General features: G+C 59.7%; 32 protein-coding genes and 9 pseudogenes (1 of these 41 only partly in view). 15 read left to right on the plus strand and 26 right to left on the minus strand.

Features of this window, described 5'->3' with window-relative positions; genetic code table 11:
- Together AYJ57_RS20655 and AYJ57_RS20660 are read left to right on the plus strand one after the other, a co-directional pair.
- Positions 1 to 271, plus strand: partial view of an HlyD family type I secretion periplasmic adaptor subunit gene (locus AYJ57_RS20655; protein ID WP_066110579.1) — the final stretch only. It extends 1040 nt beyond the left edge of the window; the window shows 271 of its 1311 coding nt (coding positions 1041-1311); its start codon lies beyond the left edge, outside the window; the stop codon is at positions 269 to 271.
- A gap of 912 nt (positions 272 to 1183) precedes the next feature.
- The gene (locus AYJ57_RS20660) at positions 1184 to 16888 is read left to right on the plus strand and encodes a carbohydrate-binding protein (protein ID WP_066110581.1); all 15705 of its coding nucleotides are present in this window, start codon (positions 1184 to 1186) and stop codon (positions 16886 to 16888) included.
- A gap of 97 nt (positions 16889 to 16985) precedes the next feature.
- Here AYJ57_RS20660 and AYJ57_RS20665 read toward each other — a convergent pair whose 3' ends face one another.
- From AYJ57_RS20665 to AYJ57_RS20680, 4 genes and pseudogenes are all read right to left on the minus strand, one after another.
- Positions 16986 to 17567: a hypothetical protein gene (locus AYJ57_RS20665; RefSeq protein ID WP_066110582.1), complete on the minus strand. Its 582-nt coding sequence runs from the start codon at positions 17565 to 17567 to the stop codon at positions 16986 to 16988.
- Between the two features lie 184 nt (positions 17568 to 17751).
- Positions 17752 to 20853, minus strand: a pseudogene (locus AYJ57_RS20670) (efflux RND transporter permease subunit).
- Positions 20850 to 21977: an efflux RND transporter periplasmic adaptor subunit gene (locus AYJ57_RS20675; RefSeq protein WP_066110584.1), complete on the minus strand. Its 1128-nt coding sequence runs from the start codon at positions 21975 to 21977 to the stop codon at positions 20850 to 20852. The pseudogene AYJ57_RS20670 and the gene AYJ57_RS20675 overlap by 4 nt, the downstream one beginning before the upstream one ends.
- Positions 21974 to 22420 (minus strand): GbsR/MarR family transcriptional regulator, encoded by a 447-nt coding sequence (locus AYJ57_RS20680; protein WP_193789562.1) that lies wholly within the window; start codon positions 22418 to 22420, stop codon positions 21974 to 21976. The genes AYJ57_RS20675 and AYJ57_RS20680 overlap by 4 nt, the downstream gene beginning before the upstream one ends.
- A gap of 178 nt (positions 22421 to 22598) precedes the next feature.
- Between AYJ57_RS20680 and AYJ57_RS25625 the strand changes: the two are divergent.
- The 3 genes and pseudogenes from AYJ57_RS25625 (at position 22599) to AYJ57_RS20700 (ending at position 25969) form a co-directional block, all read left to right on the plus strand.
- Positions 22599 to 23350: pseudogene (locus tag AYJ57_RS25625) on the plus strand (IS5 family transposase).
- A 111-nt stretch (positions 23351 to 23461) separates the two neighbouring features.
- Positions 23462 to 24492 (plus strand): annotated as a pseudogene (locus tag AYJ57_RS20695) (IS110 family transposase).
- A 517-nt stretch (positions 24493 to 25009) separates the two neighbouring features.
- A complete protein-coding gene (locus tag AYJ57_RS20700) occupies positions 25010 to 25969 on the plus strand; it encodes an IS110 family transposase (protein WP_066110594.1) in 960 nt (319 codons plus the stop codon).
- Between the two features lie 22 nt (positions 25970 to 25991).
- Here the strand turns inward: AYJ57_RS20700 and AYJ57_RS20705 are convergent, their stop codons facing one another.
- On the minus strand, positions 25992 to 26612 hold the full coding sequence (locus AYJ57_RS20705) for a hypothetical protein (protein WP_066110596.1): 621 nt from the start codon (positions 26610 to 26612) through the stop codon (positions 25992 to 25994).
- A gap of 179 nt (positions 26613 to 26791) precedes the next feature.
- Positions 26792 to 27463 (minus strand): hypothetical protein, encoded by a 672-nt coding sequence (locus AYJ57_RS20710; protein ID WP_066110598.1) that lies wholly within the window; start codon positions 27461 to 27463, stop codon positions 26792 to 26794.
- 50 nt (positions 27464 to 27513) lie between these two features.
- On the opposite strand from AYJ57_RS20710, the pseudogene AYJ57_RS20715 reads away from it, so the two are divergent.
- Positions 27514 to 27804 (plus strand): annotated as a pseudogene (locus AYJ57_RS20715) (transposase); the annotation flags it as partial.
- A gap of 243 nt (positions 27805 to 28047) precedes the next feature.
- On the opposite strand, the pseudogene AYJ57_RS20720 reads toward AYJ57_RS20715, so the two are convergent.
- Positions 28048 to 28587, minus strand: a pseudogene (locus tag AYJ57_RS20720) (transposase); the annotation flags it as partial.
- A gap of 12 nt (positions 28588 to 28599) precedes the next feature.
- On the opposite strand from AYJ57_RS20720, the pseudogene AYJ57_RS20725 reads away from it, so the two are divergent.
- A pseudogene (locus AYJ57_RS20725) lies at positions 28600 to 28902 on the plus strand (transposase); the annotation flags it as partial.
- 306 nt (positions 28903 to 29208) lie between these two features.
- On the opposite strand, the gene AYJ57_RS20730 reads toward AYJ57_RS20725, so the two are convergent.
- Positions 29209 to 29598, minus strand: a complete 390-nt coding sequence (locus AYJ57_RS20730; protein ID WP_066110601.1) for a hypothetical protein — start codon at positions 29596 to 29598, stop codon at positions 29209 to 29211.
- A 579-nt stretch (positions 29599 to 30177) separates the two neighbouring features.
- Between AYJ57_RS20730 and AYJ57_RS20740 the strand changes: the two genes are divergently transcribed.
- Complete coding sequence (locus AYJ57_RS20740; RefSeq protein ID WP_066110605.1) at positions 30178 to 31236, plus strand: hypothetical protein; 1059 nt, start codon at positions 30178 to 30180, stop codon at positions 31234 to 31236.
- 98 nt (positions 31237 to 31334) lie between these two features.
- On the opposite strand, the gene AYJ57_RS25630 is transcribed toward AYJ57_RS20740, so the two are convergent.
- From AYJ57_RS25630 to AYJ57_RS20775, 6 genes are all read right to left on the minus strand, one after another.
- Positions 31335 to 31928, minus strand: coding sequence for a L,D-transpeptidase (locus tag AYJ57_RS25630; protein WP_083191420.1), 594 nt, complete (start codon positions 31926 to 31928; stop codon positions 31335 to 31337).
- Between the two features lie 268 nt (positions 31929 to 32196).
- The gene (locus AYJ57_RS20750; protein WP_157374325.1) at positions 32197 to 32832 is read right to left on the minus strand and encodes a hypothetical protein; all 636 of its coding nucleotides are present in this window, start codon (positions 32830 to 32832) and stop codon (positions 32197 to 32199) included.
- 161 nt (positions 32833 to 32993) lie between these two features.
- Positions 32994 to 33542 (minus strand): hypothetical protein, encoded by a 549-nt coding sequence (locus AYJ57_RS20755; RefSeq protein WP_066110609.1) that lies wholly within the window; start codon positions 33540 to 33542, stop codon positions 32994 to 32996.
- 793 nt (positions 33543 to 34335) lie between these two features.
- Entirely contained in the window at positions 34336 to 37758 is a 3423-nt protein-coding gene (locus AYJ57_RS20765) for an SbcC/MukB-like Walker B domain-containing protein (protein ID WP_066110611.1), read from the minus strand.
- 1 nt (position 37759) lies between these two features.
- Complete coding sequence (locus AYJ57_RS20770; protein WP_066110613.1) at positions 37760 to 38404, minus strand: DUF4194 domain-containing protein; 645 nt, start codon at positions 38402 to 38404, stop codon at positions 37760 to 37762.
- The gene (locus AYJ57_RS20775) at positions 38404 to 39795 is read right to left on the minus strand and encodes a Wadjet anti-phage system protein JetA family protein (RefSeq protein ID WP_066110615.1); all 1392 of its coding nucleotides are present in this window, start codon (positions 39793 to 39795) and stop codon (positions 38404 to 38406) included. Before AYJ57_RS20775 ends, AYJ57_RS20770 begins: the two co-directional genes overlap by 1 nt.
- 118 nt (positions 39796 to 39913) lie before the next feature.
- On the opposite strand from AYJ57_RS20775, the gene AYJ57_RS20780 reads away from it, so the two are divergent.
- On the plus strand, positions 39914 to 40183 hold the full coding sequence (locus tag AYJ57_RS20780) for a hypothetical protein (protein ID WP_066110617.1): 270 nt from the start codon (positions 39914 to 39916) through the stop codon (positions 40181 to 40183).
- 7 nt (positions 40184 to 40190) lie between these two features.
- Here AYJ57_RS20780 and AYJ57_RS20785 read toward each other — a convergent pair whose 3' ends face one another.
- The gene (locus tag AYJ57_RS20785; protein ID WP_157374326.1) at positions 40191 to 40526 is read right to left on the minus strand and encodes a peptidoglycan-binding domain-containing protein; all 336 of its coding nucleotides are present in this window, start codon (positions 40524 to 40526) and stop codon (positions 40191 to 40193) included.
- A gap of 398 nt (positions 40527 to 40924) precedes the next feature.
- The gene (locus AYJ57_RS20790; protein ID WP_066110620.1) at positions 40925 to 41230 is read right to left on the minus strand and encodes a hypothetical protein; all 306 of its coding nucleotides are present in this window, start codon (positions 41228 to 41230) and stop codon (positions 40925 to 40927) included.
- A gap of 165 nt (positions 41231 to 41395) precedes the next feature.
- Here AYJ57_RS20790 and AYJ57_RS25635 point away from each other — a divergent pair.
- The 4 genes and pseudogenes from AYJ57_RS25635 to AYJ57_RS20815 all read left to right on the plus strand — a co-directional run bounded on the left by AYJ57_RS25635 (position 41396) and on the right by AYJ57_RS20815 (position 45311).
- Positions 41396 to 42153, plus strand: a protein-coding gene (locus AYJ57_RS25635) for an IS5 family transposase (RefSeq protein WP_157374327.1) whose coding sequence is annotated in 2 segments (ribosomal slippage) — positions 41396 to 41714 and positions 41714 to 42153 — 759 coding nt in all. Because the reading frame shifts where the segments join, the coding sequence is not laid out codon by codon here.
- Between the two features lie 111 nt (positions 42154 to 42264).
- Positions 42265 to 43295, plus strand: a pseudogene (locus tag AYJ57_RS20805) (IS110 family transposase).
- A 517-nt stretch (positions 43296 to 43812) separates the two neighbouring features.
- Positions 43813 to 44772 (plus strand): IS110 family transposase, encoded by a 960-nt coding sequence (locus tag AYJ57_RS20810; protein ID WP_066110594.1) that lies wholly within the window; start codon positions 43813 to 43815, stop codon positions 44770 to 44772.
- A 140-nt stretch (positions 44773 to 44912) separates the two neighbouring features.
- Positions 44913 to 45311 carry a response regulator gene (locus AYJ57_RS20815; protein WP_066110624.1) on the plus strand — a complete coding sequence of 133 codons (399 nt, stop codon included), beginning with the start codon at positions 44913 to 44915 and terminating at the stop codon, positions 45309 to 45311.
- On the opposite strand, the gene AYJ57_RS20820 is transcribed toward AYJ57_RS20815, so the two are convergent.
- The gene (locus tag AYJ57_RS20820; protein WP_066110626.1) at positions 45308 to 45841 is read right to left on the minus strand and encodes a 3'-5' exonuclease; all 534 of its coding nucleotides are present in this window, start codon (positions 45839 to 45841) and stop codon (positions 45308 to 45310) included. The two genes, AYJ57_RS20815 and AYJ57_RS20820, sit on opposite strands and share 4 nt — an antisense overlap.
- Before the next feature lie 898 nt (positions 45842 to 46739).
- Entirely contained in the window at positions 46740 to 47459 is a 720-nt protein-coding gene (locus AYJ57_RS20825; protein ID WP_083191422.1) for a LuxR family transcriptional regulator, read from the minus strand.
- A 467-nt stretch (positions 47460 to 47926) separates the two neighbouring features.
- Between AYJ57_RS20825 and AYJ57_RS20830 the strand changes: the two genes are divergently transcribed.
- Positions 47927 to 49057, plus strand: a complete 1131-nt coding sequence (locus tag AYJ57_RS20830; protein ID WP_066110630.1) for an IS110 family transposase — start codon at positions 47927 to 47929, stop codon at positions 49055 to 49057.
- A 647-nt stretch (positions 49058 to 49704) separates the two neighbouring features.
- Here AYJ57_RS20830 and AYJ57_RS26385 read toward each other — a convergent pair.
- From AYJ57_RS26385 to AYJ57_RS20855, 5 genes and pseudogenes are all read right to left on the minus strand, one after another.
- A pseudogene (locus tag AYJ57_RS26385) lies at positions 49705 to 50152 on the minus strand (transposase); the annotation flags it as partial.
- Between the two features lie 112 nt (positions 50153 to 50264).
- Positions 50265 to 51394, minus strand: a protein-coding gene (locus tag AYJ57_RS20835; RefSeq protein WP_157374189.1) for an IS3 family transposase whose coding sequence is annotated in 2 segments (ribosomal slippage) — positions 50265 to 51130 and positions 51130 to 51394 — 1131 coding nt in all. Because the reading frame shifts where the segments join, the coding sequence is not laid out codon by codon here.
- An 81-nt stretch (positions 51395 to 51475) separates the two neighbouring features.
- Positions 51476 to 51973, minus strand: a pseudogene (locus AYJ57_RS20845) (IS110 family transposase); the annotation flags it as partial.
- A 293-nt stretch (positions 51974 to 52266) separates the two neighbouring features.
- Complete coding sequence (locus AYJ57_RS20850) at positions 52267 to 52914, minus strand: hypothetical protein (protein WP_066110633.1); 648 nt, start codon at positions 52912 to 52914, stop codon at positions 52267 to 52269.
- 274 nt (positions 52915 to 53188) lie between these two features.
- A complete protein-coding gene (locus AYJ57_RS20855; protein WP_066110635.1) occupies positions 53189 to 53395 on the minus strand; it encodes a cold-shock protein in 207 nt (68 codons plus the stop codon).
- 268 nt (positions 53396 to 53663) lie between these two features.
- On the opposite strand from AYJ57_RS20855, the gene AYJ57_RS20860 reads away from it, so the two are divergent.
- Positions 53664 to 55424, plus strand: a complete 1761-nt coding sequence (locus AYJ57_RS20860; RefSeq protein WP_066110637.1) for a UvrD-helicase domain-containing protein — start codon at positions 53664 to 53666, stop codon at positions 55422 to 55424.
- 146 nt (positions 55425 to 55570) lie between these two features.
- Here AYJ57_RS20860 and AYJ57_RS20865 read toward each other — a convergent pair whose 3' ends face one another.
- The 3 genes from AYJ57_RS20865 to AYJ57_RS20875 form a co-directional block, all read right to left on the minus strand.
- Positions 55571 to 55714 (minus strand): hypothetical protein, encoded by a 144-nt coding sequence (locus AYJ57_RS20865; RefSeq protein WP_157374328.1) that lies wholly within the window; start codon positions 55712 to 55714, stop codon positions 55571 to 55573.
- 586 nt (positions 55715 to 56300) lie between these two features.
- Positions 56301 to 56525, minus strand: a complete 225-nt coding sequence (locus tag AYJ57_RS20870) for a hypothetical protein (protein ID WP_157374329.1) — start codon at positions 56523 to 56525, stop codon at positions 56301 to 56303.
- Between the two features lie 366 nt (positions 56526 to 56891).
- Positions 56892 to 57563: a hypothetical protein gene (locus tag AYJ57_RS20875; RefSeq protein ID WP_157374330.1), complete on the minus strand. Its 672-nt coding sequence runs from the start codon at positions 57561 to 57563 to the stop codon at positions 56892 to 56894.
- Between the last annotated feature and the right edge of the window lie 108 nt (positions 57564 to 57671).

The raw sequence follows: 57671 nt of genomic DNA on the forward strand, positions 1-57671 counted from the left end.
CTCGGCACTCGATCAGCGCCGCACGCCGGAGACTTTCGGCACTGTGACGCAGATCTCGGCGGATGCCTTCAACGACGAGAACACCTCAGCCAGTTTCTACCGCGCAGAGATCATGCTCGACGAAGGCCAGATCGAACGCCTGCCCGAGGGCTCGACCCTGGTGCCTGGCATGCCCGTCGAGGCATTTCTAAGGACGGCGGACAGGACGCCGCTTGCCTACCTTGTGAAGCCTTTCACCGATTATTTTTCGAAGGCATTTCGTGAAAGCTGAAGAGCCCTGGCATTAACCTCCTTCAGAGCAGGAATTTCTGCTCTGAAGTGATCCATGCAGGCCGCGGGAGCTTGTTTTCGCTCGGCCACGTCAAAGCAACGAAAGCGCTCCATCGAGCCTCGGGAGAATGAGGCACCCGACCCTCGCGAAGGGTGTCGCGCTTGCAGGTCCGATCCTTCCCCAAGCCAGAGTCATGTCCCTCAGGTCCCCGCGCTCGGACCTGTCTTTTGGACAGCCTGGGGCTCGCGCAGCGCCTCTGCCTCGCTTCTTGCAGTGACTGTTGATCCGCGCCAGGAAGACCACGCAGCGGTCAAGTTCTTTGTCTGGACCGACTCTTCCTAGAGCATCGAAGTCCTTACCGGCTTGCCCATCCAAGAGGGCCTGCGCCTGGCCGACGAAATCTTCGCGATGAGCACCACAGCGAAAATCAATTGATCTTTGCCTACCATTGACGCGAATTACTGCCAGCTCGCAACTGCAGCCACCGCCCCCACTTCCGCAATCAACCTTACGGGGAAATGCAATGTGAACTAATTTTAATTCCTGAAAGAATCCCAAGAATTGATTATTGACAGAAAACTTATACCGCCCACATGATGATATCAATTCGATGGTGATTCACTGCACCACCCATACCTCACGATACATGATGTCAATTTATCCAGGGCCGAAACCCTGAAGTGTTAACTTTGAAAGGTTTTACATCACGACAGGTGGATCACCCCCACCAAAAATCTCCATAAATCACCGTTGTAACGTGGGCTTACTCCACAAAAATCTGATCGCTCAGGCTTCAGTCGCGAATTACGCGGCATGCTTGATTTCCATTGCTCCCAATTGGGGTGCAGTATTTTTTACTGCGCCTCGCAGTATCAAAATTTGCGTAAACTCGCAGTAAATTAGGATAATCCGATGCCGATCGAAACCATCATCATTCAAGCCGAATTTTTCACTCTGGACCTGGTCGGCGAAAGCGCGTCGAGCCCGAACGCAATGCGCACCCGTAATGACCCCGAAACGCAGCCATCCAATACGCCTGCCACCGGATACGATCAATATGGCCTGCGCGAAGGATATACCGGCGAAGGCGATGAGAATGGATGGGGATACCTCGACATCAATGGTTCGGACACCGGCGCCCAGGCATCGACTGAATTTGTGGCCGAGGAGGCGGGCACCTATGCCGTAACCCTCCGGCTGTCCAATGGAAACGGCGCTCGCCCGATTTCCATCACGATCGGCGATGTGACCGTTGAGATCGAAAACACCAACACCGGCGATTTTCACTATTGGGAAACCCGCACGGTGCTGATCGACGTGCCCGAGCCGGGAACCTATACGCTGACGATCAATCAGACGTCGACCGGTGGCGCGCCGAATGTCGATGCAGTCGCGATTCATGACCCCGCGATCACCCCGGATTTCTCGGCACCGGTCTTTCTCGGGCAGACAGATTTTCTCATGAACGAGAACTCACTCGCAGTGGGCGCAGTTTCCGCGCAGGACATTGCCAACGACACGTCCCCCGATGCGGCCTCCAGAGCGGGCATGTCCTACGCGATCGTCGGGGGCACCGACGAGGAGAAATTTGAAATCGACGCCGATACTGGCGAAATTTCTCTCATCGAGCCCTCGGATTTCGCGGGACAGTCCAGCTATGATTTGCTGGTTGCGGCGACGGATGCCGAGGGCAGCGCGACGACGCAGGCTGTGTCGGTGACGGTGATCGACAACGGCGGCTCCAGCTTCGAGACGACATATGTAGCCGCTGAAGACCTGGTGCGTATCGACGGCGCCGGATCGGCCTCTGTGCTGCGCTCCATCGACGGAGAAGTGGAATCTTCGGCAAGCGGGACCAATACCGGCGCCGCGGAAGATGGGTATCCCTTCGATGAGCACTTCCTGCGGCACAACTACTCCGGCATCGGCTACGTCGATGTCAACGGTGACCCCGGGGACAAAATCTCGACCTCTTTTTCCTCGGGCGCTGGTGTCTACGACATTGCCATCCGGCTGACCAATGGCGCGAGCGATCAGCCCCGGCCCATTTCGGTGAAGGTCGACGGAGTCGTTGTTGGGAGCCTGGAGAATACCAGGACCGCCGACTGGAGCACCTGGGAGGTGCATACCTTCACGGTCATCCTTGATGAGGGGGACCACGAGGTCATCATCACGCAAGATGATGACGGCGCGCCGAATATCGACGCTGTCATGATCGGCTTCACCGGCCAGGAGATGAGCTTCTTCGCGCCGGAGATCACAAGCTCTTCGGAGTTTTCGGTCGCTGAAGGGGAAACCTTCATCGGTCAGGTCTTCGCCGACGACCAGGACGACACCGATTTCACCTTTGCGCTGCGTGGGGCAGATGCCGAGGCCCTGGAAATCGATGAGAGCGGCAACCTGTCCCTGCTGAGCTCGGCAGATTTCGAGATGCCGACTGATGAGGACGAGGATGGCATCTACGAGGTGATCGTCGATGTGTCCGACGGATCGCAAACCAGCTCGCAGGAGATCTCGGTCACCGTGTCGGATGTGGAGCCCGATCCCGACAACACCGCGCCGACCTTCGCAGGCGAAAGCCTTGAGATCGAGATTGCAGATGGCGCCAGCGTCGTGGCAACGGGGCTTTGGGCCGTTGATGCAGAGGGCAATCCGATCACCTACGATCTCGTGGGGGCGGATGCCGAAGCGTTCGAGTATGATGCCGAAACAGGCACTCTGTCTCTCCTTTCCGCGGCCCAGCATTCGGCTCCTGGCGACATGGATAACGACGGGACCCTCGAGGTGTCCCTTGTTGCCAGCGACGGCCATCTGTCGAACGCGCTCACCGTGGCGGTTACCATCGCTGAGCCGGTCGATGTTCCGGCCTCGGCCATCTTGCTCACCGCGATCGATGTCACGGAAAATCTCGCCGGCGCGGTTGTGGCCGAAGTCCATGTCACCGATCCCGACAGCAGCTATGTCGCGGCAGACCTGAGCCTTGCGGGGGAAAATGCCGAGGTCTTCGAACTCGTCGATGGCACGACCGGGATCGAACTCAAGTTCCTGGATGGAATTGCAGGGGACTTTGAAGGCGCACCGCTGGAAGTGTCCGTCACCCTGGGGGACCTCTCTTCCGAGCCCTTCACCCCCGCGCTGATCGACGAAGTCGAGCCGATGGCCGTCGTTTTCGACGAGACCGCCATCAGCGCCTACAATGACGCCCAGGACCAGCCCGAAGACGGTGGCGCGGTGAGCGTGTCGGAAGACGGCTCGTCCGTGACGCTCGACGGCAATTTCTGGAAGCGGGTGCAGCTGCCGGAAAGCTACGAGATCAGTGCCGACACCCGGCTGACCGTTGACATCACGCTTGGTGATGCGATGCCGGAAATCGTCTCCCTTGGCTTCGATGACGACGATCAACCCTTCGAAGCGTCGGACGGCTCGAACTACCAACTCGCCGGCACCCAGAGCCAGGGCGGCTTCATCGATCTGCGCGGCCAGGGCGAAGACCTCGGCGATGGCGTGCTCCGGTTCACGATCGATCTGTCTGCCCATGCCGGAACCACCATCAGCTCGCTCACGCTGGTTTCCGATGATGACGCCTTCGGCAATGGCCGAGGCTCCGTTACCTTTTCGAACGTCCAGCTTTTTGAAAGCGATGGGGAGGCTGAAAATAGCGGCCCGATCGTTGTCGGCGGCGGTATCGCCGATTTCTCTGTCGATGAAACAGGTGTGATTGAGGTCGACCTGCCCTTCACCGATCCCGATGGCGATGAGCTGACCTACAGCCTTCAGGTTCTGGATGCGGAAGGGGCGCCTGCCCAGAACCACGGGATGACCATTGCCGGCGGCGTTCTCTCGGGGGCGGCCCCGGAAGAGCCCGGTGCCTATACCGTGCTTGTCACGGCGACCGACGTGGCTGGGAGCAACAGCACGCAAAGCACCTCCTTCGTCCTTACCGTCGACAACGTGAACGATGCGCCGATCTCGAGCGCACCGGCGCTTGAGCCCTATTTCGTCCAGGCCGGCGAGACGATCGATGGCATCGACCTGGCGCAGTTCGAGGAGTTTTTCTCAGACCCCGATGGGGATGCACTCACCTTGAGCGCCGAGAACCTGCCGTCCGGCCTGAGTGTCGATGCGGAAGGGGTGATCACCGGCATGCCGACTGTCGGAGGTGAGTTCGAAATCACCATCCTTGCGACTGATCCTGCAGGTCTTTCTGCCTCGCTTACCATTTCCATGGTGATCGAAGGCGGGCAAATCGGCGATGAGATTGTCGTCGAGGCAGAGAATTTCACCGGCCTTGAAGTGGCCGACGAGTTCTATGCGACCGGCCAAGCCGGCGCATCCGAAGACCGGATCTTGCGCGTCGGTGCCATCGGAGATGTGGCCGAAGTCACCACCGATCTGACCCAGAATGGCGTGATCGAGGGCTGGTACATGGTCTCAATGACCCGGTACGACGAGACAGATGGCAGCGCCACTTACTCGCTGACCATCGGAGAGACGGTGCTTGCCGAGAACGCCGCCTTCGATGGCACTCCGGATGCGGACAGCGAGAATGACGCTTTCGACAACGACAATGCGCGGGGCGATGCGGGGCAGTCGGGCAATCTCAAGACCATCACCTACGAAACTCCGGTCTATGTGTCGGAAGGCACGGTGCTTCGACTGAGTGGTGTGGCCGACGGTGAGCTTCTGCGCACCGACAAATTCACCTTCACCCGGATCGAGACGCCCAACAGCGCGCCTGGCGCGGTGTCCATCGACAACGCGAGTGTTGCCGAAAACAGCGCCGGCGCCGTGATCGGGCTGCTGTCGGCTACGGATCCGGAAGACGGAGCCGAAGGCCTGACCTTCAGCGTCGATCCCGCCTCGGATTTCGAAATCGCCGATGGCGCGCTCAAGCTCAAGGAGGGGGTATCGCTCGATCATGAGGCGGGCGCGAGCATCCTGGTCGACGTGATCGTTACGGATGCCCAGGGCGCAGAGACCGCAACCACCCTGACCATTGCCGTGACGGACGTCCGGGAGGCCCCGTCCTCCCCTGTCATCACCGGCACGGTGGTTGCGGAGAACGCGGAGGGCCAGGTGATTGGCACCCTGTCGTCGGTCGATCCCGAGCAGACCGCGGTGACATTCGAGGTCAGTGATGACCGTTTCGAAGTCGACGCTTCCGGACAACTGTCCCTGAAGGCCGGCATCTCTCTCGACCATGAGGCTGAATCTGCGGTTCAGCTCGTCGTGACCGCGACAGACGCGGCCGGAGAGACCGCGCAAACCATCTTCGAAATCACCGTGACCGATCTCAACGAGGCGCCGGTTCTGGGATCGCCGGATGCGCTTGGCGATATCGAGATTGAAGATGGTGCCGGCGCGCTGGTCGACCTTTCGATCCTGGCTGCATCCGACCCCGACGCCGAGGCGATGCTTGCCTTTGAGGTCGCTGAGGCCAACGGCGGGACGCTGCCCGACGGCTTCGTCATCTCGGGATCGGAACTGATCATTCCGGCCGACGCGCCAACGGGCGTCTATGAGCTCGCGATTTCGGTCAGCGACGGAGAGCTTTCGACGGGACCGGTGAGCTTTGCCGTCACCGTCGGTGACCCCGATGCGATCCAGCCCTTCACCATCCAGGCCGAGGACGACAGCCTGGTCGTCATCGAGGATGTTGGAGGGACTGAAACCGGCGAGGTCATCCGCGTCGTGAATGCGGACAACCCTGATGACTACGGCTCCTACCGCGCTGGCGCCGTGGGCGGTGAATATGTCGATTTCGGAAGCAACCCGGGCGACAAGATCACGGTTTCGGTGAGCGCCCCCGCTGCCGGGGCGTACGAGCTGGCCATCCGCTACGCCAGCGATGGCGATCGTCCGCTGTCCCTGGCCGTGAACGGAAACGACAGCACGCTTCTCGATTTTGCCAGCACAGACGATGAAAACCCCTGGGAAACCTGGATCGATCAGCTTGTGACGATCGATCTCGAGGCGGGCATCAACACGATCACCCTCGAGATCCCGGAGGGGTATGCCCGCGGGCCCAATGTCGACCAGATGACCTTGAGCTATCTGGGCACGACCTCGGATCAAGCGCCCTCGATCCCGGCCCTATCGAATGCCTCGGTGGACGAGAATGCCGACGGCGCGGTTATCGGGACCGTCTCTTCGGTCGATCCGGAAGAAACGGCGGTATCTTTCACGGTCGATGACGCCCGCTTCGAAATCGATGGTGACGATCAGCTCACCCTGAAGTCGGGAGAGTCGCTCGATCATGAGGCGGAGGAAACGGTTTCGGTGGTCGTCACGGCAACCGATGAAACCGGTCAGACCTCGGAGGCAACCTTCGAGATCGCCGTGAATGATCTCAACGAGGCGCCGGTTCTGGGCACGCCCGAGGCGCTCGCGGATGTTGACCTGGACGAAGGGGCCGGCGGGTCGATCGATCTTTCGGCTCTGGGGGCCACAGACCCCGACACCGATGACGAGATCGTCTTTGAGGTCACCGCCCTTGGCGGCGGGGCGATGCCCGAAGGCTTTGCGGTCTCCGGGAACACTCTCATCGTTGCGGCCGAAACCCCCGTGGGCATCTATCAGATCCTGGTTGCGGCAAGCGATGGGGCGCTTTCGAGCGGGCCCGTGAGCTTCACCATCACCGTCGGAGATCCCTATGCGATCGATCCGATCACGATCCAGGCCGAGGACGCGAGCCTCGTTGAGATCGATGATGTCGGAGAGAACGCACAGGGGCAGGTCACCCGGGTTGTGACGGAAGAGAACCCGGATGACTTTGGCAATTACCGGGCCGGTGCGACCGATGACGCATATGTTGATTTCGGCAGCGATGCCGGCGACAAGATGACCATCACCGTCGATGCCCCGATTGCCGGCACCTACGAGGTGGCGTTCCGCTATGCGAGCTCGGGCACGCGCCCGCTCACCATGTCGCTGAATGGCGGCGCGGGAGAACTCGTCTCCTTCACGGGAACCGTGGGAGCCGAGCCATGGGAGGCCTGGACGGATCTCTTGGTCACCGTGGAGCTGGTGGCCGGTGAAAACACCGTCTCTCTTGCGATCCCGGAAGGAAGCAGCAGCGGGCCGAATATCGACCAGGCGACCTTCTCTTTCCTGGAGCCGGCTGTCGATGCGAGCGCGGATGAAGACGGAGACCTCTCGGCCTATGTGGATGCGTCCGTAGCGCCGGCCGATCTGGCCCAGGTGCAGTTCGAACTGACCGGCGTGGACGCAGACATCGTATCCTACGCCTATTCCACGGATGACGGCGCGAGTTTCATCCCGATTGTCCCGGTGGATGGCCTGGCGACGCTCGACCTCACGGAGTTTTCCGAGGCCGACGCTGTTGAGGTGATCTTCCAGGTTACCGACGCTGCGGGGAACGTGGCCACGACATCGGCCTCGCTGCAGATCACGAGCGGCGCCGTGGACTTTGCGCAGACCATCCAGTTCGAGGCGCGTGATGGGTCCATCACCATCACCGATGATACGCCTGGCACCAATGGCACCGGGATGACCCAGGTGCGTGATGCGCTCAATCCAGAGGAGGTGACGGCGGAGCGTGGCTCCGATGGTCTCTGGGACGACTTCGAAGGGGACGGCTATCTCGATGTCGGCTCTGATGTCGGTGACATGGTGTCCTTCGAGGTGGATGTGCCGGCCGGAGGGACCTACGCCTTCACCATCCGCTACGGCAACGGCAGCTCGAGTGGCGATGATCGCCCCATGACCTTCTCCGTGGACGGCGTGGTTGTCGAAACCATCCCCTTCTCGGTCACCGAGGATTGGGACGTCTGGGAAGACGTGACCGTCGAGGTCGATCTCTCGGCCGGTTCGAATACAATCTCTCTGACCAACACGACGGCCAATGGCCCCAACCTCGACCAAGTGGTCGTCTCGAGTGTTGACGTGGGTCCGGTCGAGCCGGAGGTCCCGACCGAACCGGGCGCGCGCGAGACCATCAAGATCAACTTCCAGGACGGCACGGTGCCGGTCGTCGAGGGCTATCTCGTCGGGAACTTCACGGATTACGGGCTTCAGTCCAATGGGGTCACCTATGGTTTCGTGACGCAAGCATCGGCTCTCGATGCGGATGGAACCACAAACACACCGGTGGGGTCCGACTACCCGGCAATCGCGATCAACGAGCGCTCGGGGACGGGCACGCTCGATGACGACGGCAGCCTGCCGGCAGAAAAGTTGACCGTCGATTTCGACAGCATGGACGCGCGCCTCACCGGCTACGCCCATCTCGATCTGGGGACGACCATTCCGGCCGTTGGCTGGGAGATCGAACTGGAGAATGGTTGGTATGAAGTAACCGTCGCGGTGGGTGACACCGGCGGCGTCAACGACAGCGACAACCAACTCTACGTCGAAGGCGAGCTTGCCAGCTCCTACACGCCGAACTCGGCGTTCAAGACCGAACTGGTCACGACTGTCGTGAAGGTCGAAGATGGCCACCTGACCCTCACGGGACAAGGCGGGACGATCACCGAGCTGCAATATCTCGAGATCCGTCACCTGCCTGACCTGACGCCGGATGACGGCAACGAAGCGCCCGAAGACTATGCGGCCTTCGTCAATCCCCGAGCGGTATCAGCCGATGGTGAAATGGAACTCGGCGCCAATGGCGCGGACCTTCCGGTCGGCGTCGACCCAACGTCGGATATCGTCCTGGGCATCGAGGTCGTGGATGGGCGCGGAGGTGCCCTGCTGGAAAGCCTCGGCAGCGGGGCGATCCGTCTCTACGAGACGCTCACGGGCGAAGAGGTCGCCTACAGCGCGAACACGACCGGTGGGTTCGACTCCGTGACCATTGCGCCGTCGGCCGATCTGAAACCCTTCACCAGCTATACGGTGGTGATCGACGGGTTCCTCGACCGCGGCGAAAACGATGACCTCGATGCAGCGAGCCGGGAGTTCCAGAAGTTCAGCACGACATTCGTCACCGGGGCTGCCCCGGAGGTGGAAGATCGCGAGGTGGCCTTCATCGACACGCTCCTGCTCGAGTCCGACCCGATGCTTGGCGAGATGTACAGCTCGATCGAAGTGTCTCCGGACAAGCAACATCTCTATGTGACCTCGCTCTCGGGGACCATCACCCGCTGGGAGCTGGGCACTGACGGATCGATCATCGAGGAGACAAAGGAGGTCTTTGCGCCAGGCGGGGATTTCGAAGTCGACGGCGCCCGCCGCGGCATCATCGGCATCGTCTTCGATCCCGAGGATGAGAACACCATCTGGATCACGGACAACTACCCGGTGCCCCTCAATGGGCGCTCGAACGGTGTGCCCGAGTTCTCCGGGCGGATTTCGAAGGTGACGCTTGGCGAAGGTGGATCGCTGGAGGACGCCGAGGTCGAGACCTACGTCACTGGCCTGCCGCGGTCCAACGGCGATCATGTGACCAACAGCCTCGAGTTCCGGCTCAACCCCGACTATGTGGCAGGTGGCAGCGAGCCGCAGTACCTGCTCTACCTGACCCAGGGGTCCAACTCCGCCATGGGCGAGCCGGATTCCGCGTGGGGCATGCGCCCGGAGCGCCTGCTGAATGCGGCAATCCTGGAAATCGACCGATCTCTCGACGCGCCGGAAGGTGGTTTCGACGTCAGCACCGAACCGCTGCCGGATGATGGATTGAACCGCCGCTTCGAGGACACCGACAACGACCTCAAGAACGGTGGCATCTATATCGACAGCGGCGAATACACCGGCAACTACCTTCACTTCGATGAAGACGGTGTCGCAGAGGTCCGTGCAGGCGAGTTGGCCAGCTCGGAGTTGATCGAGCGGTTCTACGATCCCTATGCCGAGGACGCGGTGGTCTCGATCTTCGCCACCGGCAACCGAAATGCCTATGACCTGGTGTGGCACACCAATGGCTATCTCTATGTGCCCACAAATGGCTCGGCCGCCGGAGGCAACACGCCCGACGATCCCTCGACCCCCGAGGATGAATCGAACACCGGTGTGGGCATTCAGCACGATTACCTGTTCCGGATGGTCGAAGATGGCTACTACGGCCACCCCAACCCGCTTCATGATCAGTACATCCTCAACGGAGCCAATCCGACCGACGCTGTCGATCCCAATGAGGTGACTGAGTATGAGGCCGGCACGGACCCGGATCCGGACTATGATCTGGAAGGTGCCTATTCGCTCAACAACAACAAGTCGCCCAATGGCGCCATCGAATATCTGAGCGACGCCTTCGGTTCGTCCCTGCAAAATGCGGTGATCTTCACCCAGTATTCGAGCGGCGACAATCTGCGGGCCGTGCTTCTGAATGAAGACGGCACCGTCGCGGAGGACTTCATCCTCCGTGACCCGGATGGAAATATCATCAGCTACGTTGACCCGCTTGACGTCATCGAGGGCGCCGATGGGCGGCTCTACATGCTCACCCTGAGCCGCGCCACGGGCGTCAGCCAGATTGTCCGTCTCGAGACCGCACCGGGCGGGATCGTCACGGATGACACCGCGGACGAGGGCGATGATCTGGCATTGCTGGTTATCAGCGCCAGCGACAGCTCCGAGGTGCTCTTCCAGATCAATGGCCTCGACAACGACATCGAGGAAGTCGCGGTCAGCTTTGACGGCGAGACCCTCGAGATCGTGCAGCTCGATGCTCAAAATCGCTTTGTCCGCGACATGAGCGACGTCTCGGGCGAGGCCGTCGTCGCCATCCTGGTGACGGATCAGGAGGGCAACACCGCCACCGCCGACACGACGGTCACGCCGGGCGTGGCCACCGGTGGCAGCTACATCGATGCCAGCGAGTTTACCCTGATCGATCTGGACAGCGGAACGCTCATTCGCCTCGTCAATGTGCCGAGCACCCACGAGAGCAATGCGAGCACCGATGCAGACGGTGACGGGCTGCACGACGGCTATTCGGGCGAAGGCTACCTCGATGTTGGAGGCGGGTCTGAAGAGAAGGCGTCCTTCATCTACGACGCCCCCATCTCCGGCAGCTACACGCTGACATTCCGGATGGCCAATGGCTCGGGAAATGCCCGCCCGATGCTGATCAAACTAGGGGACCAGGAGGTTGAGTTCAGCGACACGCTGACCGCTGGATACAACCAGTGGGAAGATTTCCAGGCCACATTCGATCTGGAGAAAGGCATCAACACGATCGTCATTGAACAGCTCACCGATGCCGGTGGCCCGAACATTGACAGTGTGACCATCGAAAGCCTGACGCCGATTGTCCCCAATGATGGCACCGAGACCGTGGATGGGCTCGACTACATCCTCTATGAGGCCGAAAACGCGCTGCTGTCGGGGCCGGTCATCGTCTCTGATGCCACCAACCCCCGCGGACAAAGCGGCGGGGAATTCGTGGACTTCGATGGCTCCGGCACCCAGACGATCGAATGGTCGGTCCTGGCATCCGAAGCCGGCACCTATGCCATGGACATCATCTACGCCCTGGGCGCCGGGAAGGCGGCGCGTCCGGCCAGCCTGCTGGTCAATGGGGTTGATGTCGGAGTTCTCGCCTTCGAGGCCAACAGCAACTCCGGCGAGACCATCTGGGGGCCGCAGAGCGCTTTCGTCGAGCTTGCTGCCGGCGTGAACACGATCTCGATCAGCGTTCCGGATGCAAATGGCGCCAACATTGATTACCTGCGCCTTTCCGATGGTCCGGTTGACCTCTTCGATCCGGCCTATGCCGCGATCGACGGGGAAGGTCGGATCGAGCTTGAAGCGACCGACGACACCACCCGGACACTTGGCGACACGACGGTCGAGTTCTACTTCACCGTCTCCGCCGATGACACCTATGCTCTCGACCTGGCGGCGAATGCCGGCGCGGCCGATGGGGCAGGCCTTAGGGTCTATCTTACCGCCGACGGCGGCGACCAGGTCCTGATCGATGACAACGGCTTCCCGGGTGTTGGCGAGGAGGGCGAAACCTCTGCCTACGCCGAGCTTCTGGCGGGCGTGCAGTACAAGCTGACTGTGGTCTCCGATCAACCCGGTGCCAGCGACATTGACTACCTCGATGTGCGCCCGGCACCCGGCAACGACAATGCCGACATCGAACTGCAGAGTGCCGACCCGGCCTTCTATTCGGATCGTCTGCATTTTTCCTGGATCGACAACCCGGCGTCCTCGGCGTCCTCCGACCGCGATTTCAAGGAAAGCGCGACGGTGATGGTGTCGAACAGCGGCACGGAGGCGCTCGAGATCCTCGAAGTGCACCTGACAGGCCCGTTCGAGCTTGCTGACGCCGCGGCCCTCGAGGGGCTGACGCTCGAAGCGGGACAATCGATCGGTGTCGAAGTGCTCTTTGACCGGGAGGCCTATACGTCCGGCAGCAGTGCCGTGACCGGTGTTTTCGAAGGGGCGCTGGAACTGCGCACCAATGATGCCGATACACCGATCGCAACGATTGATCTCGCCGGGTTCTGGCAGCTCCGCGACGAGGGCGGACACGAGCCCAATGTCAACGAAGTCTGGGATGTGTTCGGCTTCGGCAACGAGATCGAGGATCTGACCTACGTCTCGGGCGGGGAGGATGACGAGCTCAACTTCTACGACGTCTATCTGCCCGTGGATGAAACGGAGGTGCTGTCCCCTTACTGGCGGATCGCAGAGCCGGGCGGTGAGGTGAAGATCACCCAGATTGCCGCCTTCCACAGCCCCGGCGGCGCTTCGATCGGCATTCATGCCCCGGGCGACAAGTCCAGCGACGTGGTGCTGACCACCCATGGGAACGCACAGAACCAGAGCCTGCTGCCGCTTCTCGGCAATGGAGCTTTTGCAACGCGCGCCTTCAGCGCTGCGGATATTCCCGATGGTTGGGCTGGAGACGATCTTTTCGGGATCGAGGTGGCAGGACTGTCCACGGACCCGACACTTAACGGCACCGGCAATGGTGCGCCAAGCCAGGCGGAGCTTGATGCCCGCTATCCGGGCTACACCGTCACGGATGGGCAGGTCTACGATCCGGACGGAAACCCGGTTTCAGACGGGTACACCGTTCGGATGTTCCAGGCCGTCGATGAGAATGGTGTCTCCATCGAAAACGTCTTCCTGGGCGTGATGGACTACACCGGGGTGAACTACGACTACAACGACAACATGTTCATCATCGAAGGCGTGGCGCCGGTCTACCTCGGAGGCCAGATGGAAATATCCGGGCTGGATGATGCGGCCGCCGGTGACAGACTGGTCTTCTCGCGGATCGACAATCCGGCGAATTCCAGCCAGGCCTTCCGCGATGTTGCCAGCATCACGATCACAAACGATGGTGCTGCGCCGCTGACCATCGACGATCTCTCGGTGGAGGGCGCGTTCGAGATCAGTGGACTTTCGCAGGGCGATAGCATCGCAGTCGGGGCAACCGCTGAACTGACCGTGACCTTTGTCGGAACCGACGGGTCGGACGATAACCTGGCGGTCTTGCATGAAGGATCTCTGACCATTGGAAGCAACGCCGGGACACGGGAAATCTCTCTTGCAGGGATTGCCCAGATTCAGTCCGAAGGCGGAGAGGAGCCAACCGTGGCGCAGATCGTGGAAGCCTTCGGCTACTCCACAGATGTGGCGCAGGGACAGCTCAACGGCGGCGGTGTTGTCGAACAGATCGGTGACGAGGTGCTCCTGCCCTACCTTCAGCGTCTCGATGGATCGAAGCCGGTAGAAGTCATCCAGATCGCGGCCTACCTGTCCGCGGGTGTCAGCCGGCTAAGCCTGCATGACGTCTCGAACGGCGCGCTTACCGAGCTCTATGCGCAGGATGACAACCAATACCAGACGCTCCTGCCGGATGGGCTGGTGGCCGGGACCGGTGCATTGCCGGGTGTCGCCCGCGCCAGCATCGATCGTGACGATGCCTTCGGGCTTCGTGTGACGGTGGATGGCCGCCCGACCTACTCGGCCTGGAGTGACCCTGATGCCAATGTGGCGGATGAGACCTACAATATCTCCGGCACCAACGAGGGCCATTACATCCGCTTCTTCCAGGCAAAGGACGCAGATGGCAACGACATCGAGGGGACCTTCATCGGCCTGCAGGATTACCCGGGCGGCTCAAACTTCGACTACAACGACCATATGTTCATCGTCACCAATGTTCAGGCCTATGACCTGAGTGCACAAGAAGATGCCGACGGAGACGGCGTCAACGATGCATTGGTCACGGACAGCGACAACGACGGCATCATGGATTTCTATGATCCCGAGGTCACGCCGCAACCGGTGGATCAGATGGCGCACAGCGAGGATGGAGCCGCATGGCTGGTCGGTGATGAGGGCCTTACCCTCATGGCCAACCTCTTCGACGAAGGCGGCCAGGGCCTTGCCTACAATGACGACGGGGTCAAATCCGGAGACCAGGCCGTTCGGCCGGGCGAAAACGTCGACATCTCTGTGGGGACCGGGGCCATCGGCTACACCGAGGCTGGAGAATGGATCGAGTACACCATCAATGTCGAAACGGCAGGGGCGTACGAGCTCTCCTTCAACTCCTCAACGCCGCTGGATGGAAGGAGCCTGACGGCCAGTTTTGAAATCGACGGTGAGTTCTATGAAACCGCGCAGGCGGAGGTCCCGAATACAGGCGCCTTCACCACCTATGCCGACACCGATCCGGTCACCGTCAACCTCGAAGCCGGGGAGCAGGTGCTGCGAGTCAACTTCGATGTCGCTGCGCAGGACCTCATGTCCTTCTCGCTCATGCCGGTGGCAGACGCGGAGCAGAGCCCCTACCCGGGTCCTGACCTGCCGACGCTCGTCGATGGAAGCCTGACGATCTTTGCCGGTCACTACGACGACGGCGGGCAAGGCATCGCCTACAACGATGTCGCCGGTCTTCAGGGAGGCACCGATGGTGGGCGAGACGGCAGCGATGTGGAGATCACCTCCGCAGGCGATATTGGCTGGATCGAAAACGGAGAATGGGCCGAATACTCCATCAATATCGATGAAGCGGGCCTTTTCGACCTCGAGCTGCTGATGGCCTTTGGTGGCACGGGAGGGCGCTCCGTTACCGTCGATTTCTATCGCGCCGGGGAGGACGATCCCTACGCGAGCAGCGGCAGCATCGCGAACCCAACGACTGGCTCGTGGACGACCTTCCTGGCTCGAAATGCAGAGGGCGTCTCTCTCGAGGCAGGCGAGCAGACCATGCGGGTGACCTTTGCCGGCGGCAGCCAGGACTTCAGGTCGATCACCCTCACGCAACAGGCCGGCGCAATCCAGGAGGCTTATCCAGGCCCAGCGCCGGTTCTGGACGAGGCTCTGACCGTTGCTGCTGCCAATTTTGACAGCGGCGGGATGGATGTGTCCTGGCACGACGACGAGGGTCGGGATGGGGCGCATAGCCTGCGGAGCGATACCGATGTCGAACTCGTGGGGGCCACGGCCGATATCGGCTACATCGAGCCAGGCGAATGGGTTGAATACACCATCAATGTCGCGGCGGCAGGCAGCTACAATCTTAGCTTGCTCGCCAAGACACCGATCGGTGGCAATACCATTTCGGTTTCTCTCGAGGACGGCAGCCCGCTGAATGTCTTTGCGCTGGAAGACAGCAATGGCGCATCGAGTTCCTTCAGTGGAACCTCCTTCACCGAGACGGAGAGTGCAGAGATCGCGCTCGAGGCCGGGCTTCAGACCCTGCGCTTCACCTTCGACGGGGACCCGGCCACGAACGGCTACCTTCTCGATTTCCGCTCCTTCTCCCTGGAGAAAGTGGAAGAGGTGGCCGAAACACAGATGGCTCTACCTACAGCCATGTCGTTCATTGCCCCGTCTCTCTTGTCTGCCTCGGTCGTAGAGGAGGCGACGTTCGGCGAAATTGCTCCCGAAGATGAGATCGTCTTCGAAGGTGCAAGCTTCTCGCGCGCCGATGTCGAGGTTGATCTGAGCGTGCCATCGGTCGGCGTGGACACAGATCAGGACGGCGATCTGGACGAGCTCTTCGTGATGAAGGGGGATTTCGATGGGGGCGAGTTCATGGCCGTCTCCCTTCAAGGGGCGACCGTGTTGAGCCACGAGCGCTACTTGATCGATCTCGAGGAGCGCCGTGAGGTGGCAGAGGAGAACGTCAACGGCGTGGTCAATCAGGCCTTCCTTGAAGGGGATGGGATGACGAGCTTCGAAGTCCGGCTCTCCACCCATGGGCACTCGGGCAAGCAAAACTCCCTTGGTATCTATGAGATAACCGAGGAGGGGGAGATCACCGATGTGAGGATCCTGTCTGAAAACGCCAAGAAAGCGAAAGGGGACATGCTGACGGTCGATGGCATCGAAGCGGGTCACAGCCTGGGCTTCTTCCTGGTGCAGGATGGCGCCAAATGGGCTCGCAAACTCGGCGATGACGATAGCTTCCAGTTCTTGACCCGTGCTGGAGAGACCGCCTCCGTCGAGGATGGGGCCGACATATTCCTGGCGGTGAACGATGTAGCCACGTCGCTGACCGTGTTCCACAGCTTCTCGAAAAGTCTCAACGTTGATGGGATCGAGCATGTGGTCTCCGGCGTTACCGCCGGCGGAGAGGGGGTTGCCATCGGCTTTGAGGACCTTCTTGGCGGAGGGGATAAAGATTACGAAGATCTTCTCTTTACCGTCTCCAGGCTTCCGGGAGACGATCTCCTCGATGGCTGACGTCTTGTGACGACGCAAAGGCAAAATTGACTGGCGCCGGGAATGAAACCCCGGCGCCAGTTGTCGTTCTGCTCAAAGCCTTGGCGGCAAAACCAGGTCAGCGTTGATCCTGACCGTGGAGAACCAGCTTGACCTCCGGACTGCGGCTGATCACCTTGTCGCGCAGGGCCACGCCGGTCATCGTGCATTCTGCAAAGGCCTTGGAGGCGATCTCTGTGGAGGTTGGGCAGTTCATCTCCTTGCCCCAGGTCGTCATCGTTTCGAAGTGATCGGCCATGTAGGAATGGGTGATGCTGCCCTGGTATTGCGGGGGGTCGAGCTTCTTGATGAGGGCCATGGCGGTGAGGCGCTGGCTGCGCTCGGCGGTCATGTCCCTGATGCCCTCTGCGGCCTGGCGCGTCTTGGCCCGCAGATCTTCCGGCTCCTTCCACGCTTCGAGAGTCGGACGGTCCCGATCATCGAACTCCTGAAGGGCCACTGCGCAGGGGCTGTTGGGATCGACCAGCCCTGCCGACACAAGGGCACGGGCATTTTCAGCCGGACGGCCTTCGCTGGCAAAGATGAACTCGGCCATCGAGCCATCGGCATCGTGCAAGAACCTGCGATCGATGTCGGGAGCGGTCTCGCCAATCCTGCCGGCGGCGGCATGAAGTCGGCTGGTTTCGACTGCGGAAATCATGGGCGATGGTTCCATCTTTGCAGTGTCTCTGCCCCGGAGATGCGGCCCTTTTCTCGGTCCCGAAACGTGCGAGGTGAAGATTTCTTCTTTTGTGCCCGCCCGAGCGGCCGGACGCAGGCAAGGAGTGCAGGAGCTGGAAAGAGGGGCTGCAGGGCGGCCCGTCCGCCCTGCAAGATCGCGCATTTCACCCCGCAGACGCGCAGCGCAGCTCCGTCAGCCGATCCTTGCGATCAAGCAGCACAAGGGTCGCCGGGGTGACCAGCAGTGTCAGGAGGGTTGCAAAGGTGAGCCCCCCTGCGATCGACATTGAAAGATCGACCCACCAGAGCGTCGAAGGCGCGCCAAAGGTGATCTCGCGGCCCGGAATATTGATGCTCATCGCGAGGGTCATCGGCACAAGGCCGAGAACCGTGGTGACGGAGGTGAGCAGAACCGGCCGCAGGCGATCCGTGCAGGTCATCAGGGCTGCGGAAAGCGGGAGCCAACCCTCGCGACACTTTTCGTTGTAGGCGTCGATCAAGACGATGTTGTTGTTCACCACGATGCCAGCGAGGGCAATGATGCCAATGCCCCCCATGACAACACCGAAGGCTTTGCCGGTCACCATCAACCCAATGAGCACCGCGCCAATGGAGAAGATGATCGCGGAGAGAACCACCAGCGCCTGCATGATCGAGTTGAACTGCATCACCTGGATCATCAGCGTGAGGACAATGGCCGCGACAAAGGCAATCACCAGGAACTGCATGGCCTCGGCCTGATCGGCGGTTTCCCCCTTGGTCGACACCTTGGCCTCCCCGAAATCGGCGCTGGCAATGAAGGCTTCCAGCTGCTTCGTCTTTTCGCTTGGAAGAACGCCCGGTCCGACGCCGGCTTCGAGCTGGTCAACGGTCTGCCCGTCGATGCGCAGAACCTTTCCGGATCGCGCCACCGGGGCCATCTCGACGAAGGTTCCGATCGGCACCATGCCGGTTCCGGTAGGAATCCGCAGGTTCCGGACGTCGTCAAAGGAGCGATGGCTTTCGGGGAAGCGCATGCGGATGTCGATGCTGTCGGTGCTGTCGCCGGGCCGAAAATCCGTCACTTTGACGCCAGAGGTCATCAGGCGAACCACCTGGCCGATGAGGTCGGGGCTGGCGCCAAACCGCGCGGCTTCGTTGCGATCGACCCTGATCTCGTAATCGATCCCCGGCAGGGTGCGGGTATCGGAGATATCCGTGAGCCCCCCAATGCGGGTCATCTCTTCAACGAGCATGTCGATGGCCCGCGATCGGTCCGCATCCGGCCCGGTGATCTCCAGGGCGATGGGCTTGCCGCCGGAGGGCCCCCGGGACTGCGCCTCGATCGCGACCCGGACACCCGGGATATCGCCCAGCACCTGACGCAGATCGGCAATGATCGTCTCGGCGGCAGGGCGGGTCTGCCAGTCGGTGAATTTCACCTGTATGGTGCCGACCTGATCCGAGGACTCGTGTCCGCCCGAAACATTGGCGCGCGCATAGAGGCTCTCGATATGCGGCCGGCCGAGAAGTCGGGCTTCTGCTTTGCGCCGAAGCTAGTCTCGACCATCGAGCGAAAGGTTGTCCCGCGCCAGGATCTGCACCTGCGCCACATCCGGCTCGTCACCGGGGAAGAAGATCACCCCGTGCCCGTAGGTGCCGTAGCCTGCAACGATCGAGAAGAGCGCCAATGTCAGGACCGCGAGCGTTGTCTTCGGGCGCGTGATCGTGGTCTCGAGAAGCCGTGCGTAAAGCCCCATGAGGCCCCCTGCCCTGCGCGGATCGACAGGTCCTTCAACGACTGCCGTTTCGCGTTTGCGCAGCGGGCTCAAAACACCGCCGAGAACCGGGATGAAGATCAGGGCCATGACCAGCGACGCGGTCAAGGTCATCAGGACGGTGATCGGCAGGTAGCGCATGGACTGTCCGACCATCCCCTGCCAGAAGAGCAAGGGCAGAAAGACAGACAGGGTCGTGGCGGTGGACGCGATGATCGGCCAGGCCATCCGGCTTGCGGCCTCCTTGAAGGCGAGCTTCGGATCGGCGCCCTCGGCCATGCGCTTGTCGGCATATTCGATCACGACGATCGCCCCATCGACGAGCATGCCGACCACAAGGATCAGTCCGAAAAGGACCACCAGGTTCATCGTGAAACCGGACATCCAGAGCGCGGCGACCCCGGAAAGAAAGGCTCCGGGAATGGAAAGCCCCACCAAAAGAGCGCTGCGCGGACCGAGGAAGAAGAGAATGACGATCACCACCAGCAAGATGGAGGCGAGCACGTTGTTCTGCAGGTCGCCGAGAAGATCGACCACCTGTTCGGATTCATCGGTCTGGATGGTCGCCTTGAGACCGTCGGGCCAAATCCCTTCGGCCGCAGCCAGAACGGCCTTCACACCGGCCACCGTCTCGATGATATTGGCGCCGGACTTCTTCTTGATCTCCAGAGGCACTGATGGACTTCCATCGATGCGCGCAAAGCTTTGAGGGTCGACGAAGGAGCTGCGAATGGTGGCCACGTCACGGACAGTGACAACCGTGCTTCCTTCCACCTTGATCGGGAGATCGAGGATCTCCTCGACGCTCTTGATGAGGCCGGGGATCTTGAGAACCATGCGGCCATCGCCGGAGTTGAGAGCGCCTATGGCGATCAGCTTGTTGTTGGCCGTGATGAGGCTCATCACGTTGCTGAGCGACAGATCATAAGTGGCGAATGTCACTGGATCGATGAGGATCTCCACCTGCTCGTCGCGCTTGCCGCCAACGTCGACCTCGAGAACGCCTGGCAGAGCCTCGATTTCATCGGCAAGGCGATCAGCAATCGAGTTGAGCGTGCGCTCGGGAATGGCGCCGGAGAGCGCAAGGGTCATGATGGGAAAGAGCGAGGTGTTGATTTCCCGAACCTCGGGGTCATTGGCGTCCTGCGGCAGGTTCACCTTGGCGCGGTCGACGGCCTCGCGCACATCGTCGATCGCCTGCTCTGCGTCAAAGCCGGCGTCAAACTTGAGCTGGATCGAGGCGCTGCCCTCGTAGCCGGTCGATGTGTAGGTATCGAGCCCCTCGATTGCCGAGAGCTCTGCCTCCAGGGGCTTGGCCAGCGAGCTGACGGCATCTTCGGGAGATATCCCGTCGAGAGACACGCTCACGAAGACCATCGGAATGGAGACCTCGGGATTGCTCTCTTTCGGGATGGAGACATAGGAGACGATGCCGAAGGCCAGGATCATCAGGAAGGCGATGACGACAACCTTGGCCCGGCTGAACGATGCGGCGATGTGGGCGTTCACTGCGCGTCCTCCAGCGCCGCGGCGTCTCCGTCCCGCACGAACCCTTGTCCGACGGTAATAATGCTGGCCTCCATTGGAAGACCGGTGACCGTTACGGCCCTTGGCCCGAAGGAGACGACCTCCACGGGCCAGGCCTTCACCACCCCCTGCTCATAGGTCTTCACCAGGAGCTCTCCGGCACCCGAGAGGGCAAGATAGGCCGATGGCACCTCATGGGCTTTGAAGCTCTTGCCTGCGAGGCCGACGCTTGCGCTCATGCCGGCGCGGATCTGTCGTCCCGAGTTCGGAATGACGACTTCCACAGGAAAACTGCGCGTGGCGCTGTCGGCCGCCGGCGAGATATAGCGTACCGTGCCGATGATCTTCTCTCCCCCCACGGGGGTGACCGCCGCGTCCTGACCCAGGCTGATGTCCGAGATGTTGATCTGCGGAACTGTGATCTCGACCAGAAGGGACGAGAGGTCCATGAGCTGCCCGAGCTGCGCGCCGTCCGAGATTGTCTCGCCGATCTCGGCATCGAGAGATGCCAGCGTGCCCGCGAAGGGGGCACGCAAGGTGAGGTTGTCGCGCTCCTCTTCGATTGCTGCCCAGCCAGCTTCGGCGGCCGCGAGCAGGGCTCGGGCGGCTTGCAGGGAATCTTCGGTAATGAGCCCCCGAGCGTTCAGCTTGGCGTTATTTTCCGCCGTGCGCCGCGCCTCGATCAGCCGTGCTTCGGCCTCTGCGGCCCGAGCCTCGAAATCGGGGACCGAAAGCGAGAGGATGGGATCATCCTTGGAGAGCCTGTCCCCCTTGTGGGCGTGAAGAGCTTCCACGATGCCCGATGCGCGCGCTGTCACCTGTGCCGTTCGAAGAGGTCTGGTCTGACCGTCCGCGGAGACAAGCCGTGTGGCAGTATGGGCCACGGAGTGGATGACCTGCACCGATTGCGCCGCGCCCCCTCCCCCGGCCTCGACAGCCGCAGAGGGTTGATCGTTGCTGGCTGCCCCCGTCTGGCCGGGAGCGCTGACCATACATGCGGCGAGGGCACCGGAGAGGGTGAGAGCGAGGATCGGGCCGATCGGCAGACCCGTTTTGCGGCGAAAGCCAAGAGAGGTGGGCGCAGTACCTGCGGGCACGCCGGTCATGATGAACTCGTCTTTTTGTTATGGGTGGTGCGCTCCGCCATGGATTTTTCGAAATCCATGCGAGCCTGCATGTAGGCCAGCATGCCGCCGAGCCGCCGTTTCTGGGTGGCGTCGATCGGCGTGCTGTCTCGGAAGGCCTGCAATGTCTCGAGGTTGCGCTCTACCCTTTGCCGGGAGCGTTCAAAGATCGCTTCCTCGTTGGAGCTTTGGATCTGGAAGTGATCGCGTCGGTCGCCGTCCTTGCGGACCTTCTCGATCACGCCATGCTCGATCAGGCGTCGGGTGTTTTCGCTCACGCTGCCGCGGCTGATGCCGAGGATGTCGGAGAGATCGGAAAAGGGCACGGGCTCGAGCGACATCATCAGATATCCCAGGATGCGGCCGGCGTGCGGCGCCATGCCGTCCGCTTGCGCAAGGCCGCCCATGAGATGGGAGAACGTCAATCTCGGATCTGTCTGTGTGTCTTTCATTCCGAGGAAGTAGGTTCAGGTTCAACTGAAACTGAACGAAGGCGGAGGATTTTTGTCCTCCGCAAATTCCTTCTAAAGTTTCTTCTTAGGGTCAGGACCCATTGATTTGGTGGGGCGCGCGTGATTCACCATTCGAAGACGAGCGGTGAACATGTCTGATCTTTTCTGGTTGAGCGATGCGCAGATGGCGCGTCTGGAGCCTTACTTCCCCAAGTCGCACGGCAAGCCCAGGGTTGACGGCCAGCGTGTCCTGAGCGGGATTATCTTCATCAATCGCAATGGCTTGCGGTGGCGAGATGCGCCAAGGGAATACGGCCCGCACAAGACGCTCTACAACCGCTGGAAGCGTTGGAGCGACAGGGGTGTCTTCGCCCGGATCATGGCGGGGTTGGCGGCCGAGCACGGTGAGGAGACGACCGTGATGATCGACGCAACTCATCTGAAGGCCCATCGTACGGCGTCCAGCCTGGGCGTCAAAAAGGGGGGCGTCTGATTGGCCGAACCAAAGGCGGCATGAATACGAAGCTGCACGCGATCTGCGACAGCCAGGGCCGACCCATCGACCTGTTCCTGACTGCCGGACCCGTCAGCGACTACATCGGGGCGCGTGCCCTGGTCAGCGGGTTGCCCAACGTGGAGTGGCTGCTCGGAGATCGTGGCTATGATGCCGATTGGTTCAGAGAAGCCTTACAGGACAAGAAGATACGTCCTTGCATCCCGGGCCGGAAGAAACGGAAGACGCCCGTCCGGTATGACAATCGCAGATACAAACGGCGCAACCGGGTCGAGATAATGTTCGGCAGGCTCAAGGACTGGAGGAGGGTTGCGACCCGTTATGACCGCTGCCCGCAAACCTTCTTCTCAGCAATCGCACTCGCTGCGACCGTAATCTGCTGGCTTTGAGAGAGAACGAGATGCCGTAACGGGGCTGCGTCGCGACCCGCCCGCTATCGTTGCAAGATCAAGGGCAAGCTGGCGCCATTCCCGTATTGGATCCACATGGAGGACTGCGGGATGAAGCTGTTTATTGGGCTGGATGTGTCGCTTGAGAAGACCGCAATTTGCGTGATCAGCGAGCACGGGAAGATTGTGACGGAGGCGCAGGTGGCCAGCGAGCCCGAGGCGATGTTGCGCTGGATCGGCGATCAGGACGGGGAAGCTGCGGCCATCGGGCTCGAAACTGGCCCCCTGTCGCAATGGCTGCATCGCGGGTTGTCCGCGGCTGAACTACCTGTCGTGCTGATGGAAACGCGGCAGGTGAAAGGCGCCTTGAAGGCCATGCCGATCAAGACGGACCGCCGGGATGCCGAAGGGATCGCGCGCCTGCTGCACCTCGGCTGGTTCCGACCGGTTCACTGCAAATCAGTCTCCGCACAAGAGGTTCGCGCTGTGCTCAGCGCCCGGAAGGCCGTGCAGCAAGGGTTCATCACGCTGGAAATGTCCCTGCGCGGGCTGCTGCGGAACTTCGGCCTCAAGGTCGGCACCATATCGCGGGGCCGGTTCGAACAGCGGATCCGCGAACTGGCGGCAGGCAATCCGATGCTGGTAGCGGCAACCGAGCTCATGCTTCGCGCGCGGGCAGCGCTGCGGCGAGAACTCGCAGGCCTTGAACGCCATGTCCGCCAACTTGCTCATGACGATCCGGTCTGTCTGCGCCTAATGTCGATGCCCGGGATTGGCGTGGTCGTGGCACTGACCTACCGATCTGCGATCGATGATCCTGGTCGCTTCACATCCTCGAAAAAGGTCGGGCCGTGGGTCGGTCTGACGCCGTCTCGCAACCAGTCTGGCGAGCGCGACATCTCGGGCGGGATCACCAAGGCGGGCGACGTCAACCTGCGTCGTGCCCTGTGCCAGGCTGCCACCGTCATGATGCATCGCGGCGGGCAACATGGCTGCGAACCTGGGCGGCGAAACTCGCGCGCCGCCGGGGCACCAAGCGCGCAATGGTTGCGCTGGCCCGACGTATCGCCGTGATCCTGCACCGGATGTGGAAGGATGACACCGACTTCCGCTTCGATACGCCGGTGCTTTATGCCGGTTGACGACACAGGTTCCAGACTTCTGCCCGCCTAATCGCGGGCCTTCGAGGTCCCCACGGGACGCGGTTCCGGTGATGCCGTGCTCAGGACTGATGCCGACCATGTCGAGCACGCAAATGAGATGGGCACAGCGGAATTGCATTGAACCAGCATCATGTTGGCGGCCACCGCGCCGACCACGGACCGAAGCATGTACCCGGGTCGATCTCAAAAGAAGGCCGCCGAATAGGGAAGCGGATCAACGGTTCAAAGGACAAGACCGCGGTTAAGCGGGACATTCGACATGCGCGAAAACCCTTGACCGGGACGCCCCCGTTACCGAAGTCCTGAGCCTTCTGTATCTCGGATCTGCTATTTTGCCCCCGTCACCTTCCTTGGCCGAGGCTGGTGACGGGGCGGTGTATGGCGTCTGAGCCTTGTGGCCTGACCACGTCTGCTAGCGAGCCAGCACCGTCTCTCTTTCATCATCTCGAACAGTTGGATGCGGCCGACAAGGACCGCGGAGCAGAAGGAAGAGAGCATGAACACGGTATCATCTGAACAGGTCATCGGCATAGATGTCTCGCGCGACTGGCTGGACATCTATTGCCTGCCCGATCGGAAGCGCCTTCGGTTGCCGAACACATCGGAGGGCCATGCCCATGTGGTGTCCCTCGCACGGCGGCGTGGCGCCCTGGTCTGCTTCGAAGCCACCGGCGGGCAGGAGTGGCGGTTATGGGCTTCCCTCGACGCGGCGCGGATCGTCGCGCGTCAATTGCCGCCGGCACAGGTCAAGGCCTTTGCCGCCAGCCGTGGCACCCGGGCCAAGACGGACCGGATCGATGCGGAACTCATTGCCCGTTTCATGGTATTCCGTCCCGAGGCCGGACGTCGCCATCCGACCGGGAAATTGCGCGCGATCAGAGCTTCGACATCGAAGCGAGCGCAACTCGTCGAAATGCGTAAGCGGCTGCTCGTCCAGATCAAGGCACACGAAAAACTCGCGACCGCTGGAATGTTCACCGACATGGACGTGGAGTTGAAGGCTCTGTTAGATACCAGGATCTCAGAGCTGGAAGAACGGATTGAGCAGGCAGTTGCGGCCGATGGAACACTGGCCGAAACCGCCCGCATCCTGCGCTCCATTCCTGGGGTCGGCCCGGTTGCCAGCACTATGCTCATCGCCGAAATGCCCGAGCTCGGGGCCATATCCGGAGAACAGGCCGCAGCCTTGACGGGGCTCGCTCCTATAGCGCACGACAGCGGTGCGTTGCGGGGCAAACGAACCATCGCCGGAGGGCGGCGCGCCCTGCGGCATGTCCACTTCCAGGCCGCCCTCGTCGCAGCAAATCATAACCCCACCCTGAAAGCCTTCGCGCAGCGACTGCGCGACGCCGGAAAACCGCACAAGGTCATCATCACTGCGGTCGCACGAAAGCTCGTCAATATCGCCAACGCTCTATGCAAAGCGCGTAAACCATGGGGCCTTCAAGGCGCATGACGGATACAGTTGCTAGAATGGCTCATCCACGATCATACGGAAAATCGTCCAGGATCTCCATCGCCCGATATGGAAACTCGCCCGAGCTATCTGAAATGTGCCTGTAGACGGATACGCCGAGAAGAGGGAGCCAGTAGAGCCTGAAGACGGCTCTCTCTGTATCCGATTTTTCCGTCACCGTGACTGCGGTCGCCGCATAGGAGCATTCACCGATATCGAGCGTGGATGTCTCTCCCACATCGATCGTGACATTGCCTTGCACAGGCCCACCGGCCCGCGTTTTGGTGAACTCGAGGAAGAGGTCGCTCCCCTCTTCCATGTTGTCGATGTCGACGCTTCCCCCGGTGAAACTCACATCCATCACGGATTTGGCGGAGATGTGGATCCCTTTGAAGGTGAAGGATCTCTGCACCAGGACCCCGCCGGCCATGACGTAGCCGTATCGGTCGTTATCGTCATAGACGACCTCTTCGAAGTTGGTCGTTTCATCGAAAGGGGTGATCCGGCTGATGCTGCCGTCGTCATATTTGATGAAGACCCCGTGGGTGAGACTATCCGCTGTGGGGCAGGTTGAAAGTGCTGCGGCGGCAGAGGACAGCAAGATGCACGCGCCGCATGCGACGACCCGGGTGAAATAGTTCATGTCAAAACCTTCTGATTCAAATTGACCGAAACTCAAGCGCCTAAATATGACGCTGACAGCCCTGAAAGAAACAGATGCGCCTCTTCAATGCAAGTTTTGGCTGAAGGCTCTGCCGAAGATTTCTCGGCCGATCTTCGTCTTTGTCGCGATGGCCGTGGAGTGACGGTTTCTCGAAGGCCTCAGTTGCTGATCCGAAGCGATCTCAAAGTCAGTTCTGCTCCACCTGGACCGGGATTTCCATTGAAGTTGATCTCATGTCGATGTCCCGTGGGATCGGTGAGCACGAGGCGATCGTACGTTTGCAGGGAACTCGTGACATAGCTTCCGCCTGCGGGCGCATGGGCATATCCTGGCGCGACCAGTTCATGGGAGCCGCAAGTCAGCGTCTCAGCTGCCTGCGCGCCGCTGGAATCGTGCAAAACTGCCTCCCAGCATTGGCTCGGTGAATAGCCCGAATATCCGGAGGTTTTGCCTTTGGTGATGTAAAGGCCGGCACCGTCGCTTTTGAGGGTCGGGATATCCGTCGAGACGTTCCAGGGGTCGCTTGCGAAATCCAACTGGAAGCTGAAAGAGCTTTCCTGCAGGGGATCTGCCTCTCCGATGATCTCTGCCGTCATCCACGCTTGAGGGTCCACCAGGCGTATGCTGCCGGCAGCCTTTGGCGACAATGGGTGCGAGACCAGAGAACTCGTGTCTATGCGAATATCCGCGGCGCGGTCCGAGCCGGCTATCGCTGTCTCCGGGTCGGCGTTCATGAGGGATACGTTGATGGGAAGGCTTGTTGCTGTGGCCTCCTCATCGAGCACGATCGACAGATCAATGTCTGAGCCAGCCCCTTTGAAGTGGTCCACCCACGAAGCCGGAAATCGGATAGGATTTCGGCGAACAGGAGGACTACGGAATGGCTGGAAAGCGTGAGAAGCCTGAAGACATTTTCACCAAGCTGCGCCAAGTCGAGGTGCTGCATGGCCAGGGCCTGTCGATGGCAGATGCGGTGCGCCAGATCGGAATATCGCAGCACACGTTCTACCGGCGGCGTAAGCAGAATGGCGGTATGAACCGGCCACAGTTGTCGCGACTGAAGGACCTCGAGAAGGAGAACCTGAGGCTGCGGCGGGCGGTATCTGACCTGACGCTCGAGAAGCTGATCCTGACCGAGGCTGCCCAGGGAAACTTCTTCTCTATTCGGAGATCATGGGTCAACTCCCCTTCCAAGGTTTAATGCTCTTTTCTCGGTACGTTGAACCTGCGGGGCTCGTTCTTCTCTCCGAGGTCGGCATGGTTGACGCCTCATGATGGGATCAGAGGAAGTAGGCGGAGCCATCTGAGCCGCGCGGTCACTGCGGTGCCGCTCGAGTTTCCACGGTCTCGCCCCCTTCCGTCGTCTCCGCAGGGCCCCTCCGAGCCGGAGGAGTTCGGTGTTCTGATGCGAGGTTCAGGCTGCGGGAGCAGAAGACCAGCGGAACTCGGTGTCATCCCGCCACATGCGATGCAGCACGATGGCAAGTTTGCGCGCCACGGCGACAACCGCCTTCTGGAAACCTTGGCGCCGCGCCACGGCAACGCCCCAGGACTTGAGGCTGCTCCAACGCGGGATGCGAGAATTGGTCAACAAGACCAGCGCCGCCTCATACAGCGCGCTTCTCATCAAGGCGTCGCCGCAGCGCGAGATACGCCCGACTCTCGCCGTCTCGCCCGATTGGTAGAGGCGTGGCGTGAGGCCATAGTGCGCACCCACGCATTTCGACCGACTGAAGCGAGCCGGGTTGTCGACACAGGCCCTATACGTGAAGGCGACGATCGGGCCGACGCCGGGCGCGGTCATGAGGCGGCGACACACGGGGTCCACACGCACGGCATCAAGGAGCATCTTGTGCAGCTTGGCGAGCTCCGTCCGTAGAGCTTCGCGCGCCAGGAGGAGCGGAATGACAATTGCCGCGATGGCTGGAGCATCAGCAACGAGTTTGCGCACCCGCATCACGGCCCTGGCGCGGCGGCACTGCTGGGCAGCCTGCCGAGGGCGGGCTGGCTTTTGGAAGATCGGGACGATGATGCCGATTAGTTCAGAGAAGCTTTGAAAGACAAGGGGATATAGGTTTGCATCCTAGGCCGGAAATCCCGCAAGAAGGCGGTGAAATACGACAAGAGGCGTTACAAACGGCGCAACCGCATCGAGATCATGTTCGGTCGCTTAAAGGACTGGCGGCGCGTAGCCACACGATACGACCGCTGTCCGGAAACGTTCTTCTCTGCGATCATGCTCGCCGCAACCGTCTTGTTCTGGCTGTGAAATTCATTGGTCTGGACCCTAGTTGCCTTGTTGACCCGGCGAGCTCGTTGATCTGTACGTCTCCGACGGGGGGCTTCTTAACCTGCATCAGGTTGTTCACCGCGGTTCGAACGCCCGCTTTGCTCAGGAAGGCGGATACGCTTTGTGGAATCGGTAGTTCAGTCGTCTTGGTCTTTCTTCGGCAGCAGTAGAGGCGCCCGAGAAGCTTGATGGTCTTAGCCTCTCGATGAGTCTGCAGGGCAAAAGGCCAGCGCATCGCTACGCTGACCTATCTGTTTAGATTCTGGGATCATGCTTGGAGGATTATCAACGGCAGCGCGTGCCGTGAACTTCCCCCTCGTCGGACCGGATGGTCACACTGCTATCTTCGGTCTTCACCTTGAGAACATATTCCCCGTCCACCATTCCTTCGGTCGACGCGGCGTACTTGGCCTGGACCCATCCGTTTCCGAGGTTCTTCAGGGCAGACGTGCGCTCGTACATGGTAGATGAAACCGAGAACTTTCCGCTGCCGACCCAGATCATACCCTCGTCGGTGCCGCCCTGGCAGTTGGCAGAGTAGTTATCCATATAATACATCCGGCCGGCAGCAGAAGCAGGCTCAGCCGACATAAGTGCCGCCGCTGTGGCGAGCGGGAGCACCAGCATGGCCCTAGTGCTCATCAGACGCGATTTAACCATACTACCAATCGTCATGTGTCGAACTCCTTGACGTACACTCAACGGGACCGTGAAAGCATAATACGGCGACATCAAGGGTTTTCTATATCAGAACAATGATTTCCGTGGTTGTGACTATTGCGAAGCGTCTAGCCTTGGCGCGCGCGTCTGCATTTTCAGAGTTTGCGAGTGATCAGGCGACCAAGGATTGGATCTTCTATACCGCCTCGAGCATTGCTGCGAAAACGAGTGACAGAAGTTCTGGCTTTCCGGGGTTGGCACGTGATGATGAATGGAGTGGGATCCGGACCCTGATGCGCACTCTCCAAGAGAAGTCGCGGAAGCCTGGGTACGGCGAAGATTTTCAGCTGCGCGCGCTAGGCAGCATCCCGACAGGAGAGGATCGTTCCCTGCTCGAAATGATCCTAGCGGGGCATCGGGTCTCTTACCTGAAGGCGTTGGCCGACGTCCGCCAGCTGTCTGTTTCTTCTCCTTGGATTCAGCAATAGCACCACCCCATTTATTTCGGCAGACAACGTCACGCTAGTTCGCCGGCTGCCCTTGCTCTCCCCTGCGGGAAAGGCTTTTCTGCAGGCGAGGCATCAGGGGACTTTCATGTACGTTATCAACATCTTCATCGCTGGCGACGAGATCAGCGGCGCGCTGCCGCTCCCTAGAGACTTGGTTCTGGAGATTGATCGCAGCGAAGCGATGGAAGGGCGAGAGAAGAATGAATTAGACCTCGCCATGCTCTCGTGCTCGCCCTACGCTAAAGACCTGCAGGACATCGAAGTTGTAGAAGGCTGGACAGGGAATAAGCTGCTTAAGATGGCGTTGGCACGCCTCCTTGTGGCTCATGACGACGCCTACATCGCTCTTCAGGCTGGCCACGACTTCTTTGTTTTCATTGCGGAAGCAACCCGTGATGAGAACGGTGAGCCAGACGATCTGCAGTGGGATTTCCTCATGTCCTACGACCTTGGCGACGTCGATCGAGACGTCGGAATGAAGTACGTCTACGGTAGTTTCGTCGAGAAGCGCGATTACCTGGCGACGGCGATTGCTGCAGGTCTCTACCGAGACGACGGCCATGTCGCCGAGAGGCTGGCATCCGTCATAAGCGTCATCGACGAGCGCGAAAGCGGACTTGATGAGGCGCCCGAGCTGGATGAAGACCGCGTATCAATCGTTTTCGAAACCGAGCAGGGCCGGCGCATGATACAGCTGCCGCGGCACTTCATCCTAGAAATGAAGTCGGAGGATTTGAGCGAAGATCGCCAGCACGCGGAGAGGAACTTCGCCGCCTTGGCATGTACCCAAAACTGGGCTGACCTTGAGGATACCATTGTGTTGGATGGGCAGCCCGGAAGGGTGGTGCTTGCATGGTCTCTCATGAGCTTTCTGTCGATGCAGAAAAGCGCTCTTGAGGCGGTGCGCAAAGGAGACGACTTCTTCGCCATTGTCGCAGAAGCAACCTTCAACGAAGAGGATGGAGAGCCCACACTTGAATGGGATGTCCTCGGCTCTCGCAAGGTTGGAGAGATCAGTGAGGAAGCGGATGTGACCCGCAACTTCAGTCGTCTGATTGGGTGGGCCTATGACGATCTGAAAGCTGCATTGGAAGTCGGACGCTACCGAAAGGATGGCGTGGTCGGCGCTTTGATTTCAGAGTGAGCCCGAGCGGCTGTCGGCAACGCTAAGTTCAAGCTCTGTGATACCCAAACGCGAGGGCGCCAAAGTCGATTTGGCGCCCTCTCTTACGAACGTCGTGGTTACACCAGCTCCTTCGGGTGCAGCACGACCCGCGCGTTCATCGGCACCTGGTCGTAGAGTTGAACGATCTGGTCATTGATGAGGCCGGCACAGCCGTTTGAAACGGCGCGCCCTATGCTGCCCGGGTCATCGGTCCCGTGCACTCTCAGATAGGTGTCGCCACGCTCGGGCGTGAAGAGGTACAGCGCGCGTGCGCCGAGTGGATTGCCAGGGCCACCCGGCATGCCATCTGCGTATTTCTGGTACTTTTCAGGTTCCCGCTCGATCATACCGGGCGTTGGAGTCCACGATGGCCACTCTTTCTTGGCGCCAACGTAGTACTCACCGGGTTCGTACAAGCTATCGCGGCCCACTCGAATGGGGTAAACCCATGCTTGACCGCCTGAAAGCGTCCAGAAGAGCCGGAACGCGTCCGGATAGACGTGCACTTCATTTGGCGGAAGGGGGTTGGCCAAGCGAATGAGCTGTGGTGCTGTCACGCTGGGGGCCGGCTGGGGGGCGGTCTGCGCGCTGAGAATTGAGGGGACTGCGAGGCCTGCTGCGGAAGCGAGGCCGAGCTTCAATGCGCCTCGGCGCGTCGTGAAGGCATTCATGCGTATTCCTTTCCTTCACCGACCCGATGTTGATCGGCCAGAGAAGACTACTCGGGTTATCTTAACTGGCGCTTAGGCAATGTGCGCCGCACTCATCTGTTGGCAAGCAGCGCGCATTTGAGCCGCCTTTCATGCAGATAGAATGTGTGCGGGGCGCGCCGGGTTCCAAAATTCGAGTGCAACTCTTGGCGCGGCGCTGTGATCGCTACGGCTTCGTGGATGTGCCTGAGGCGTATGAGTGACGTGCTCTGGAGCGTCCGTCTGCTTGCTAGTGTCCGCCGTTCAGGTCCATGGCGTAGATCTCCGCCCAAAGGGCTTCATGCTCGCGCTCCTGCTCTGACTTCGGCCCGTAGCGCTGGGCGGCCGTATCGAAGCCTGGATCACGTTCGCTCATGCCCATAGCCAATGCTGAGAGCGCATAGGCACGGCCTGCCTCCTGCCGGTCGCTTCCGGAGTAAATGCGTTCTGCAAAGGATCGGATGAGGTCCATCTGAGCAGTGGTTGGCGGCAAGATTACCCCTTGATCAATGGAGGCAGTATCTGTGCTGGCACCCACGACATCCCAGTAGTCGGAGACCACTGCACGGGCCCCGTGTGCGAAAAGCTCGGTCTTGGCCGCATCGCTAAGCTCGAGCTTGGTTTGAGTGTGACGATCTTCGATGAGCTCCAGGCCCCCGCCTTCGAGGAGCTTGGCCAAGCAGACATCACAGAGGGAGCATTTTGGAGGAACTGCAGGACCTCTTATGGTCCAGATGTAGGAACGCCCCTGCCCTTCATTGCCGGTCACCAGAACACCATCGTTGTCCCAGTAGCCGCTCTCTTTCCGGCAGACACCGCATCCGTAGTCTTCAACAGCGCCGCTTGAGTAAGCCTTTCCCGGGCGCGCCATGTTGTCTTCCGACATCTCACCGCGTTCGTTGTCCGCGCGCCGCGGCCCGTCATTTCGCATGTTCACCCCTTAGCCCTTGGGCTCGGCCCAAGGCATCAATCGTTTGTGCTAACGATATCAACGCCTTCGGCCGTTGCAAGATCATGTGCAAAGAGTCGTGTTTTTCTGTCTGAAAACTAGGGCGCGTTGACACTGGGCTGAGGGATGTAGTCGCAGTATTCGGCCAAGTCGGAGAGGTAGCTCCACTCATTGATGTTCGCATGCCGCAGCAGGGCCTGAGCCCGGTGGGATATCTTGTCCAATTCCACCGCTTGTTCGGTGATTGCGTGCCTCTTCCGGAAGCCATCGTCACCTCTGGGGCCGGAGGAGATGGTGTAGTCGATCTTGAAAAGACGATCATCGTCTTCTGCCATATGAAACTCTGAAAATCCGCCCTGAAGCATTCTGAACAAGCTATCACAGGCTACGAGGTCCTTCTGATAAAGCCACCAATCAGTGCTGTCCTCCAGCAGCCCAACTGGCGAAAAGCTTTCGAGCACTGCCGCAGCCAACTCCCCCTCAACAGACCGGGGCACGACTTCAGTCGGCGCCCGAAGCGGAAGGCCGGTGACGACGTTTTCTGCGGCGTTCTCGGTGACGGTCACCTGAACGAACATATGTGTGTGCCCGCTTAGCTGCGGTTCTCTGAATTTCAGCAACTGTGCGTAGTGGTCTGTTTGTGGCATCGACGTCTCCTTGGTCCTGTGGACATATGAGACGTGGTGCAATCGAGACGCTCTACCGTCGTGAGGACTTCTCAAACCTCGCAAGGGCCCGGTCGAGAATGTCGTCGCGCAGAACTCTTACCTTCGCCCCAGAGGGCATTGTTAGAGTTCTGACGGCGTCAACTTTTCCCACGACCGTCGGGCGCCCAGATTTTGGCTCTCTGTGAAAGACATGCAAGAGTTTCGCCAACATTCGAATTCACCTCCTTGGAGACCAGCTTTACATGCAGATACGAGCAACACCGCTCCAGTGAGGTTGACATCGTCGTTCGCGGTGCGCCTCCGGACAGGAGTACTGAGCTCACCCGTTGCGGGGTTGCTGTGCAAAATCGAACAGAGGGGCGCCATGACACTTTGTATGCACATCACTATGTGAGCGATACGGTTGTGTAAGGGGTGCAAACAATGCGGAACCTTGTAGTTCTTTAGATGGCGCTTTTCGCCGCCACACCTGTATCGGCGCAGAGCCACAAGGCGCTTAGCTGCGAAAATTCGGCCAAGATCGTCATGGAGGCAGTTCAGGCGCGCAAGGACGGAGTCTCTGAAAAGCGTACCGAGCGAGAGCTGCGCCGGGCTTTGGATCGGGACACTGGCACCATGGTCGCCCAGTGGATCTATGGTCTCCCTGAGGACCAGCTCACCCTCGATGTTGGTCGGACCTGGGAGGGACAGTGTCTCTCGCAATAACGCCGGACCGCAACACCGAGGGTAGGCTTTCTAAGTCGCCGTCTTTTCAGCTATCGCGTTCTGGTGGTCATTCTCCTGGCGTTCCCACGCTCTCGAAGGCGTCCGCGCTCAGGTGAACTGGGTTCTCTGCGAACATGCGCTCCTTGGCCTTGGCACCGATCGAGACAGAGTCGATGAAGACATCAGACGAGCCGGGGTTCCGGCCGACCGAGATCACGCTGTCGACGCATTCAATGAGCGAACTGCGCTTCTCCTCGGGCGCTGCCACGATCACCTGCAGACCGAGCGATCGGAAGAGGTCCATGAGCCGCTGCGTGTTCGGGATGTCGAGCTTGTTGAACGCCTCATCGAAGACCATCAGGCCCATGCCTTCATAGTCGCCAGGAGTGGCCTTCGGGTAGTATGCCGAGACGAGCGAAGCTGCGATTGCCACGTAGTACGGCGCCTGGCGCTGACCGCCCGAAAGCTTGCCAAGCACGGACGAAAACGGTGTGCTGACGGTCCGGCCGGCGTCCTCGGGATCCGGGTGTTCGATGAAGAGCTCGAAGTTGAAGTAGTTCCGGTAGTCCTCGTAGCGCTTCACGTCGTCGCTCTCACCCTCGAGCAGCGCGTCGAGTGCCTGAAGGCTTTCGTCGTCAGCAACATCGAGCACGGATTGATCCGCGGGGACCTCGGCGGTCACCAGCCGGTAGATTGGCAGGAACTGCGCTGAAACCGTGCTCCGGAATTGATAGGTCTGCCCGACGAACGAATACTTTCCGAGCCGGCGGTTCAGGCTGTCGAGCTGCTCCTCCATGAGAGCGAACTGTTCCCCGATCCGGCCAATGAGCCCTTCCGTGAGGCTCGTCTCCATTTCGTCTCGCGCCCGCTCGAGGCGCTCGCGATATTGCAGGAGTTCGTGGTTGCTCAGGCGGTCGAGATGCGAATGGGCCCAGATGAAGCGCTCCGCGTCCGTGCTGTTCTCCCCAAGAGGTGCGTCTTCGACCATCCACTTCTGGGCGTAGGACATCAGGCCATTGTTGCCGCGGGTGATGAGCGCACCGGCGGAGCCGTCTCTGGTGATCTCTTGGCGGACGTCCGAGATGCGTTCGCGTAGAACCGCGATCCTGGACGTCGCCTCTGAAATCGGAAGGCCTGTGATCGCATCGACCTCTTCGTCGGTGACCGGCACCTCGTAGTCGCCTTCACCGATCAGCCTGGCGACCGCCTCTGGAATGGCTGCCTGGGACCGCTCCTTGACCTCAGACATGCTCTGTCGGAGCGAGAGCAGGTCATTCTGGCGGTCATCGAGCTTGGCAGACATGATGCCACACTGGATGTCCAAAGTCCGGCGCCGCTTATCGATTTTCAGAGTTTCCGCTCCGAGGTCTTCCAGCCTACCCTCAATTTCAGAGAGTCTGGCATCGATGTTACCTGTGTCTGGGGCGGACATTGCCTGCCGGCGCTGGGCGAGCGACCGCAGGGCCGTGAGGACCTCTTTCAGGTCCGTGAATGCCTTGGAGAGCGTTTCAGGATCGATGACCGAAAGCGCACGTATGCGCTGCTGGGCGGCCTCAAGATCTCGGGTGGATTTCTGCAGGTTCTCGTAGCGCTCGCGCATTTCTGTAAGTTCAAGCGCCAGTTCACCGCGGGCGGCGCTTTGCGCGGTCTTGCCCAGGATCGGCCGACGATCACGGAATACTCGGAGCGTGGCTCCTGAGCCGGTCTTCCCGTTGCGCATGATCCCACTCGAGAGCGAGCGAAGTTCGGCCTCCGTCTCGGCGCGGCTGTAGCGTCCGACATTGAATTCCAGGAACTGACGGACCACCGGATCGTCCGAAGTCACCACCTCAGCAATGGAGTTCTCTGCCAAGCGTGCCCGGACATTGCGCAAGCGCCGCTGGTCGATAAGACGAACCCCATCATAGGTGTTGCGATTGCGGTAGAGCAGCTCGAACGCGGCATCGACCTGAGCTTCATCAACGATGATCGCTTCTCGGTTAGCGCCGAGTATGGCCTCGAGAGCGTAGGCCCAAGACGTGTCGCTCACTGTTACGAGATCAGGTAGGCATCGTGCGCCAATGCCGGCTCGCTCGAGATCAGCAAGGAAACTCCTTACCCCTCGACTTAGGACGGCTTCAGGTCCTGCTGATGCATCTTCGTCCCCAAAATCGCGGAGCTTCGTCCTCATCTCGATAGCTGCTTCCCGGGTCTCATCCAGGTGGGTCAAGATGACATGAAGATCGCGGGACTTCCCACTGATGCCGCTTACTTTTTCAGAAATTTCGCCTGCAACAGAGGCCCATTCTTCCGCGCTCCGGCCAGAGGTCAGCTTGGTTAATTTGGCGCCTTCCTCAGCGATCGAGGACACGATCGGAATCATGCTGGTGATCGCCTTCAGGTGGCGAATATCGGCGTACGGAATGAGGCCGGATTCAATGCGATGGCGCAGGCTCGCCTTGCGCTCCTCGAGAAGCCGGCGTTCTGAATCCAGTCGCCCGAGTTCGGCAGAGCCATCAACTTCAGTGAGCTTTTGGCGCAGTCCGCCGCGCTCGGCTTCGAGGTCATTCACCTCTGCCGAAAGCTCCTCTGAGCGTGCTGTCGCTGTCTTCAGCTCTGCTTGGCTGGAAGTCAGTTCATCTCGCAGCTTGCGGGTTTCCAACTCGGCCTCAGCGACATCGAGTGCGAAGGACGCAACATTAAGTTCACCCTCCATCTTGCTGATGCTGAATCCCTTTTGGAATCGAGATGTGACGGTCGACAGGTCGCTTGTCATGCCTTCGATGCGGGCCACCTCAGCGGACATTTCCCGCCAGACCGAAATCGACGAACGGACCCCGGCTACATCAAGAGGCAGCGGCTCGAGAACAAAGCGACGAACGAAATCAGTCGGGTCCGACATCTCTTTGGCCTGCAGCGCGTTCGCAAAGCTGCGAAGGAACCGCTTTGCATCCGGAGGCGCGGAGGGACGCATCACCTGCAGGTAAGCGTTCACGAATTTGGTGCTGTTTTGGTAGAAGGAGATCGCCCTGTCGCCGTGCTCCTTACGGATGCGCTCGACCATTGCGTCGTGGGAGATTACCGATCCGCCTTCAACGAAGTCCTCGATCCGGAAGTCGCAGCCGTCGACAATGAAACGCTTCGTCTGCTCGGAGAGGTCCTGTTCGGCACGCAGGAGAAGACCAAGTGCGATGTGCTTGCCAAGGCCCTTGTCATGGAACGTGAGCACGAGGGTCGTCTCGCAGCGTTCTCTACGCGGCTTGCCCTCATTGACGTCGCTTACGCACCCTAGGGCGTAATCTCGGACGCTCCGTCCGCGCTGAACCCCTGCTGCAGCATTGAGCTCCAAGACGTTGCGATTGTTGCCAGATATCACAGTCTGGATGGCGTCCAGGACTGAACTTTTTCCGGCGCCAGTCTGCCCGATCAGGGCAGCGTGCTCCCGGATCGAGATGTCGAGGACGTCGACGAGATACCAGTTGTGGAGCGAGATCCGCTTCAGTTCATACATCTCAGCTCGCCTCCAAGAACGAGGTCTGTTGATCGCCTTCAAGCCAGCTCTGAAGTCGGTCAATATAGGTGTCGGAAACAAGCACGCGGATGCCCGGGAGGATCGTCAGACGGGTCACTCGGGTCTCGCGATCCTTGTCTCCGACACGCACGATGCCTTTGCGATTCAGCTCACGCAGAAGGTTGTCGACCAGGTGGTTTTCGCCAGGCGGCGTCGCTTGGGCGATGCGTTGGTAGACTTCGGCGATCTCCACGGTGTCGGTTTCCACGCGCCCTGTCCCGTCCATCTTTCCCTCGGTGAAGCCGTTTTCGAAGATGTAGCGCAGCGCGATCCGAATGAGGGTCTCATCCTTCTTCAGGCGCATGAGGCGCCATGCATATGGAGGCTTCTCGAGCTCGAGCGGCTTGAGCGCAATCATTTGCGTTCGGGCGTCCATCTCAAGGTCATACCCTGCTACGGCAAAGTAACGCTCAAAGAAAGTTCTGTGGTCCTTGATGGCTTGTACCGCGGATGACGGAACCGAATGGGTGTCGTCGTAGATGACCTGGTGGAACATAAGCGCCTGAATGGCGATCCGGATCGCATCACTCAGCACGTCCGGATCGTCGGCCTTATCGAGGATTTGCGCGAACTCACGAAGTTCCATCAGTGCACCCTTTGTTGCTGTCCGCGCGGACGGATCAGGAAGTTTCTGCAGGTGATCCAGTCGTTTTCGACGGTGCCGGGACACTCTGAAATCTCCCAGTCCTTCGACAGGCGTCCGCCGAGGTAGTTGAGCGATCTCAGCCGTTCGAAAACGAAGAAGTCGTCCAGCGAAGCGATGGGCAGTTCGCGCCCTTCGACCGCGCCCCGGCCTTCTACGTTGGCCCGAAGGTAGGCGTCGACTTGGTCAGGCTGCACCTGGCTTCGGGCCCGGTATGCGATGATCGCGGCTTCATGCGCTCGCTGGGCCTCGGACTTCTGCGGACGTTGGATCATCGTCGGCTTGATCTCGGGGCGCTTGCTGTTCGCTGTGAAGAGGTGCGTTGATCCAGATGGGAGCGAGGAGCCTGTTGTTCCATCACTAGGGAAGCCTTCATCGAGCGCATGCGCTGCTGCGGACCTGAGCACTCGCTCTAGGACCTCTGTGTTGCTCTCACGCATGGTGTCGAGGAAGCGGATCGTGTTCCGGATCTTCGTCTCCACTCGGCGATTGGTGTCCTCAATCACATCAAGATAGTCATCAATGCCACTGAAAACTCTCAAAATTGTTCTGAGGTCGTCGATCACCATTCGGCGTGCGGCGGTCGTATCGTCTGACTTGCCTTCCCGCTGATAGGCGGTCGCGATCTCATCGATCCTGAAATCGTCTTCAAGAATGCGGCGGGCGATGCCGAGGATACGGACTCTGAATCTGAAAGGGTTCGCCCGAGTATGAAGCTGTTTGTAGTCCGAGATCAGATGCGCCTGGACGTAGTCCGTGAAGAAACTCTCAAAGAGGTCCGCGAAGGACGCCCTGGTGGCGATCAGTTCCTCTGCCTTGCGCATGTTGGCGCTGAGCCCACGCAGGTGGTTCAGGAAGCCTCGGGATGCCTTTGCGGCGCCCCTGAGGGCCTCGGATCGGCTCTGCGGATCCCTCTCGACGCTCTCGATGAGTGCGAGCACGTTGATGACTTCGCCGCCGTAGGAGCGCAGGCGTCCGAACTTCACGTCTAGCAAGAAGTCGAGCAGCAGCCGAGCTGTGGGGTCGATGTCTGTGAAACGCTGGAAGCCGTTGCGTTGTTCGAGAAGCCAACCGGTTTCGTGAAGCCGGGCATAGGCCATGTTGGCACGCACGCCAATGTCGGTCTTCGCTTCTGGGTCGAGCCCTTCGTGCCGTCGGCAGAACTCCTTGATGGCGTCGACGACCTGCCCGCGGGCCGAAAGACCGGCGTCCTCGAACATCTCGTCGGAGAGGTGCTCAAGAAGCTTCGCGTAGAAATGCCTCGCCGACCCGGAGAACAGCTTGAAAGCGTCCGGGTGGAGATCTCCGAATATCTGTTCGACTGCACTGCTCATTGAGTTTGAGAGTATGCCTGCCACCACATCTTGTAAACTGCCACAAGCTGTTACCGCGGTAACAGCTTGTGGCAGGCGTCGGCGCGTGCAAGTTTCAGCCGATCAACGGAGTTCAGGAATGGCTGAAACAGACGCGACAATCAAATATGAGCAAATCTTCGGCGACGAGTTCGGCTCGCGTTACGCGTTCCAAGCCCATCATGCGGACATCGAAGAGCGTCTAAAGTACTTCCATGGCGGATACATATCGCAGCACATGCACTTCGTGGCGGTGGCCAGCGAGGGTAAGGTGGTCGGCATCTCCGCTGTTCAGCAGAGCCCCTATGAGGACCACGTGCTCTGGCTTCCCTACGTATGCGCGGCAACTGATCTCTGCCGCGCTTCTTGACATTAGGTCAGTCGACCCAGGCGTCGGTCGTATAGAACGTGAGGGTTTCCACCACCTGTGCATCACGCGCCCAGGTCCAAGTGGGGGCATACTTCCGATAACGCGGGGTTTGCATCAATAGCTCATAGCCTCGTGCTGTGCCCGGCCCCCAAGAGCCGTCGATGCCACCTTGGTAGTGCCCATGCGATTTCAGAGTCTCCTGGAGGTATTTGCGCATGTCCGCTGGGAACTGACGGAAGCGGGCTTCGAGCTCAGAGATCGTAATGGGCTCGTAGGCCAGTGCAGGCGCGGCTGCCATGCAAATTGACGCCGCGGTAGCGGCAATAAAGGAACGGCGGTTCATTCTACGAAGTACTCCAGTAATCATCATGCAGCATTGAAGCCGAAGCCTCCGGTCCAAGTTAGGCGCAGAAATGACGCAGTGCCAGCACCTTAGGTCAATATGCAGTTTGCGGTTGCAATATTGCAACTAGAGATGGCACTGTGAACTTATAGAATAGATGCGACCAGAATGAAATTCAGAGTTATTCCATAATAGCGATTTGGCGGCGCACCCTGCCCGTCCCTTCCACCCTGAACGCCCTCATCGAGCGATGGCCGCTCTTTCTGGTCTCGAGGACGCTCGCATGCCGGGCGTTGAGTTTTCGAACGTGACCTAGAGGCCTTGGGCCACCGACATTAGTCTCGGCAGCAAGCAGCGCTTTGGCGGCGAGATGTCCAGCGAACCCTCGGCTGTGGCACTTACGGCGCATTCATCGAAGATCCATTCGCAGTCGCTTCATAAGTGCGCGCGATGGTGATCGTGAACGGATATCCCGTGTGACGTCCCCAGCCCGAGAAGTACGGGCCCGATTTACAGGTCATGCTCTCGGCGCCGAAGAGCGTGCGAATATGCTGGCAATAGCTTGCGTCGTTCCAAGAGAAAACATCAAGGCCGCCAACAGCCAGGCCGGGGACCAGCGCTGTCCTCCAGATCAGGTTCCGGAACATGAAGCTTTTGGACATGAAATGGCGTGCGACCAGAGCGGCGAAAACCAGCACGATCATCCAATTAGAAGGTTCATAAAGCTATCCTTGTTGTGAATAGAGATCTTCTAAACATGCGGCAATTATGAATAGTTTAATCTTTCAGCCGCGCATGGCAACCTAGGCTCAGGCCTCATTAAGATTTGACGGACAAGGTGATGCAGGGGCGTAGTGGAGACCTGCATCATGAGCGATTTGTTCTGGCTAAAAGAGGCACAGATGGCGCGTCTGCGTCCCTTTTTTCCAAAGAGCCGCGGCCGCCCGAGGGTCGATGACAGGCGCGTGCTGAGTGGAATTATCTTCATAAATCGCAATGGTTTGCGCTGGCGGGATGCACCGCGAGAATACGGCCCGCACAAGACGCTTTACAACCGGTGGCGCAGGTGGAGTGAGATGGGCGTCTTCGCCAGGATCCTGGTCGAGTTGGCCGATCAGGGCACCGAGACGGCAACCGTTATGATCGATGCAACCTACCTCAAGGCGCACCGCACGGCCTCCAGCTTGGGGGCAAGAAAGGGGGGCGCGGGCGCGCGATTGGCAGAACCAAAGGCGGCATGAATACCAAGCTGCACGCGATCTGTGACGCCATGGGCCGCCCCGTGCGCATGTTCCTGACCGCCGGACAGGTCAGCGACTATCGCGGCGCCCAGGCCATCTCGGACGCACTGCCTTCGGCCGACTGGCTTCTGGCGGACCGAGGTTTCGATGCCGACTGGTTCAGAGAAACGTTGCAGGACAAGAAGATACGCGCCTGTATACCGGGTAGGAAAAGCCGCAAGACGCCCGTAAAATACGACAAGCGTCGCTGCCGCCGCCGCAACAGGATTGAGATCATGTTCGGCCGACTGAAGGACTGGCGACGGGTCGCGACGCGTTACGACCGAAACCCGGTCATCTTCCTCTCAGCCATCGCTCTCGCCGCCATCGTCATCTTCTGGCTATGAATGGCAATGAGATGCCGTAACGGGGCTGCGTCGCGACCCGCCCGTTATCGTTGCAAGATCGAGGGCAAGCTGGCGCCATTCCCGTATTGGATCCACATGGAGGACTGCGGGATGAAGCTGTTTATTGGGCTGGATGTGTCGCTTGAGAAGACCGCAATTTGCGTGATCGGCGAGCATGGGAAGATTGTGAGGGAGGCGCAGGTGGCCAGCGAGCCTGAGGCGCTGTTGCGCTGGATCGGCGATCAGGACGGGGAAGCTGCGGCCATCGGGCTCGAAGCTGGCCCCCTGTCGCAATGGCTGCATCGCGGGTTGTCCGCGGCTGAACTACCTGTCGTGCTGATGGAAACCCGGCAGGTGAAAGGCGCCTTGAAGGCCATGCCGATCAAGACGGACCGCCGGGATGCCGAAGGGATCGCGCGCCTGCTGCACCTCGGCTGGTTCCGACCGGTTCACTGCAAATCAGTCTCCGCACAAGAGGTTCGCGCTGTGCTCAGCGCCCGGAAGGCCGTGCAGCAAGGGTTCATCACGCTGGAAATGTCCCTGCGCGGGCTGCTGCGGAACTTCGGCCTCAAGGTCGGCACCATATCGCGGGGCCGGTTCGAACAGCGGATCCGCGAACTGGCGGCAGGCAATCCGATGCTGGTAGCGGCAACCGAGCTCATGCTTCGCGCGCGGGCAGCGCTGCGGCGAGAACTCGCAGGCCTTGAACGCCATGTCCGCCAACTTGCTCATGACGATCCGGTCTGTCTGCGCCTAATGTCGATGCCCGGGATTGGCGTGGTCGTGGCACTGACCTACCGATCTGCGATCGATGATCCTGGTCGCTTCACATCCTCGAAAAAGGTCGGGCCGTGGGTCGGTCTGACGCCGTCTCGCAACCAGTCTGGCGAGCGCGACATCTCGGGCGGGATCACCAAGGCGGGCGACGTCAACCTGCGTCGTGCCCTGTGCCAGGCTGCCACCGTCATGATGCATCGCGGCGGGCAACATGGCTGCGAACCTGGGCGGCGAAACTCGCGCGCCGCCGGGGCACCAAGCGCGCAATGGTTGCGCTGGCCCGACGTATCGCCGTGATCCTGCACCGGATGTGGAAGGATGACACCGACTTCCGCTTCGATACGCCGGTGCTTTATGCCGGTTGACGACACAGGTTCCAGACTTCTGCCCGCCTAATCGCGGGCCTTCGAGGTCCCCACGGGACGCGGTTCCGGTGATGCCGTGCTCAGGACTGATGCCGACCATGTCGAGCACGCAAATGAGATGGGCACAGCGGAATTGCATTGAACCAGCATCATGTTGGCGGCCACCGCGCCGACCACGGACCGAAGCATGTACCCGGGTCGATCTCAAAAGAAGGCCGCCGAATAGGGAAGCGGATCAACGGTTCAAAGGACAAGACCGCGGTTAAGCGGGACATTCGACATGCGCGAAAACCCTTGACCGGGACGCCCCCGTTACCGAAGTCCTGAGCCTTCTGTATCTCGGATCTGCTATTTTGCCCCCGTCACCTTCCTTGGCCGAGGCTGGTGACGGGGCGGTGTATGGCGTCTGAGCCTTGTGGCCTGACCACGTCTGCTAGCGAGCCAGCACCGTCTCTCTTTCATCATCTCGAACAGTTGGATGCGGCCGACAAGGACCGCGGAGCAGAAGGAAGAGAGCATGAACACGGTATCATCTGAACAGGTCATCGGCATAGATGTCTCGCGCGACTGGCTGGACATCTATTGCCTGCCCGATCGGAAGCGCCTTCGGTTGCCGAACACATCGGAGGGCCATGCCCATGTGGTGTCCCTCGCACGGCGGCGTGGCGCCCTGGTCTGCTTCGAAGCCACCGGCGGGCAGGAGTGGCGGTTATGGGCTTCCCTCGACGCGGCGCGGATCGTCGCGCGTCAATTGCCGCCGGCACAGGTCAAGGCCTTTGCCGCCAGCCGTGGCACCCGGGCCAAGACGGACCGGATCGATGCGGAACTCATTGCCCGTTTCATGGTATTCCGTCCCGAGGCCGGACGTCGCCATCCGACCGGGAAATTGCGCGCGATCAGAGCTTCGACATCGAAGCGAGCGCAACTCGTCGAAATGCGTAAGCGGCTGCTCGTCCAGATCAAGGCACACGAAAAACTCGCGACCGCTGGAATGTTCACCGACATGGACGTGGAGTTGAAGGCTCTGTTAGATACCAGGATCTCAGAGCTGGAAGAACGGATTGAGCAGGCAGTTGCGGCCGATGGAACACTGGCCGAAACCGCCCGCATCCTGCGCTCCATTCCTGGGGTCGGCCCGGTTGCCAGCACTATGCTCATCGCCGAAATGCCCGAGCTCGGGGCCATATCCGGAGAACAGGCCGCAGCCTTGACGGGGCTCGCTCCTATAGCGCACGACAGCGGTGCGTTGCGGGGCAAACGAACCATCGCCGGAGGGCGGCGCGCCCTGCGGCATGTCCACTTCCAGGCCGCCCTCGTCGCAGCAAATCATAACCCCACCCTGAAAGCCTTCGCGCAGCGACTGCGCGACGCCGGAAAACCGCACAAGGTCATCATCACTGCGGTCGCACGAAAGCTCGTCAATATCGCCAACGCTCTATGCAAAGCGCGTAAACCATGGGGCCTTCAAGGCGCATGACGGATACAGTTGCTAGCAAAAAAACGGGCAGTTAGAAGCTTGGCCGGAACGTGAACAAAGTGTCGCACCCCGGCTTTGGAACCTTCCGGTCTGCCGCTCGTTGGCCAGTCTTGACCACGATGTAATAATGGAGACGACGTATGCTGGACCGAAACACTGAACCGTTGGGCGCTCCCACAGTTCTCATCTGCGAAGACGAAGCCATCATTGCGCTGGATCTGAAATATCAGGTCGAAGACATGGGGTATCGCGTTATCGGCCCCGTCGCCACCGTGGCAGCCGGTCTAGAAGCCTTGAAAGGTGAATGCCCGGATGCGGCCATTCTCGACGTGCGCCTTCGTGAGGGCGACGTCATTCCGCTCGCAGAAGAGTTAGAGGCAATGGGCGTTGGCCTGATGTTTCAGTCTGGTCATGCCATACACGAGGAGGTTCTCGATCGCTTTCCCCAAGCACAGTTCTGCAACAAGCCGCTTCCGACCGGCGAAATTGATCGCTCGCTGAAGGTCATCCTAAAGCCTTCAATGTCGAACGCAGCCTAGGACTCTGATGCGGCTCCTACGAGCCATGCCTCGGCCATACGGCGGGCATCTTCACCCGCCCTGTGAGGCACCGCGCACTGCTCAAGATGTCGGAACACCTTGTTGACGGCGGCAGTGTCTTTGAGGGTCATCATCACATAGGTATCGAAGTCTACCAGTCGCACACGGGGAGGCGTTCTCGTGAGACGCGCCAAGCAACCAAGCCACCGTGCATCGAACTCCGGGTTGTCACTGACAGCTACACCAATATTTACGGTATCGTACCACGCGAGCACTTCCTCGATCGAGGAGCCTGTCTTCTCAAGCTCCTCCAGAGTAATACCGTGTACAGCCTCGCTTTCGGCCGACCACAGGTCATCTGACCAGCTTGTATGGGGCTGTATTAGTCGCGCATCGCTCACCACCACTCCATCTTTTACTGAGGCCACTCCAATCTCGATCGGCCAGCTTCCGGGCATCAGTGAACTCGCCTCGAGGTCGAGAAAGTAGGCCGGGTTGTTGAGGACGACTTCAGCGGTAGAGGCGGACATTTCACAAACCCGAATTATGACTGCAGATCAGAAGTTTAATATAGTATTTATGAGGCTACTTCATACCCCCTGCGTCCACTTTATTTTGCTTGTTCGCAGCGCCACGAAGCCCTCAGATAAGGCCCTATCGAACCCTATTTGTGGACGGCGCTGAAAAAGAGGGCGGTGTAGCCTGCGCAGTGGCCGAGACGTACCGCGTAGTTCTCTGACTAGCAATCAATCCTTGAGACATTGGCCGCTACGCCGCCCACTGTTTGCGATTTATTCTTTTTTATGGGCCAGCGCGCTTGCCGCTTATTTTGAATAAGGTATCGCCGGCCCATGCACAAGGATACTTCCATGACCACACGTGGCATCGACAATCATAGATGATTGCCATATCCTCGCACGGGAGCGAACTTTATTTTTGGGTGGCAACCCACCGGACCCTCTTAAGATGTCTTCTACGCCTCGGCTCTCGGTCTTCTGTATCGTGTGCAGCCAGTAAACAATGGATATCAATCCGTCTGCAATGGCGATGTCTTCTCGAATGAACTGGACCCGGTGACCCTACAGGCGGCAGCATGATCAATAGGCAAGCATAGCAGCGCCGCAAATCTGTCCGAGAAATGGGGTCCACCTCACTCCTTCTTCCAAGCGTAGAGCTAATACGTGCTGCCGTACAGAGGCTTCGATACTTTCCCGACTGGGTGCCGCGCTCGGTGATCCGGGCGACCGCATCCCGCTTGAGCTCGTCGCAGAACTTGCTCTTCCTATCATGGCCTCCTTGCCTTAAATCCAGCACAGAAAGCGTCCACTATACACGATCTATTAAGTATCTGTGGTGGATCATGCTATCTCCATTAGTTGTTTCACAGTAAGATTGCGGAGCCTCGGACGACGTCACTCGATGTGCCCTCTACAGGGTGATGATCCCCATTCCAATCGCTTTTGCGACCGCATGAGTTTTGTTCGACGCGCCAAGTTTGGCAGCAGCGTTGTGCGTATAGAACTTCACGGTGCTTTCCTTCAAGTCCAATATTAAACCGGTCTCTTTGGCAGTTTTGCCTCTTGCTGCCCAGAAGAGCACTCCCTGTTCTCTTGAAGAAAGAGGTACACACGGCACTTCAAACTGAGAGTTCCGGCAAGAGTGCTCGTGGAAAAGATATCCCAGATAATGAATGTCCGAGCGAAAATCATTGGTGTATCTACCAAATTCAGATGCGCTCATATTTGAATTGATGGAGAAAAGAGCTCTTCGGCCTTGGGCGTCACGAATGGGGATCGTTAATCCTTGTGAGCTAACCCCGAATTCTGCCGCCTCTCCGAAGAAATCTCGAATCGCAGGATCATCAGCGGTAAGTTGCGACCAGTCTATTGGAAGAGCAGACTTGAGCCCGATCTGTACGACAGGATCGATGAGCTGGTAATTGCCGGAGATGTACCTGTTCTGCCATTCGTCGGAGTAGGTAGACTCCGTCGCATCCTCGAGCTGACCCTCAGTGTTGATCCTTAGGTAGGTGAAGTGCTCGATCCCCACCATATCGCTGAGTTGATGCAGCAAGCGTTCTGGAGAGACATCTCCTTCGTCTTCACACTGCTCACGCACCATCCCAAAAACAGTTGAAACATCTAGCATACGCCCCCCGCTGATCTTTTCCGCGCTTTTACGCTTGGAGGTGTACCTGCATCATGAAGAAAACAAAAACAAACGCTTGCATTGTAATCGCAGCAAGGCGTTGCAGAAAAGTGTCGCTCCCATCTGACGTTAAGCTGAGTTGGTAAGAAGCCGGAGGTTACAGCTATCCATAGCGGCCTTCGCGGTGTATCCAACCTTTTGCAGAGGTTGGTTGCTCCACCATTTCATAAGGGCTTTCATTCTCCTGGGATTCGCAAATGCTGCCTTTGTTGAGGTATCGCTTATCACCTTTACCCATGCACGCTTTTCCGTTGCTTACCCCTCGGCCTTTGGGGCAGTTCGCAACGCCTAGACCCCATGATCGCGTTGCAAGGTGATTAGGTCGGCGGTCTCTCCCACGGCATTCTGCATGCGAGGGTTGCTCCGGATGACCCGGTGCCGAGCCTCAGGAATGGGGGAGAGACCAGATGCAGGATAGCACGTTCATCGGGCTGGATGTCCACAAGGCAACGATTTCGGTGGCGGTTGCCGAGGGCGTTCGAGGCGGCGAGGTCCGCCACCTCGGCACCATCCCGCACCGCGCCGACCATGTTCGAAAGCTTGTCGAGAAGCTGGGATCCGGCGGCCGCAATCTTCACTTTTGCTACGAAGCCGGCCCCTGTGGCTATGGTCTGCATCGGCAGCTCGTCGAGATGGGGCATGACTGCGTTGTGGTGGCACCCTCGCTGATACCGGTCAGAAGCGGAGACCGGGTGCAGACGGACCGCCGTGATGCCGTCATGCTGGCGAAGCTGCACCGGGCGGGCGAGCTGACCGCGGTCTGGGTTCCGGATGCGGCGCATGAGGCCATGCGCGACTTGGTGCGCGCCCGCGCGACAGCGGTGCGCGTCACTGGCAAGGCGCGACAACACCTGCAGGGCTTCCTCTTGCGCCACAGCCGCGTCTATCCCGGGAAGAAGGGCTGGACGGTCGCTTACAGGCGCTGGCTGACGACGGTGCGCTTTGACCACCCCGCGCAGCAGATCGTGTTCCAGGATTATGTGGATGCGGTCAGCGATGCCGAGGCGCGGGTCGCGAAGCTGACCGGGCAGATTGCCGAGCTGCTGCCAGACTGGGACCTCGCGCCCGTGGTGGAGGCGGTCCAGGCCATGCGCGGTGTTGCATTCATTGTCGCCGTCACCGTCGTGGCCGAAGTGGGGGACTTCAACCGGTTCGGCAATCCGCGTCAGCTGATGGCCTATCTCGGTCTCACACCCTCGGAGCGTTCCAGTGGTGCCACCGTGCGCCGCGGCGGGATAACCAAGGCGGGCAGCGGACTCGCGCGGCGGGTGCTGATCGAAGGCGCCTGGAGCTACCGCATGCAGCCGCGGGTCAGCCGCAAGCTGCACGACCGGCTCGAGGCGTTGCCGGCGGCCGTGCGCGACATCGCCTGGAAAGGGCAGTTGCGGATGTGCCAGAGGTATCGCCGCCTGGCCGCGGTCGGGAAACCGAAGGTGGTCGTTACAACAGCCATCGCCCGCGAGATGGTCGGCTTCATATGGGCCATCGCACGGATGGTGACGGCAGTCCCGGCCAGCACAGCCGGACAGCGCGCCTAGAAAAGGGACGCTTCTTCGGCCCGCTGATGCGCAAGGCTGGAGGCGGAACGCGGTGGGGGATCCTCGTGCCCTGTTATGTGCCGGCATTGCCGACGCTCGCTCACTAGACCGAGGCAGCCCCAAGACGAAACCACGGTCATGCGGTAACCAACCCGCGCATGAGAGCTTGCTCAACCGTCGTCTCAGTTCCGTCCCCAGCCTTGCGCATCTTCAACACGCAGCGCCCGGCACCGCCGGCAGAAGTGTCTTGGAGCAAACCCTTGACAGCGATCATGAGAACAGGCCACTGAAAAAGCCTGCTACATCGTCGCTTCGAAAAAACGCTCCCGGCGTGCGGCCTTCTGTGTACGGCCATTTCGAGATTATCGTCCAGTCGTCCGATTAGCGCAACATGTATAACCGCCCCTCGCGCAAGAGGATTTGGAGCAATCTGGCGCGATGTCGGGTGCTGTAATGTATCCGGCCTCGTAATGCGGCCATCGTCATGCCGCGGGCCCGCATGGTGTTCGCGGGTCGGAACCAAATCAAAGACGCGTGCTCGAGGGCACTCTGTTGCGCTCTGGTTTTCCAACCGTGTCTGGCGACCAATGCGCCAAGCTGCTCTCAGCCCTCCTCCGCTCCGACGCCCTCGCGACCACTGTCGGACTTTACGCCGCCATTGCCGGTGCCCAGTAGACCTCTCTGCGCTTCATCAACGCCCAGACGATTTGCGCCATCTTGTTGGCCAAGGCCACGCGCACCAGCATCGGCGGCTTGCGCTCCAGCATCATTGGCAGCCAAGTGCCCGGACGTGCTGACGTTTGGTGATGACGTTGTTGGCGCCGATGATTAACAAACGCCGGATATCGCGCTGACCGGACTTGCTCGTTCGCCCGAGCCTCTGCTTGCCGCCGCTCGAGTGCTGCCGTGGCACCAAGCCCAGCCGGGCTGAGAAGTCTCGGCCTCGCCGGAAGTTTTCCATCGGTGGCGCGAAAGCCGCCAGAGCCATAGAAGTTATGGGGCCAATGCCTGGCATTTTTGTAGGCGCGAAGAAAAAGATGACTGCTTACTGGCCGCCAATATTTGAGCATCAAGTTCATAGAGCCGCCGCGACAAGTCATCGATCTGATCAAAGCAGAGCTGTGCCATGTGACGAACGGCAGGCGGAAAATTGTCCAACCCCTAGTGGCCCGGTGAGCTGACCCCATCGAGTGGTCCGGGTTAAATGCTAATGCATGGTCGGCCTTCGATCTATGGGGATGAAGGTCTCCGGTGCCGGTGTCCGATATCCAAGAGCGCTATGCGGCCGAGCGGTGTTGTAGTGCTTTCGCCATTGTTCGATGAGGATTTGCGCCTCCCTCAACGAGTAGAAGACCTCGCCATTGAGGAGTTCGTCCCTGAACCTGCTGTTGAAGCTCTCGCAATAACCGTTCTCCCAGGGTGACCCCGGCTCGATGTACGCGGTCTTCGCCCCCACCAGCTCGATCCAGTCGCGCACCTTCTGCGCGATGAACTCCGGGCCGTTGTCGGACCGGATGAACCGCGGCGGGCCGCGCTGGATGAAGAGATCGGTCAGGGCGTCCAGGACATCGGTGGAGTTCAGTCGCCTGTCGACACGGATCATTAACGCCTCCCGCGTATATTCATCGAGGATGTTGAGCGTCCGGTAGGTCCGGCCGTCACTGGTCCGGTCCTGCACGAAGTCGTAGGACCAGACGTGGTTGGGGTGCTCGGGCTTCAGCCGCACGCAAGAGCCATCGTCCAGCCAGAGCCTGCCGCGCTTCTTCTGCTTGTGTGGGACGACCTTGAGCCCTTCGCGCCGCCAAATGCGCGCCACCCGCTTGTGGTTCACCTGCCAGCCGGCACGCCGCAGCAGCACGGCGACCCGGCGGTAGCCGTAGCGGCCATACTCCCGGGCCAGATCGATGACGTCGGCGGTCAGCCGCGCCTCGTCTTCCCGGCCCTGTGGTGGCTTGCGCTGCGTGGAGCGGTGTTGGCCGAGCACCCGGCAGGCCCGGCGTTCGGAGATGCCGAGTGTCTCGCACACATGCTCCACGCATTCGCGGCGGCGCGAAGGGCTTAGAAGTTTCCCTGGGCAGCCTCGGTCAGGATCAGCTTCTCGAGCGTCAGGTCAGATACCGCCCGCCGCAGCCTCAGGTTCTCCTTCTCGAGTTCCTTCAGCCGCGACAACTGTGCCCGGTTCATCCCACCATACTGCTTCCGCCACCGGTAAAAGGTATGCTGCGATATCCCGATCTGCCGCACCGCATCGGCCATCGACAGGCCCTGGCCATGCAACACCTCGACCTGACGCAGCTTGGTGACAATGTCTTCCGGCTTCTCACGCTTTCCAGCCATTCCGTAGTCCTCCTGTTCGCCGAAATCCTATCGGATTTCAGGCTTCGTGGGTGGACCACTTCAAAGGGGCTGGCTCACCGGTTCCAGAGCAGCCCGTAGCTTGTCGACGTTCTCGCGCCCCTTGGCGGCGACAAGGCCAAACTCGGCGAGGTGTCCGCGCAAGGCATTGATTGTTTGCGTCCGTTGTCCGACCAGAAGCTCACGCAGCCGGAAGATCATGCCGAGCCCCTGCTGCTCCGGGGTCTTCACCTCGACAAAACGCATGGTCGGTCGGCTCGCTGCCTCTGCGATGGCCTCGGCATCCGCCATGTCGTTTTTCTGGTTCTTCAAGTACGGCTTGACGAACTTTGGGGCGATCAGGCGCACCTCATGGCCGATCGCTGCCAATGTCCGCGCCCGATGATGGGCCGTCGCACAGGCGTCCATGGCAACAAAGCATCCGGGATGCATCTGCATGGACGCCAGGAACTGCTTGCGCGACAGTCCCTTGCGAAACACGACCTCGCCACCTGCTGTCGCTCCGTGCAATTGAAAGACCTGCTTCGCCAGGTCAACGCCGATGATAGAGACTTCCTTCATAGCCTTTTCCTCCTGATCCTTCATAGATCAATCTGGCACAAGTGCCGTCAGGAGGGGCTACCCAACCCATAATCAGCGCCATCATGAGACTTCCTTGATCAGGTCACGGCGGGGGCTTCGCTCAAAGGTACAATCAGTGCTTCGACGCAGAGCGGAGATGTCACCTGCTCAAAAGTCGACGACGCCGATAGCTCCAAGGATGTCTGCGTATTTACGTTCTGACACCTCTTGACGCACAAAAAAGCCCCCGGAAGGTTATCCGAGGGCTCAATGAAATAGGATAGGCTCCTACGTCAGCTGTTCCCGCCTGTTTGGAAGAACGAAATGCGTTTTTCGTCACGCTCTGTGAGCGTCGTGTCAACACAATAACTATTGTCGGACGAGAACCAGCCACCGGTTTCTTCGGTTACCCAGTCGCCAGGCGATCTTGCAGCGAGTTCGAGCTCGGTCTCGATGCAGACCTTGCCGGAAACATCAACGCCGATTGAAGCAAGCTCGGAAACAGCTTTCTGATCCGCTCCCGCGAAACGAACTTCATAGATGCGCCCGCCCTCGGCGGATTTCGAGTAGATCTCGATACCCGGGAGCGGCGTATAGCCGGTGCGGCCGGAACGCATGATGGCATCAAATGCCTCTGCTTCAAACGTGACGTGCGCGCGGCCACCATCAACGTACTCATAGCTGGTCATGTTGAGACCTGCTTCACCGGTCACAGTTGTTACGGCCTCTTCAACGGCTTTCTGGTACTCTCCAGGCGCGGCCGGTCGGCCGGACATGAACTCACCCTGAATGGGCGCGACAACAAGATCACCTTCATATTCGATTTTGGCGGAATTTTCGGCCAGAGCCAGCGTCGCTTCGTAATCATCGGGGAGGATGCAGCCGGAAAGGGCCAGAACAGCAAGCAGACCGGCAGCCGAGCCGATAGTGTGGATACGCATAGATTGAACTCTCCAAAAAATCTATGCGTATAGGTATACCGGAAAAATTGTGGATATTTGAAGGCAGTAACGGATTTTTCTCGAAAAAACGGCCACTTGCGAGAATTGTAAACGTTCCGGCCTGAAGTATTTTAGTCACACCCCGTAGTAGCCCTTAGAATTATCGGCTGGACGGTCCCGCGAGTGGCTTTTGACGCAGGACGCTACTAACGAAAGTAGGGTTCAGAAATAACAAAGGCCCCTCTCGGGGCCTCTGAACTCTTACTCAACTCGCTTAAGCGAGCTGTAGGTCGACTGCGCTCTCGCGACCATCGCGGCCGGACTGCAGCTCGTAGGTGACCTTTTGGTTGTCGGCCAGGCCGGTCAGGCCCGAGCGTTCTACGGCGCTGATGTGGACGAAGACATCCTTGCCGCCGGCGTCCGGCGCAATGAAGCCGTAGCCTTTTTCAGCGTTAAACCATTTGACTGTTCCGGTCGCCATTCGTGCGGCCTCCTTGGAAGTTTTGGTATGGGCTGCGATTGCGGCCCGCAAGTCACCCTGACAATAGATAGAAGAGAAGATGTATGGCCGTCCGATCGGTCCGATATCAAAGATGCGAGTTGATTTTGGAGTTCCTGGCGCAAGAACTCAAGCGTCCGACCCCACGTAGCGCAAAATACCGCCCATGTGATGATTTTTCGCGACACCGCAAGCAGTTGTATGAACCCGTCTTTCTGGGTATTCAGACTACGAATTCAGGAAAGCACGCATGACCACCCATTCGATCCCAAAGCCTTCGTTCTTTGAAAGTCATCTCCAGCGCTGCGAAGACGTACTTGCGAAGAGAATGGACATCAGCTCGATGGTCGACAAACTTCGTGCGGTCATAGATGCGCAATCCGAGGAGACAGGCGCCAAGGTCCTGAAGCGCGCCGCTCGCGAGGAGCGAGCCCCGTTCACGGCGCTCGCAGCAGAGGCCATCGATCGGAGCCTTCCGGCAACTTCAGATGGCATGAAGGCATCAAGCCTCGACGTGAACAAGGGCCTTCTCGATTTTGTCTCCCTCGTCTCTCCGAACATCCGTCTGCGCGCCCGTGCCGGCTCTGGAAAGTCGACCGCGATCGTCATCAAATGCGATTTCCTCGTCAACGAGCTCGGAGTGGCTCCTGGGGCGATCCAAGTCCTCACATTCAACAAGGCGGCCGCCAACGACCTGAGCCTGAAGCTCAAGGATGCTCTCGGGCCGGAGGTCGGCGGCAAGATCGGAGTGAGCACCTTCCATAGCCTTGCTTATTGGGTTTTGAAAACGTGCCCCGAAACGCGGCACCTCACTCTCAAATTCAAGGAGGAAGACCGGAGCCAGAAAGAGCAGCTCTCTGATTTGAAGATTGCGGTAATGCAGAACTTCTCCGCTCAAGATTTCAGAGTCTATTGCTCTCGATATGAAGGCACCGGCTTTCAGTTTCTGACCAGCAATCCAGGCTTTCAAAATCAGGTTCGCGATTTCATCACAGGAGCGGCGTCTCTCTACCGCGCCCGCCGCGGCACTCCGAAGGCCGCCAAAGCGTCTCCGATTACTCGCCATCTGGCACGCGTTGTCGATGCCTATGAGGGAGGAATGGCGGAGACAAACGTTATCGATGGCGAGGCCGGGCTCAGGAAAGCCGCCGATCTCCTTTCTGGCAACGCAGACATCAGCGCACTGAAACGTCTCGACGGTGCCCTGAAGTACCTCTTCGTCGACGAGTACCAGGACTTCTCGGCCGCCTTCGAATCCCTCACGCGAGGCGTTCTTGCGCGCAATCCGAGCTGTGTGATCAACACCGTTGGGGACGACTGGCAGTCGATCAACTCCTTCATGGGTGCCGACCTGTCCTTCTTTACAGGCTTCCGCAAGACCTATCCCGCTGCCCTCAATCTGCCTCTGCAGACCAATTGGCGCTGCGGGAAGCGCATCGTTGCGTTGGGCAACACCGTGATGCGCGCCAAGGAATCCGAGCAAGCTGTTGCCGGCCTTCCGCATGAGGGCAAGATCCGCGTGAAGACGGGCGGCATCAATGACTACCGCCGCAAGAAGGACGAATGGCACGAGGAGGTCCGGCTCTTCCTCGAGGGGCAGATCGCAACGATGGCGCGATATGCCTGGGCAGATGATGCCCGCGCCGGCCGGGAACCCGGGACGATGGTTTTGCTGGCTGCAAAGAACGAGCCTTTTGGTCAGTCCCTGCGCAGCTACGCGAAGGTCATCGACCTACCCGAAGGTATGAAGGTCGATGTCAGCACGACGCACGCGTCCAAGGGACGCGAATGGGATCATGTGATCTTGCTCGACGGCGTCGTGTCAGAGTATCCGTCATCTCACCCCGCCGATCCGGTCACGCGCGACATTATCAGCAGCCAGGACAAAACGGCAGAGGGACAACGGCTGCTCTACGTTGCCGTCACGCGGGCAAAGCACTCTCTGGCGATCCTGGCGCCTACCGAGCTGCATCCGAAGCTACTGAAGGCACGGGAGTTTGCCAAACTCTGAAAGTGCGGCGCTAGCATGTGGCATGCATGAGAGCGCTGCTGTCTTAGAGTCCAAGAAGGCTTCTTTGAGTTGCCCTAAAGAATATCGATCTTAGGCCAAGAGGTTCTCAGGATGATTCCATCATGAGTTGCAATGCGGGACCCTTCTCAACCCTTCTCATCAAGAAATTCTACGAAAGAGTAGATACTCTCAGCAATGCCTTCAAACTTCTCATAAGGCAGGACCCCGCCTGTCTCCGCATTTCCAATCAACATCAACTGCGCCAAGGTATCCTTGTAACGCGTTTGCACGAAGCACGTCCCTTGTCCATCAAGGTCTTCTCCGAGGCAACTCACCCAGTACTCCGGCGCTATCTGTTTAGCTTTCGGCAGATAGAGAGACAGCCCAGACCTTCCGGTCTTGTCGTTTTGTCCAGTACTCCATCGATCGAACAGCCGCCCACCGAAATCCACTTGGCTTTGGTATGAATAGCCATGAAGCTCGAGAGGACCATTCTCGTATGCAACTGGAAGTGGGCGGAATGAAAGCGCTCTTAGTATCCGAGGCTCATTGAGCTGGTGGACTGCACTCGGGTTCACGCTCAACGAGACTATTTCTTGATCAGTCGCGTCGCATACTCTGTATGTACCGGCACCCACCCTACGCGGCACTCCACTTGGCGATACACGGGGGAAGCCTTCACACAGTGTTGCGATATCAATCTCTAACGCACCTTCTGCAGATGCTTGAGCCCAAAGGATGCACAGCACACTCGTTAGAAGAAATTTTCGGCATGGTGGGTGAAACGTGTACATCGGTTAACCAAGCTAATACCGTTTTAGCCTTGCAATCGTCAGGACCTATTTCAACCAAAAATTGTGTAAAGCCGGGATTCCCTCACTTCACCGATCTTGCAAATCGACGAAGTTCGGCCTCGAACACCATGCCGACGTCAGCCGTCTCACACAGCACGCGTGAGCCCTCTGACAGCACGTAGACGCCGCCCTCAAGCACGAGCTCGAGGCGCCCTTTTGTCCAGTAGCTCTGCCGCTGGTCGTCGAACATATCGGGCTGAACGGATGCCCAGCCTTCCGTCGCGAGGCGGCGCTCGTCCGGCGTCATGAACAGCATCATTGGAATTTGACTTTGAGGCCCTTCCGCGGCTCATTCGCTGCCGTAAGAGCGTCGGCGAGGCGGTCGAAGTGCTGCACGGGCTGGTTCCATCGATACAATCGCACGGCACCGATGACCGCCCCGTCGGGGATCGGCATATCGATTGTCAGGAGGTCTTTCTCACGGACCCAGCGCGCCCTGCCATCTCCTGCACAATGCTCGGAGGGAAGCCAGCCGTCAGCTTCGGGAGTGATTGCCGGCGGGATTGGTTGCTCAGTCATCACCAGATGGGCCTCACTCGCATTGTGGAAGGGTCGACTGACCCCGGCTTAATGAGGACCTCTTGCTCGCCGCGCTGCGTGATGTAGGCAGCAATCAGTGATCTAGGTACCTCGGAGGTAACGACGTAGCAGAGGTCTCCTGGCCGCGCAAACCGCTTGGAGAACCATTCGGCCGTATTTCAGAGAACGACCAAGCCCAGCCAGCGTTAGCCGCCTCCAGAGGGGACGGCTTCGAGAACCTGGGGAACTGAACGCCTCGGTGGACGGTCACCACGTCAGGCATGGCTCGCAGCGCACGGCGGTCACGCGCGCTCGTCATGAAATCACGGTGGGGGACCTTCACGTTCATCAGTCGAGACCAAATCGGGCTTGCCTCGTCATGCTCGCCGTCGGACCGCATGTGGCGCGCCAAGCGCCAGAAGGTCACGGCTTCGCGGGCGTTTTCTTCGGCATCGAGGAACTCTCCCATGGTTGCGTATTCGACTAGGTAGTCCATCCGGAAAGCGCGCTCTAGTCCGGCAAATACGCCACCCCAGTTTCTCTTGGCCAAGTTCTCGCGATGGACGCTCTCCCGGAACTCGATCAGACCTTCGATCTCACACGGCGTCGCAACCGGAAACATGGTCAGATAGTGAGGGTGTTTGAACCACCAGATCTCCGTTCCCGTCTCGTCCGGCGAGCGGCAGTAATGTCTCAACCGGACAGGCAGGTCATCGGGCGTCTCGTAAACGGTCAGCTTCATTTCAGGCGGTGAGAGTTCTGTCATCGAGGTCCCTGCTCCTAGGCCTCCCTTTTATCATTCGAAAAGCGGTTGGGAAACCGAGTGTGCGCGCTAACGCTGCATTGCAGCAAACGCAAAGCGGGTCTTCGGCAT

Origin of the sequence: Salipiger sp. CCB-MM3, from assembly GCF_001687105.1 — a bacterium.
Lineage (GTDB): Bacteria > Pseudomonadota > Alphaproteobacteria > Rhodobacterales > Rhodobacteraceae > Salipiger.

What these genes read in the sequence shown, in the direction of transcription:
- AYJ57_RS20810 (WP_066110594.1), top strand. Translation starts at nt 43,813, where the DNA reads ATGAACACGGTATCATCTGAACAGGTCATCGGCATAGATGTCTCGCGC.
- AYJ57_RS20780 (WP_066110617.1), top strand. Translation starts at nt 39,914, where the DNA reads ATGGCTGAAACAGACGCGACAATCAAATATGAGCAAATCTTCGGCGAC.
- AYJ57_RS20705 (WP_066110596.1), bottom strand. Translation starts at nt 26,612, where the DNA reads ATGAACTATTTCACCCGGGTCGTCGCATGCGGCGCGTGCATCTTGCTG.
- AYJ57_RS20665 (WP_066110582.1), bottom strand. Translation starts at nt 17,567, where the DNA reads ATGATTTCCGCAGTCGAAACCAGCCGACTTCATGCCGCCGCCGGCAGG.
- AYJ57_RS20820 (WP_066110626.1), bottom strand. Translation starts at nt 45,841, where the DNA reads ATGTCCGCCTCTACCGCTGAAGTCGTCCTCAACAACCCGGCCTACTTT.
- AYJ57_RS20750 (WP_157374325.1), bottom strand. Translation starts at nt 32,832, where the DNA reads ATGTCGGAAGACAACATGGCGCGCCCGGGAAAGGCTTACTCAAGCGGC.
- AYJ57_RS20770 (WP_066110613.1), bottom strand. Translation starts at nt 38,404, where the DNA reads ATGGAACTTCGTGAGTTCGCGCAAATCCTCGATAAGGCCGACGATCCG.
- AYJ57_RS20660 (WP_066110581.1), top strand. Translation starts at nt 1,184, where the DNA reads ATGCCGATCGAAACCATCATCATTCAAGCCGAATTTTTCACTCTGGAC.
- AYJ57_RS25630 (WP_083191420.1), bottom strand. Translation starts at nt 31,928, where the DNA reads ATGAATGCCTTCACGACGCGCCGAGGCGCATTGAAGCTCGGCCTCGCT.
- AYJ57_RS20730 (WP_066110601.1), bottom strand. Translation starts at nt 29,598, where the DNA reads ATGACGATTGGTAGTATGGTTAAATCGCGTCTGATGAGCACTAGGGCC.
- AYJ57_RS20785 (WP_157374326.1), bottom strand. Translation starts at nt 40,526, where the DNA reads ATGAACCGCCGTTCCTTTATTGCCGCTACCGCGGCGTCAATTTGCATG.
- AYJ57_RS20855 (WP_066110635.1), bottom strand. Translation starts at nt 53,395, where the DNA reads ATGGCGACCGGAACAGTCAAATGGTTTAACGCTGAAAAAGGCTACGGC.
- AYJ57_RS20740 (WP_066110605.1), top strand. Translation starts at nt 30,178, where the DNA reads ATGTACGTTATCAACATCTTCATCGCTGGCGACGAGATCAGCGGCGCG.
- AYJ57_RS20850 (WP_066110633.1), bottom strand. Translation starts at nt 52,914, where the DNA reads ATGCGTATCCACACTATCGGCTCGGCTGCCGGTCTGCTTGCTGTTCTG.
- AYJ57_RS20875 (WP_157374330.1), bottom strand. Translation starts at nt 57,563, where the DNA reads ATGACAGAACTCTCACCGCCTGAAATGAAGCTGACCGTTTACGAGACG.
- AYJ57_RS20860 (WP_066110637.1), top strand. Translation starts at nt 53,664, where the DNA reads ATGACCACCCATTCGATCCCAAAGCCTTCGTTCTTTGAAAGTCATCTC.
- AYJ57_RS20775 (WP_066110615.1), bottom strand. Translation starts at nt 39,795, where the DNA reads ATGAGCAGTGCAGTCGAACAGATATTCGGAGATCTCCACCCGGACGCT.
- AYJ57_RS20790 (WP_066110620.1), bottom strand. Translation starts at nt 41,230, where the DNA reads ATGATCGTGCTGGTTTTCGCCGCTCTGGTCGCACGCCATTTCATGTCC.
- AYJ57_RS20755 (WP_066110609.1), bottom strand. Translation starts at nt 33,542, where the DNA reads ATGCCACAAACAGACCACTACGCACAGTTGCTGAAATTCAGAGAACCG.
- AYJ57_RS20825 (WP_083191422.1), bottom strand. Translation starts at nt 47,459, where the DNA reads ATGCTAGATGTTTCAACTGTTTTTGGGATGGTGCGTGAGCAGTGTGAA.
- AYJ57_RS20700 (WP_066110594.1), top strand. Translation starts at nt 25,010, where the DNA reads ATGAACACGGTATCATCTGAACAGGTCATCGGCATAGATGTCTCGCGC.
- AYJ57_RS20815 (WP_066110624.1), top strand. Translation starts at nt 44,913, where the DNA reads ATGCTGGACCGAAACACTGAACCGTTGGGCGCTCCCACAGTTCTCATC.
- AYJ57_RS20830 (WP_066110630.1), top strand. Translation starts at nt 47,927, where the DNA reads ATGCAGGATAGCACGTTCATCGGGCTGGATGTCCACAAGGCAACGATT.
- AYJ57_RS20870 (WP_157374329.1), bottom strand. Translation starts at nt 56,525, where the DNA reads ATGACGCCGGACGAGCGCCGCCTCGCGACGGAAGGCTGGGCATCCGTT.
- AYJ57_RS20675 (WP_066110584.1), bottom strand. Translation starts at nt 21,977, where the DNA reads ATGACCGGCGTGCCCGCAGGTACTGCGCCCACCTCTCTTGGCTTTCGC.
- AYJ57_RS20765 (WP_066110611.1), bottom strand. Translation starts at nt 37,758, where the DNA reads ATGTATGAACTGAAGCGGATCTCGCTCCACAACTGGTATCTCGTCGAC.